Source organism: Sinorhizobium chiapasense (genome assembly GCF_045277575.1).
GTDB lineage: Bacteria > Pseudomonadota > Alphaproteobacteria > Rhizobiales > Rhizobiaceae > Ensifer > Ensifer chiapasense_A.
The window spans coordinates 3,114,185-3,170,743 of the sequence record NZ_CP144205.1 but is presented as its reverse complement, the minus strand read 5'-3'; the positions used below and the strand labels follow the sequence as shown (position 1 = coordinate 3,170,743).

Below are 56,559 nucleotides of genomic sequence, written 5' to 3'. Positions count from 1 at the left end.
GCACGACGAACGCATTGGGATCGAGGATGCGCTGCAGGAAGGACGAAAGGCTACGGAACAGGCCGCCCAGGATGACGCCGACGAGCATCAGAAGATGCAAGCTGCGGGCGGCGCCGGAAAACAGTGCACGAAACAGCAGGAGCGAGAGGCCGACCATCACGGCCGTTTCGACGAGGAACTGCAGCCGCGGGTCGATGCTGCTTGCGCCCGCAGCACCCAGGAAGAATACCATGATCGTCTGCAGCAGCGTATACATGGCATCGAAACCGATGATCGATGGCGTCAGGAGGCGGTTGCCTGAAATCGTCTGGAACAGCACGGTGGAGACGGCGATCGCATAGGCGACCACCACCATGCCGAGCAGTTTCGTGCCGCGGAAGGAGAGGAGGAAGGACCAGCTTCCCTTGGCGCCGATGGTCATGAAAGCGACCATCGACACGAGTGCAAGGGCGGCAGACGCAAGCAAGATGGTGGACGGAGCGATCCTTTTGGCATCAGCCTGCATGGGATCGCCTCGAAAGCAGGAGATGGAGGAAGACCAGGCTGCCGATGACGCCCATGACGGTTCCCACGGGAATTTCGTAGGGCGCGATCAGGAGCCGTCCGACGATATCGCAGGCGAGCACGAGGCCTGCGCCGGAGACGGCGACCACGGGCAGCGTGCGCCGGAGATTGTCGCCCATGATCAGGCTGACGATGTTCGGGACCACGAGGCCGAGGAACGGGATCATGCCGACGGTGGCGACCACCGTCGCCGTGACCATCGAGACGATGGCGAGCCCGAGCGCCACGACCTTATCGTAGTTGAGCCCGACATTGCGGGCGATCGCCTCACCCATGCCGATCACGGTGAAGCGGGCGGCGGTCGCATAGGCGAGGAGGGTCAGTGCGAAGCCGATCCACAACAGTTCGTAACGACCACGCAGTACCACCGAGAAGTCCCCCGACATCCAGGCGCCCATCGACTGCATCAGGTCGTAGCGATAGGCGATGAAGGTGGTGATGGCATTGACGACGCCGCCGAGCATGAGGCCGATCAGCGGCACCATCAGCGCGGAGCGCAGGGGAATGCGCCGCAGGATCTGCAGGAACAGGGCGGTGCCGGCAAGCGCCGTCAGTGCCGCGAGAACCATCTTGCCGGCCACCGGCAGATCGGGAGCGATGAGCATGGCGAGCAGCATTCCGAGTGCGGCGGATTCGGCGGTGCCCGCCGTCGACGGTTCGACGAAGCGGTTGCGCGCCAGCATCTGCATGATGGTGCCGGATACCGCGAGGCCGGCGCCTGCGAGCATCAGCGCAAGCGTGCGCGGCAGGCGGCTCTCGATGACCAGGAACCAGCCGCGGCCGTCGTCGGCTGTGGCGAGGCTGCCGACGCCCGTGAAAACGCTGGCGGCGGCAAACAGGAGGATGACGGGGATGGCAATCAGGGCCGGCTTCATCGTTCGGGCTCGCCCTGCCTGTTGTTCGTCTTGACCACCGTCTGCATATCCCTTGCCGTTGCGATCGACGCTCCTTTCGGAACGCTCAAGCCTTGTCGTCGGGTCGTGGCACTCCCCGGATGGTTCGCCTTAGTCTTATATATGATCCGCCTAGTCAAGTTTACTGCGACATCTTCGGCAATCGGAAGCTGTGCATTGCCGTCATCGAAAAATCGCGCTACGACGACCGTAAAAGATGAGGAAAATTGTCATGAATATATCGTCGTTTTCTAATGGTCTGCGCAGCCTCGCCGTCGCGGCGACAATGGCAGTCGTCGGCGCACCGACCGTCATGGCCGAGACGCTGAAGATCGAGCACAGCAGCGGCGTCACCGAGGTGGAGAAAAACCCGAATACGGTACTGGTTTATGACTTCGGCATGCTGGAGACGCTGGACATGCTCGGCATTCCCGTTGCCGGCGTTCCCGGTTCGGCAATTCCGCCTGCGCTCGAAAAATACAAGGCGGATAGCTATCCGAAGATCGGCACATTGTTCGAGCCCGATTACGAAGCCATCAATGCGGCGGAGGCGGACTTGGTGATCGTTGGCGGCCGGTCGCAGGCGAAATATGCCGAAGTCGCCAAGATCGCGCCGACGATTGATCTGACCTCCGACGACAAGGACCTCATCGGCAGCGTCAAGAAGAACGCCGGGATCCTCGGCCAGATCTTCGGCAGGCAAGCGGAAATCAAGGCAAATGTCGACAAGCTCGATGCCTCGATCGAAAAGCTCCGCGGCATCGCGGCGGAGAAGGGCACGGGCCTCGTCCTGCTCACCACAGGCGGCAAGATCAGCGCCTACGGCAAGGGGTCGCGTTTCGGTGTGTTGCACGACGTCTTCGGCATCAAGCCGGCCGATCCGGAACTGCAGGTGGCCACCCACGGCCAGGCCGTATCCTACGAGTATATTCTCGAGACCAATCCCGATTGGATCTTCGTCGTCGATCGCGATGCGGCCATCGGCCAGCAGGCGCAGCCGGCGGCGGCGTTGCTTGACAATGAACTGGTGCGCCAGACAAAGGCCTGGAAGAATGGCCATGTCGTCTATCTCGACTCCGCCAAGCTCTATCTGACCGCCTCCGGCCTGAGGTCGCAGCAGGATATCGTCGACCAGCTGACGCAGGCGCTCGAGACGAAGTAGGTTCACGGAGACCCATTGTCCGCCTTGTCTTTCGTGAAGGCGCTCGACCGGAGCGAGCACAAAGACCGAGGGGCTGGCTTGAGGGACAGGGATCGGGACCCCTGGGGCGAGCGCGCTGAAGCGGCGTTTGGATTAAAATGGAGCCAACACCAAATACCCTTAAATCTTACGGTATTTTTGCTGGGGTTGGCTCCGTTTTGAGGAAGAAACAATATTCTAATCCGATTTGTAGTGCTTTCTTAAAATACAATTCGATTTTTATGCTTTTTTTAAATGACAGAGCGGATCGCGATCCGCAATCGATCAATGTATACTTTGCACTTACTCGGGATTTACGCTTACGCCACACGCTGGGTTGAATGGAAATGAGCGGAATAGCGTTCCGCCGAAACCCAAGCTGCATACTCAAAAACGAAATGCCAATGTGACTCCAAATGCGGGCGCGCGGAAGATACCTATTCTAGTTAGTGGGTTGTAATTATTGGCTCTTTTTGGCGTAATCCGCAGCCTCCAAGCCGTTGTTATAGCGTTTGAATTTGCGCACGCCAGCGTGGCGGTCAGCGCCAACCATGCGGTTGTGCTCCTGCTTCTTCGCGCAATCGGGCGATCCGCCTCGCCCAGGCCGCCAGCTCACTAGCTCCAAGGAAGTATTTTTAGGTATATCGGCCCTGGGGGATGGGTAGGCGGCGCGGCGAATACCTGGGCAGCTAATCCATCTTTTCGTCTCGGAATGGCTGCCTTTCGCGGAAATGGTTGGGGCGCCGTGGCCGACGGAAGAGTGGTCGCTGCCATCGGGATGGCATTTTTCGCGCGCCAATGCGTGAGGCAGTCGCCGTGTAACCCAAAGATGGTTCGATTTATAACGATTTAAGGACATTTGCGGGGCGCCAATAATCCTTTTGGGTTGTTTCGTAATGAAGATCTTTACGTTACATTAGCTATCGCGAATTTTCCTCGGGGCGGGAAGTCGCCGTGACGCATAGTGGTTCCGAATAAATTTTCTGAAAGTGTGGTGCGCTGCTGGAAAAACGTGCACCCATAAAAATAAATGGAAAAATCCTAGGAGGGCGTAATGTATCCGGGAAGCTCCAGCGTTGATGATTTTGAAGAAAACAACAAGGCTTTGTCGCAGAAGAAAAAGATCGTCATGCTCGCCAAGATTGATCTGTTCGCCGAGTGCCTGATGCAGGCGGTCGGTTCGCGATTTCAGGGGCACGACATCGTCTGCTTTTCCGATCCGGACAATCTGTTGGACGGCAGTCTCGTCGACGTGACGCTGATCATGCTCTACCGCATGCCGGCCAAGTCCTTTCCGGCAATCTTGCGGACCATTCATGAGTTTCACCCCAAGACCTCGATCGGCCTGGTGGTGGAGAATGCCGACGAACTCGATCCGTCGATCGCCGGCTTCGTTGAAGAACGGTTGATCCACGGCGTTCTGCCGTTGAACCTCAACCTGGACGTCTGCCTTGCAGCCATCGATTTGCTGATGAAGGGGGGCGAGCACTTCCCCGCCGCCTTGCTGCGACGGCTTTCGCCCGAGCCCTTCGCCGCCAGTAGCCTCTATGGCCGGCGGTCAGAGCTGTCCGGAGCGAACCCGGGCGCAGGTCGGCGCAAGCGCGATGCCGGGCCCGACGGGTTGACGACCCGCGAAGTTCAGATCCTCGATCTGATCTGCAAGGGAACGCAAAACAAGATCATCGCCGACCGTCTTGGATTGTCGGAGAATACCGTCAAGGTTCATGTCCGCAACATCTACAAGAAGATGAACGTCCGCAACCGCACGGAAGCGGCGTCGCGTTACTTCACCAACGATGCGGCGGCCGAACGCGGTGGCGACACGCTTTCGTCGCGCTGGAAGAACTAAACTCGGAAGCATCGGCCAAGTATTTCATTGCTGTGCCTCGACACGGTCGAGAGCGCAGTAAATTGCGTTTTGGCTGCTGATCAGGGCCTGCATGCCAGCTTGCCGTGACCTCGCTCGTGGCGAAGGATGGTCCCACGTCGGAACACCCGATCGACATCGTCGACGGAATACTCCCCCGAAGAAAGCAGGATTTCTAGCGTGATCGGTAGCCCGTAGTAATTATGATATGGTTAACAGAGTATTATATGATTATTTTTTCTGGATTACATTGTAGCTCTCTGCGGATATTTCGTGGCTAACTCTATTATTATTTCAAATTATATTATATAAGTCCTTATTGTTTTAGTTGACGCGTCACTAGTTATTTGATAATTAACTAATATTGAAATTGAAGAAAAGAAGATATTGGGATGGATTGTAGAATTCTTGTTCTGTCGGGTTGTGCGTGAAATTGTAATAAAGAAACAAATTCCTTATTATATTTCCTATAGGCAGCCCGTCTCCAATCACCATGAGGAATGGTGTGTACAATAATTGGAGGTGTGCATGCGAAAGGTCGTTCCTGGACCGTTGTCTGTCGTCGAGCAACGGGAGTTTCTAAAGAAGATCGCAGGAATACCAAGGAGAATTCTAGTAACAGGCGGCGGTGGTTTTCTTGGTTCGCATATTTGCGAAAGACTTCTTTCTCTGGGTCATACGGTTATTTGTCTCGACAATTTTTCAACGGGACGGCGCGAAAATCTCTCTCATTTGGTGCAGAACCCGCATTTCCACATCATCGATCATGACGTTCGCAAACCCTATCTGATCGATGCTGACGTCATCTTCAATTTTGCTTCTCCGGCATCACCGCCCGACTATCAGGCCGATCCGGTCGGCACTCTGATGACCAACGTCCTTGGCGCGCTGCATGCACTCGAGAATGCGCGCGCCACCGGCGCCACGGTCATCCAGTCCTCGACCTCGGAAGTCTATGGCGATCCGCTCCTCAGCCCGCAGCCCGAGGTCTATTTCGGCAACGTCAATCCGATCGGCCCGCGTGCCTGCTACGATGAAGGAAAACGGTCGGCGGAAACCCTGTTCTTCGACTACCATCGATGCCATCGGGTCAAGATCAAGGTCGCGCGCATCTTCAATACCTACGGCCCGCGTATGCGTGCGGACGATGGTCGGGTGATCTCCAATTTCGTCGTCCAGGCCCTGCTCGGCAAGGACCTGACGATCTATGGCGACGGGCAGCAGACCCGGTCCTTCTGCTACGTCGACGACCTGATCGACGGTTTTCTCCGGCTTTCCGTCTCGGCCGGTGATTGCATCGGGCCGATCAACCTCGGCAATCCCGGCGAATTCACGGTTCTCGAACTTGCGGAAATGGTGCGATCGCTGACCGGCTCACGCTCGCGCATCGTTCACCAGGCGGCGGCCGTCGACGATCCTCGTCAGCGCCGTCCCGATATATCGCACGCGCTGACGGAGCTCGCCTGGCAGCCGAAGGTCATGTTGCGCGACGGGCTCGAGCGCACCATCGCTTACTTCAAGAAGCGCCTCAGCGCAGCCGATCGCGCAACGGCGGGAGAGGCGGTATGAGATGTCTCGCATCATACTCGTCACCGGTGGTGCCGGTTTCATAGGAAGCCACACCTGCAAGCGCCTTGCTGAGCAGGATTTCGTTCCCGTCGTCTATGATAATCTCTCGACGGGGCATAGGGCCAACGTAGGCTGGGGTCCCCTCGTTGAAGGCGAGCTCGAGGACACGGAACGGCTGGCGACGACGATCCGGACGTTTCTGCCCGAATGCGTGATCCACTTTGCGGCCTCCGCCTATGTCGGGGAATCCGTCGAAGACCCGGGAAAATACTACCGCAACAATGTCGCAGGCAGCATCGCGCTGCTCGAAGCCTGCCGTGCAACCGGGCTTGCACGCATCGTATTTTCCAGCTCCTGCGCCACCTACGGCGTACCGCCGCGGCTTCCGATCACCGAGGACACGGAGCAGTTTCCGATAAACCCCTATGGGCGCACGAAACTGATGATCGAGCTGATGCTCGGCGACTACGCACGCGCCTATGATTTTCGCTCCGTCGCGTTGCGCTACTTCAATGCCGCGGGCGCCGATCCGGAAGGACAGCTCACGGAACGGCACGATCCGGAAACGCACCTCGTACCGCGCGCCCTGATGGCGGCGGCAGGCGGGATCGAAAGGCTCGACGTCTTCGGCGACGATTATCCGACGCCGGATGGAACCTGCATTCGCGACTACATTCACGTGACCGACCTCGCCGACGCGCATGTCGCGGCCGTCAACTATCTGCGTGATGGCGGCGAAGTGCTGCGCGCCAATCTCGGCTCCGGACACGGAACCTCGATCCGGCAGGTTCTCGAAGCCATCAATCGCGTCACAGGGCGACGGGTTCCCGTGCAGATGTTGCCGCGTCGCCCCGGCGATCCGCCCGTGCTCTATGCCGATACGAGCCGGGCGCGGCAGCGGCTGGGCTTCCGCCCGGCGCTTTCTGACATCGACACCATCATCCGCACGGCGGCGCCAGGTTTCGGGCTGGAGGTGCGGTGATGAGCTGGGCCGCCACACTCGATGGATTTCGGCACTATGCCGATCTCGCGCGTGCGCGGCATGTCAGTCCGCGTCTGACGGCGCTGTTTTCCGGACGCCTGCAGATGCTGAACATGTTGGGCGTTACCGCGTGGTTCGCGGCCTTCGTGTATTTCTGGCGGTGGTGGCTCGATCCGGCCCACGTCATGGACTGGCCATGCTACATCCTCATCACCGTCGTCGTCGGGTGGATCACCCTGCTGCCGGTCTATTTCATCATGATCTTTTCCGGCGCGAAGGTGGCCACCGTGAGCACGGGTCCCGTGCCCTGGGGGCGGATCGCGATGGTCGTCACCAAGGCGCCGTCCGAGCCGTTTGCCGTCGTGCGCAAGACGCTGCAGGCGATGCTGGACCAGACCGGCTGCGACTTCGATGTCTGGCTGGCAGACGAGGACCCGTCGCCGGAAACCGCTTCCTGGTGTGCGGCCCACGGGGTTTTCATCTCAACGCGAAAGGGTGTCGCCGAATATCATCGCGCCGCCTGGCCGCGCCGCACGCGCTGCAAGGAAGGAAACCTTGCCTATTTCTACGATCACTACGGCTATGAGCGCTACGATTTCGTGGCGCAGTTCGACGCCGATCACGTGCCCGAAACGACCTATCTCGTCGAGGTGCTGCGTCCCTTCAACGACCCGTCGGTCGGCTATGTCTCGGCGCCGAGCATATGTGACGCGAATGCCGACGCAAGCTGGGCGGCACGCGGGCGGCTTTATGCGGAGGCAAGCCTGCATGGCTCCCTGCAGGTCGGCTACAACAATGGCTGGGCGCCTTTATGTATCGGTTCGCATTACGCCGTGCGGACAAAGGCGCTGAAGCAGATCGGCGGGCTGGGTCCGGAGCTCGCCGAAGATCATTCGACGACGCTGATGATGAATGCCCATGGCTGGCGCGGCGTGCATGCCCTGAACGCCATCGCCCATGGCGATGGGCCGGCGAACTTTGCCGATCTCGTGGTTCAGGAGTTCCAATGGTCGCGCAGCCTGGTGGCGATCCTGTTGAAGTATTCGCCCGTATACGTGCCGAAGCTGCCGCCGCGGCTGCAGTTCCAGTTTCTCTTTTCGCAGTTCTGGTACCCGCTGTTTTCGTGCTTCATGGCGCTGATGTTCGTGATGCCGATCGCGGCGCTGCTCATGGGCCGGGTCTTCGTCGCGGTCGAATATCCCGATTTTCTGCTGCATTTCGTGCCTTTGTCGCTGGTGCTGGTCGTGCTCGCCTATTTCTGGCGTTCGACCGGCACCTTCCGCCCGCATGACGCGCGGGTGCTGAGTTGGGAGGCGATCCTGTTCCTGTTCTCGCGGTGGCCCTGGTCGTTGCTCGGCTGCCTGGCGGCGGTGCGCGATCATCTGAGCGGCTCGTTCGTCGATTTTCGCATCACGCCAAAAGGCGGCGGCGCGACAGCTCCCCTGCCGCTTCGGGTGTTGATGCCCTATCTCGTGCTTTCCCTGATGTCGGCGCTCGCCATCTGGCTGATTGCCGATGCGGGAACGGCGCGCGGATTCTACGTCTTCGCTGGGATCAACGCTCTTATCTATGTCGGGCTCGCGGTGGTGATCCATGTTCGGCACGCGCGCGAGAACGGGCTGCCTCTCGTGCCGCGTTCGACGGTGACCGTGATTACGGCCGGCTCTCTTGTCCTGGTCTCGGTGCTATCTGCCCAATCGGCCGTGCGTCACGGTGCCGAGGCCACGGAGGCGCTGTCGCACGGCCTGGGCTTCGTGACCTTCACCGAGGCGAAATTCGCGGTTGCCGGCGCCGGACTCGGCACGAAGCTCAGGGTCGTTCGCTTCCATCTGCAATGGAAAGGCTTCCCGCCGCCGACTGAGAGCGAGGCACGGACCGAAGCCATCCTGTCACAGGCCACCGCTAGGAGCGTCGAAGGACGTGTCAGCGAAACGAAATACCGGGAAACGACGACGACAAAGAAGGTCGGCCGATACGACGTGCCGTCATGACGGCGGCGAACAATCGCGTGTGTAATCCAAGACGAGGAGAAAGGCGATGAAAGGGTCGATAAAAGTCATGGTTCTGCCGCTGTTGCTGCCATTTGCAGCCGCCGCGGTCTACTTGGGCGCCGAGCCGGTCAAGGCGAAGATGGAGATCAAGCCGACGCCGCTCAGCGCCTATGAAGTCTATTCCCTCTACCGCAACAAGACCTGGCAATGGTCGACCGGCGGCGCACGCTTCACGGCGCATGACCGAAAGCTGGTTGCCTTTGTCGACAAGGGCAACGGTGACCGATCCTTCGCCGAAGGCAACTGGTACGTCAGCGACCTCGGCATGATGTGCATGCAGGCCGTATGGACAACCGCGGTCGATGCGGGCGACGCTCGGACCTGTTTCGGCCACGCCAAGATCGGCGACACGATCTATCAGCGGAAAGTGCCAAACGGCGAGTGGTATGTCTTCAAGCACGCAACGCCCAAGCCCAATGACGCTTACTACAGCCTCGTCGCCCAGGACGACATCACAGCAAAGGCATTGCGTCTCAAGGAACAGTTCCTGGCCAAGAAATAGACGCAGCAGGAGGATGAAATGAAACGCAAATTGGCATTCGCCCTATGCACTGCCCTGGCCCTGCAGCTGGACTTCGGCAGCCTGGTGTCCGCGTTGGCGCAGGAGCAAGCCAATCCTGCGGGTAATGCCGGACAGACCGAGACGATGATCGACAAACGTCCCGTCATGCATCCTGGCGGAACGAAATTCGGCGCCTATGATCCGCACGGCGATTTCGGCGCCCAGAGCGACGTGACGACCGAGGCTCTGTTCCTGCCGTGGGAAGACGTCGATCTCGCATCCTTGCGCACTGCTGACGAGTATGCGCTTCAGCGCAAGCGCAATCTGCTGATCACCATCGAGCCCTGGTCCTGGTCGCTCGACTGGAAACTGACGCCGACGCAGCTCCGCGACCGGATGCTCAGGGGCGAATACGATCCCAACATGGAAGCGATCGCCAACGCGATTGCCGAACTGAAAAGCCCGGTCATCGTGCGCTGGGGGCAGGAAATGGAAGATACCTCCGGCCGCTTCTCCTGGGCCGGGTGGCAACCACAGGATTGGATCAAGGCCTACAGGCATGCGATGGACATCGTGCGCAAGAAGGCGCCGAAGGCGCAGATCATGTGGTCGCCGAAAGGACTGCCGAACCTCGAAGCCTACTATCCGGGTGACGATTATGTCGATCTCGTCGGGCTGTCCGTCTTCGGGCTCGAGCCCTTCGACAAGATCGAGTACGGCGGACCGAAGACCTTCGCCGAGGCGCTGAAGCCCGGCTACGACCTGGTGGCCAAGTACAACAAGCCGATCTGGGTGGCCGAACTCGGATGGGAAGGCAGCCAGGCCTATATGCAGCCGTGGATGAACGCCGCGACACAGCCGGATCCGCAGTTCCCGAAGCTGGCCGAAGTCGTCTACTTCAACGACCGTGACGTGATCGAATGGCCGCATGACCTCGGCCGTCCGAACTGGCGCGTCGTCAACGATGCCACGAACTGAGCATGCGGACGCGATCGCGTTGTGAGCGACCTGATGTCGGCTTCATAGAAGAGCCTCTCGCTTGGGCGAGAGGCTCTTGAGCTTCGAGAGGCCGGCCCTGCGTCCGGCCAAGATTTTCCGGCCCAGGCCCGTTTACTCGGCCGCCTGCGGCCCCAGTTCGCCGCGACGGATCTGGTCGGCTTCGATCGATTCGAACAGGGCGCGGAAGTTGCCCTCGCCAAAGCCTTCGTCGCCCTTTCGCTGAATGAACTCGAAGAAGATCGGGCCGATCACCGTCTTCGAGAAGATCTGCAGCAGGATCTTCGTCATGCCGCCATTCACCACACCCTCGCCGTCGATGAGGATGCCGTGCTTCTTCATGCGCTCGATCGGCTCGTCATGGCCGTGCACACGCTCGTGTGACATCTCGTAATAGGTTTCCGGCGGGCCGGGCATGAATTTCAGGCCATTGTCGGCGAGCTTGTCGGTGGCATCGTAGATCGCTTCGGTGCCGACGGCGATGTGCTGGATGCCTTCACCCTTGTACTTGCGCAGATACTCCTCGATCTGGCTCGTATCGTCCTTGGATTCGTTCAAGGGAATGCGAATCTTGCCGCAGGGCGAGGTGATCGCGCGGCTGACGAGGCCGGTGATGCGGCCGTCAATGTCGAAGAAGTGGATCTGCGTGAAGTTGAAGAGCTCACGGTAGAAGGCCCACCACTTGTCCATGTTGCCGCGATAGACGTTGTGGGTGAGGTGGTCGAGATAATAGAAGCCGACGCCTTCGGGCTTCGGGTTGCGCTCGCCGGTCCATTCGAATTCCGCGTCGTAGGCCGAGCCCTTGGCGCCGTAGGTTTCGACGAAATAGAGCAGCGAACCGCCGATGCCGACGATGGCCGGAACGTCGAGACACTTGTCGTTGCCTTCGTAGGGGATCGCGCCCTTCGAGACCGCATGGTCGAAGGCGTGCTTGGCGTCGACGACGCGCCAGGCCATGGACGGCGCGCACGGGCCATGCTGATCGACGAAGCGCATGGCATGGGAACCCGGTTCGGCGTTCACGATGTAGTTGATGTCACCCTGCCGCCAGACGGTGGTGTTCTTGGATTTGTGCTTGGCGACCGGGCTGTAGCCCATGCGGGTAAAGAGCTCGGCAAGCTTCTCCGGTTCCGGATGGGCGAATTCGACAAATTCGAAACCGTCGGTGCCGGCCGGGTTGTCAGCGGTAATGGTTGCCGGCGGGGCGTCATGCGGGAAGGGGCCCATCGGAAGTCTCCTCTTATTCTTCCAAACTTTGCTGGAGTATGACGCAATTCCCATGCATGATGCTTGTATTCTTGCGCTGTTTGGAGAGGGTGGCGCACGAAACATGCAAAATATTGTATTAGGGTGCACGAATGGAGCAGCTTGACGGCTTCGATCTCAAGATCCTCAGCGAATTGCAGCGCGATGGGCATCTGACCAACAACGAACTGTCCGAACGCATCGCGCTTTCGCCGTCGCAATGCTCTCGGCGGCGCACCCGGCTCGAAGCGGAAGGCTATATCACCGGCTATCAGGCCCAGATCGACCGGCAGAAGCTCGGTCTCGATCTGATGGTGGTGATCTCGGTGACGCTCGCCACCCACAATCGCGACAATGCCAAGCGGTTCGGCAAGCTCGTCTCCAGCCTGCCCGAAGTTCTGGAGGCCTATGCGCTGACGGGCGAGATGGACTATCACCTGAGGGTGGTGACGCCGGATCTCGCCGGGCTTTCGCGCTTCGTCAACGACGTGCTGCTGCCCCATGACAGCGTGCAGCATGTGAAGACCTCGATCGTGCTCGAAACGCTGAAAAGCTTCGAAGGCGTGCCGATCCCGGAACGGATGAAGGGCTGAGCTCAGCCGCGGGCGTTGTCGGGTTTTTCGATCCTGACGATGGCGCGTTCCACTGCTTCCAGGCCGGCAGCCAGTGCCTGCATCTCGGCCGGTCCGATCAGCGCGTTCAATTCCGCCTGATAGCGGGCAGCAAGCTCGGTCAGTTCGCCATAGGCCCGAATGCCTGTCTTCGTCAGTGCCAGATGCTCGACGCGGCGGTCGTCCTCACGTTCGCGCCGCGTCAGCCAGCGGCGTTTTTCGAGGGCCGCGACGGCGCGGCTGACTTTGGTCTTGTGCATGGCCGAGTGGGCGCCGACCTCGGTCGCCGTCATCGGGCGGCCGGTGCTGCCGAGGGCTGCGAGCGTGCGCCATTCCGGGCGGGTGAGCTGGTAGCGTGCCTTGTATTGGGCGGCGAAGCGCAGGGCGACGAATTCGGCTGCACGGTTCAAGCGGTAGGGCAGAAAGGCGTTGAGCTCGAAGCCATCGGTGGCCATCGCGGTGTCCTTGATAGTTACAAAATCGATAGTTACGATTGCAACTAATATGCCGAAAGCGCCGCTCGCGTCCACGAGGATGCGCCGTCGCCGTGGCACCGGAAGTGTGCCGGCCCCTCAAGGGGCGCTCCTCTGCTGGAGCCAGGCGCTTACAGGAGGAGGATCGAACCATGCTCGAGAAGGCAGGACAACAGGCCGAGGCACAGGCCAAGGCAGCCGAGGCGCTCGGCTACATGCCGGGCTTCGGCAACGATTTCGAGACAGAAAGTTTGCCCGGCGCTCTGCCGCAGGGGCAGAACAGCCCGCAGAAATGCGCCTACGGGCTTTATGCCGAGCAGCTTTCCGGCTCGCCCTTCACCGCTCCGCGCGGCACCAACGAGCGTTCCTGGCTCTACCGTATCCGCCCGAGTGTCCGCCACACCGGGCGCTTCAGCAAGATCGACTATCCGCACTGGAAGACGGCGCCGCATATGGCCGAGCATTCGCTGGCACTCGGCCAGTTACGCTGGAATCCGTTGCCGAAGCCATCGGAGAAGCTCAATTTCCTTGAGGGCATCCGCACGATGACGACGGCGGGCGACGCACCGACACAGACCGGGATGGCGGCGCATGCCTATGCCTTCAACGCCGACATGGTGGACGACTATTTCTTCAACGCCGACGGCGAGCTCCTGATCGTTCCGGAGACCGGCGCGATCCAGGTCTTCACCGAACTCGGCAAGATGGATGTGGAACCCTCCGAGATCTGCCTCGTGCCGCGCGGCACGATGTTCAAGGTCACGCGGCTTGGCGACGAGAAGGTCTGGCGCGGTTACATCTGCGAAAACTATGGCGCCAAGTTCACGCTGCCGGATCGCGGCCCGATCGGCGCCAACTGCCTCGCCAATCCGCGCGACTTCAAGACGCCGGTCGCCGCCTTCGAGGAGAAGGAGACGCCCTGCCGCGTACATGTGAAGTGGTGTGGCGGCTTCCATGTGACCGAAATCGGCCATTCGCCGCTCGACGTCGTTGCCTGGCACGGCAACTACGCGCCCTATAAATACGACCTCAAGACCTTCTCGCCCGTCGGCGCGATCCTCTTCGACCACCCGGATCCGTCGATCTTCACGGTCCTGACTGCACCCTCCGGCGAAGAGGGGACGGCGAATGTCGATTTCGTCATCTTCCCGCCGCGCTGGCTGGTGGCCGAACACACCTTCCGGCCGCCCTGGTATCACCGCAACATCATGAGTGAGTTCATGGGGCTGATCTACGGCCGTTATGACGCGAAGGAAGAGGGTTTCGTGCCCGGCGGCATGAGCCTGCACAACATGATGCTGGCGCATGGGCCTGACGCGTCTGGCTACGACAAGGCGACAAACAGCGAGTTGAAACCGGTGAAGCTCGACAATACGATGGCCTTCATGTTCGAGACCCGCTTCCCGCAGCAACTGACCCGCTTCGCCGCCGAACTGGAGACGTTGCAGGACAACTATATCGATTGCTGGAGCGATCTCAAGAAGCGGTTCAACGGGACGCCGGAAGGCGATTGGTCTTGAGTTCACGCCTCGTTTTGCTCGGCAGCAAGGGCGGTCCGGCGATCCGGCCGGGCGGCCCCTGGCCGACCTCGTCGCTGCTTCAAATCGGCGGCCGGACCATCGTCGTCGATTGCGGCCTCGGCGTCACCCGCGGGCTAACCAATGCCGGCGTGCCGCTGAAGGCGCTCGACCTCATCGTCATCACCCACCTGCATTCGGACCACGTGCTGGAACTCGGGCCGCTGATCCACACCGCGTGGACTGCCGGGCTCGCTGATCCCGTGCGCGTTTTTGGCCCTGCGGGGACCTGCGCCTATTGGCACGGCTTCCTTCAGGCGATGGCTTTCGACATCGACATTCGCATCGTCGACGAAGGGCGACCGGATCTGCGCGCGCTGGTCGAGGTCATCGAATATCCCGAGGGCAAAATCTTCTCGGAGAACGGCCTGACGTTGTCGGCGCTGCGCGTCGACCATCCGCCGGTCACCGACTGTTTTGCGCTCCGTTTCGACCATGCGGAAGGCTCGGTCGTATTCTCGTCCGACACGGCCTATTTCCCGCCGCTCGCCGATTTCGCCAGAGGGGCTGACATTCTCATACACGAGGCGATGCTTGCCGAAGGCGTCGACCGGCTGGTGGCGCGCACCGGCAATGGCGCGCGGCTGAAGGAGCATCTGCTGGCGAGCCACACATTCGCCGAACAGGCGGCGGCGATCGCAACGGCCGCCGGCGTCGGCCGGCTGGTGCTGCACCATCTCATCCCCGCCGATGATCCGGAGATAACCGAAAACCACTGGATTGCCGCGACCCGCAAAAACTGGGCGGGCGCCTTGACGATCGCTGCCGACGGCCTTGTTGTGAAGCTTACGGACGATTCGTCCGACTAGGTCGGTTTTCTGCCTGGTAATACGAGAAACAAAGAAAGATTGAGAGGGAGGACTGCATGAAACTGGCGACACTCAAGGACGGTTCGCGCGATGGAAAGCTCGTGGTCGTCTCTCGCGATCTTACCCGCTGCTCAGAAGTCGGGCACATCGCCCGCACGCTGCAGGCAGCGCTCGATGATTGGGCGCATGCCGGTCCTCGGCTGGCACGCGTGGCCGAAGGGATCGAGACCGGCTCGCAGCCGACGATCCGGTTCCATGAACACGATGCGCTCTCGCCGTTGCCGCGCGCTTACCAATGGGCCGATGGTTCGGCCTATGTCAATCACGTCGAACTGGTCCGCAAGGCCCGCAATGCCGAGATGCCGTCGAGCTTCTGGACCGATCCGCTGATGTATCAAGGCGGCTCCGACAGTTTCATCGCGCCGCGTGATCCGATCCCGCTTGTCGACGAAAGCTGGGGCGTCGACATGGAAGGCGAAGTTGCCGTCATCGTCGACGACGTGCCGATGGCGGCGACGATCGAAGAGGCGCGGGCGGCCATCCGCCTCATCATGCTGGTCAACGACGTGTCGCTGCGCGGCCTCATCCCGGCGGAGCTCGCGAAGGGCTTCGGCTTCTTCCAGTCGAAGCCGTCTTCCGCCTTCTCGCCAGTCGCGGTTTCTCCGGATGAATTGGGCGACGCCTGGGACGGCGGCAAGCTGCATCTGCCGCTCTGCGTCGACCTCAACGGCAAGCCCTTCGGCCGCGCCAACGCCGGCATCGACATGACCTTCGACTTTGCCCAACTGGTTGCTCATGCCGCCAAGACCCGGCCGCTTGCTGCAGGCACGATCATCGGTTCGGGCACGGTCTCCAACAAGCTCGACGGCGGCCCGGGCAAGCCGGTCGCCGAGGGCGGTGCCGGTTATTCCTGCATCGCAGAACTGCGGATGATAGAGACGATCGTCGGCGGCGCGGCGAAAACGCAGTTCCTGAGGGCCGGCGACGTCGTGCGCATCGAGATGAAGGACAAGGCGGGCCATTCGATCTTCGGCGCGATCGAGCAGACCGTCGAAGCTTACAACAAGGCCTGATACGGCCGAGCGACAGAACGGGCAAAGGCATGAGCGAGACCGTCCTTTACGACTACTGGCGTTCGTCGGCGAGCTACCGGGTGCGTATCGCGCTCAACAGCCTCGGCGAAAGCTATCGTTCGGTGCCGGTCGATCTGCTCGCCAAGGCCCACAAGCAGCCTGAGCATCTGGCACGCAACCCGCAAGGGCTCGTCCCTGTGCTCGACATCGATGGCGAGCGCTTCACGCAATCGCTCGCCATCATCGAGTATCTCGCCGAGACACGCGCCAATAGCGGCTTCCTGCCGCATGATGCCGTCGGGCGCCAACGGGTACGCAGGCTGTCCTATGCGATCGCCATGGACATCCACCCGGTGTGCAATCTCGGCGTGATCTCCCATGTCATGGCCAATGCCGAGGATGGCGAAGCGGCGCGGCGCGACTGGATGCGCAAGTTCATCGGCGAGGGGCTTGCCGCCTTTGAACGGCTGCTCGACCATCCCGCAACCGGCCGGTTCTGCCATGGCGACCGCCCGACAATGGCGGATTTCTGCCTTGTGCCGCAGGTCTACAATGCCCGCCGCTGGGAGGTGGATCTCAGCGCTTGCCCGCGGCTTGTCGCGATCGATCAGAATTGTGCGGAGATCGAGGCTTTCGCCCGCGCGCATCCGGATCGCACGCTGCGCTGAGGCGGTGCGACTTTCTGCCCGATCCTCTCTCCAGGCACCATCAGGCTGAACCTCTGTTGTGCTGACCGGCTCGTCTGGCCGGTTCCGTCAAGCGAATGTCGCGAATGGATCGACGGCGGCGGAAAGGCCGCGCTAGTTTTTGCGTGACTGGCCGTATATGGGGGGGCCGGAAAAACCTCTGGAGCGAGAGACCTACCGATGAAAAGCTATGTGCTGAACGTCAGCTGCAAGACCACCCGCGGCATCGTCGCCGCCATCACCGGCTATCTCGCCGAAAAGGGCTGTTACATTTCAGACAGTTCGCAGTTCGACGACCTCGAAACCGGCCTGTTCTTCATGCGGCTGACCTTCATCAGCCAGGAAGGCGTCAAGCTCGATGAGCTCAAGGAGGGCTTCGAGCCGGTCGTCAAGCGCTTCAACATGACGGCGGAAATCCGCGACAGCGAAGAGCGCATGAAGGTACTTCTGATGGTGTCGCGTTTCGGCCATTGCCTCAACGACCTTCTCTATCGCTGGAAGATCGGCGCGCTGCCGATCGACATCGTCGGCGTCGTCTCCAACCACTTCGATTATCAGAAGGTGATCGTCAACCACGACATCCCCTTCCACCACATCAAGGTGACGAAGGAGAACAAGCCGAAGGCGGAAGCGCAGCTCCTGGAGATCGTCGAGCAGACCGGCGCCGAGCTGATCGTGCTTGCCCGCTACATGCAGGTCCTGTCGGATGCGCTCTGCAAGAAGATGTCGGGCCGGATCATCAATATCCACCACTCCTTCCTGCCGTCGTTCAAGGGGGCCAACCCCTACAAGCAGGCCTATGAGCGCGGCGTGAAGCTGATCGGCGCGACGGCGCATTATGTCACCGCCGACCTCGACGAAGGCCCGATCATCGAGCAGGACATCGCCCGCATCACCCACGCCCAGAGCGCGGAAGACTATGTCTCGATCGGCCGCGACGTCGAAAGCCAGGTGCTGGCCCGTGCGGTGCACGCGCACATCCATCACCGCTGCTTCATCAACGGCAACCGCGTCGTCGTCTTCCCGCCGAGCCCGGGTTCCTACGCTTCCGAGCGCATGGGCTAAAGAGCGGCCGGTCGGACCCTCTCGCCGTCAAGGGGAGAGGGTCGAGGGGGCAATTCGCCGCTGAAAACGACAAGCGCCGCCCGTTCGATCGGCGGCGCTTCTCATAAGTTGGGGCGGGATGCGGGCGGAAAACCGCGCGCACTTTTCCTCATCCCGCTCGTATCCTACTGCAACAGCTCCAGCCCCACCGCTGTCGCCTCGCCGCCACCGATGCAGAGCGAAGCAATTCCGCGTTTGACGCCCTTGGCGCGCATGGCGTGAAGCAACGTCACGATGATGCGGGCACCGGACGCGCCGATCGGGTGGCCGAGCGCGCAGGCGCCGCCGTTGATGTTGACGATATCGTCTGAGAGCCCGAGATCGCGGATCGCCGCCATCGCCACCACGGCGAAGGCCTCGTTGATTTCGTAGAGGCCGACGCTGCCCTTTTCCCAGGCGAGCTTGGCCATCAGCTTGTCGATCGCACCGATCGGAGCGGTCGTGAACCAGGCCGGTTCCTGTGCGTGGCCGGCGTGGCCAGCGACGATCGCAAGCGGCGTCAGCCCCCGCTTTTCCGCCTCGCTTGCCCGCATCAAAATCAGCGCCGCTGCACCGTCTGAGATCGACGACGAATTGGCCGCGGTCACGCTGCCGCCGTCGCGGAAGGCGGGTTTGAGCTTCGGGATCTTTGCCGGATCCGATTTGGTTGGTTGCTCGTCGCGGTCGAGATTGGCGGTCTGCCGCTTTCCAGCGCCGCTGACCACTACCGTTTCCTCGGCAAAGGAACCATCTTCAGCCGCGCGGGTTGCGCGCTCCAGCGAGCGAAGCGCGAAGGCGTCCTGATCCGTGCGCGAGAACTGGTAGTGTTCGGCCGTATCCTCGGCATAGGTGCCCATCAGCCGGCCGGAGTAGGCGTCTTCGAGGCCGTCGAGGAACATATGGTCCTTGACCTCACCATGCCCGAGGCGGAAGCCGCCGCGCGCCTTTGGCAGCAAATAGGGGGCGTTGGTCATCGACTCCATGCCGCCGACGGCAAGCACGGTGGCGCTGCCGGATAGCAACGCGTCGTGGCCAAGCATCAGCGCCTTCATGCCGGAGCCGCAGACCTTGGAGACGGTCGTCGACGGCGTCTCCTTGCCGAGGCCTGCGCCAAGAGCTGCCTGGCGTGCCGGGTTCTGGCCGATACCGGCCGGCAGCACATTGCCCATCAGCACCTCGTCGACAGCGTCAAGGCCGGCGCGATCGAGTGCTGCCTTCAGCGCGATGGCGCCGATTTCCGGTGCGGTCAGATCCTTGAGGCCGCCCTGAAAGGCGCCCATCGGGGTGCGTGTCGCCGAAACGATGACGATCGGATCAATTCTGCTCATGTCTTTCTCCCGTGCGACAAAAGGCAATAGTTGGCGCGGGTGGGCGCCGCGTGTGTCCTTCTCCCCGCATGGCGGGGAGAAGGTGGCCGGCAGGCCGGATGAGGGGCCATTTTACAACGTGTCGATCAGATATGCAGCGCGTGCCCCAGCGCCTTCAGCGCCGACTCCTGGAAAGCCTCGGACTGCGTCGGGTGGGCATGGATCGTGCCGGCGATGTCTTCGAGACGTGCACCCATTTCGATCGCAAGGCTGAAGCTTGCCGAGAGTTCCGAGACCCCGTGACCGACCGCCTGGATGCCGAGCACCAGGTGGTTGTCGGCGCGGGCGACGATGCGGATGAAGCCATCTTCCGAGAGCGTCGTCATGGCGCGGCCATTCGCCTGGAAGGGGAACTGTCCGATCTTGATCTCGATGCCGCTGGCGCGCGCCTCGTCGGGCGAGAGCCCGGCGGTGACGATTTCCGGGTCTGTGAAGCAGACGGCCGGGATGCAGCGCTTGTCCCAGCTTCGCTTGTGGCCGGCGACGATCTCCGCCACCATTTCCCCTTGCGCCATGGCGCGGTGCGCCAGCATCGGCTCGCCGGTGACGTCGCCGATGGCGTAGATGCCGCGCATCGAGGTGCGGCACTGGTCGTCGACGCGGATGAAGCGGCCGGTGCGGTCGAGGTCGATCTCCTCCAGCCCGAAGCCTTCGGTCACCGGCCGGCGCCCGACGGTGACCAGCACTTTTTCGGCGGCGACGTTGACAGCGCGGCCGTTGTGTTCGGCATGCAGGCTATTGGTCTCGACGGAGTAGCTCTTGGCCACCGTCTGGGTGAAGACCTCGATGCCGAGTTCGCCGAGGCGCTTGCCGATCGGCTTCGTCAGGTCGGCATCATATTGCGGCAGGATACGCGTCAGTGCTTCGACGACGGTGACGTGGCTGCCGAGCTTGGCGAAGGCCGTGCCGAGTTCGAGGCCGATATAGCCGCCGCCGATGACGGCGAGGCTCTTCGGCACGCTCTTCAGCGACAGGGCTTCGGTCGAGGATATGATCGGCCCGCCGAAAGGCAGGTCCGGAAGCTCGACCGGTGCCGAGCCGGTGGCAATGACGACCGCCTCGGCGCGGATGCGCTGCAGCCCGATTTCGGTTTCGACATCGACGGTCTTGCCATCGACGAAGCGCGCCGCGCCGATCACCGCCTTGACGCCGGCCTTCTTCAAGAGCCCGATCACCCCGCCGTTCAGCCGGCCGACGATGCCGTCCTTCCAGGCGACGGTGTGGGCAAGATCGATTGAGGGGTTGGCAAGTGAAAGGCCGAGCGGACTGCGGCCGGACGCCGCCGCGCGCAGCTTGTGGAACTCTTCGGCCGCATGGATCAAAGCCTTGGAGGGAATGCAGCCGACATTGAGACAGGTGCCGCCGGCCTTGGCCTTTTCGACGATCACGGTGTCGATGCCGAGCTGGCCGGCGCGGATGGCTGCGATGTAGCCGCCGGGGCCGGCGCCGATGACGAGCAGCTTGCAGGAAATTTCCTTCATGATCGCCTCAGGCCTCCACGAAAATAAGCGCCGGCGTTTCGAGCAGGGTCTTCAGTCGCTGCACGAACACGGCCGCATCCCAGCCGTCGATGACGCGGTGATCGAAGCTCGAGGACAGGTTCATGATCTTGCGCGGCACGAACTGCGTGCCGTCCCAGACCGGGCGGATCGCCAGCTTGTTGACGCCGACGATCGCCACTTCCGGGTGGTTGATGACCGGGGTGGAGACGATGCCGCCAAGTGCGCCGAGCGACGAGATGGTGATCGTCGATCCCGTGAGCTCATCACGGGTGGCGGTGCCGGTGCGGGCCGCCTCGGCAAGACGATTGAGCTCGTTGGCGCAATCCCAGATGCCACGCGCTTCGGCATGGCGCACGACCGGAACGGTGAGGCCCGCCGGCGTCTGGGTGGCGATGCCGATATGCACGGCATGATGGCGGTGGATGATGCCGGGGCCGTCGTCGAAGATCGCGTTGACAGCGGGCTGCTCGGCAACGGTGCGAACGAGCGCCCGCATCAGATAGGGCAGGATCGTCAGCTTCGGCTGGTCCGCCTTGCGGTCGCGGTTCATCGTCGCGCGCAGGTCCTCGAGCGCCGTCATGTCGACCTCTTCGACATAGGTGATGTGGGGAATGCGCGAGGTCGAAAGCGACATCTTCTCGGCGATGCGGCGGCGCAGCCCCGTCACCTTGATTTCGTCGACCGCGGTCTTGCGCTGGAGGCCGGCGGGCGCCAGCGCCGGCTGGGCGCCGCGGGCGATGAACTGGTCGAGGTCGTCATGAGTGATCCGCCCGGCCGGACCGGTGCCGGTCACCTGACGGAGATCGACGCCGCTCTCCTTGGCGCGCAGGCGCACAGCCGGTGACGCCAGCGCCTTTTCCAGCCGTTCGGCCGCCGGCGGGATGCCGTTGGCCGGCGCCTTCACCTCGACTTTTGTCGCTTGAGTGGGTTTCGCCAGCGGCGCGGGTGCCTCGACCTTTAACTCGGGCTTTTCTTCCGCCTTCGCGGCCGGCTTTTCGTCGAGAGGTGCGGTGGCTGCGCCTTCGCCGGCAATCTCGATGCGCACGAGCGGCGACTTCACCGCGACCGTGTCGCCCACTTCGGCGCCGAGCCAGAGCACGGTGCCGGTCACGGGCGAGGGGATTTCGACGGTTGCCTTATCGGTCATGACGGCGGCGAGCACCATGTCCTCGCGCACGGGATCGCCGGGCTTCACATGCCATTCGACGAGTTCCGCCTCGGCCACGCCTTCGCCGACATCGGGCATCTTGATTACGAATTCGCCCATGTCAGGCCTCCATCACTTCGACGAGCGCGCGTCCGACGCGCGCGGGGCCGGGGAAATAGTCCCATTCCTGGGCGTGCGGGTAGGGCGTGTCCCAGCCGGCGACGCGCACGACGGGCGCTTCGAGATGGTAGAAGCAATGCTCCTGCACGAGGGCCGCGACTTCGCCGCCGAAGCCCGATGTGAGTGTTGCCTCGTGCACGACGACACAGCGGCCGGTTTTTTCGACGGATTTCACGATCGTGTCGAGGTCGAGCGGCAGCAGGCTGCGCAGGTCGATCACTTCGGCGTCGATGCCGGTCTCCTCGGCCGCAGCGAGCGCCACATGCACCATGGTGCCGTAGGCGACGACGGTGACCGCGGAGCCCCGGCGGCGGACTTCCGCCTTGCCGATCGGGATCGTGTAGTGGCCTTCCGGTACCTCGCCGAGCTCGTGCTTCGACCAGGGAATGACCGGGCGTTCGTGATGGCCGTCGAAGGGACCGTTGTAGAGCCGCTTCGGTTCCAGGAACATCACCGGATCGGGATCTTCGATCGAGGCGATCAGCAGGCCCTTAGCGTCATAGGGATTCGACGGCACGACGACCTTGAGGCCGCACACATGAGTGAACAGCGCTTCCGGGCTCTGGCTGTGGGTCTGGCCACCGAAGATGCCGCCGCCGGTCGGCATGCGCAGCACGATGGGGCAGGTGAAATCGCCGTTGGAGCGGTAGCGGATGCGGGCCGCCTCCTGGGTGATCTGGTCGTAGGCCGGGTACATGTAGTCGGCGAACTGGATTTCGACGCAGGGCTTCAATCCGTAGGCCGCCATCCCGATCGCGGTGCCGACGATGCCGCTTTCGCTGATTGGCGCATCGAAGCAGCGAGTCTTGCCGTATTTCGCCTGAAGGCCTTGCGTGCAGCGGAAGACGCCACCGAAGTAGCCGACGTCCTCGCCGAAGACGACGACATTGTCGTCGCGCTCCATGGACACGTCCATGGCGCTGCGCACGGCTTCGATCATTGTCATTCTGGCCATATCAGTATCCTGCCTTCTGCCGCTGGCGGCGAATGTGCGGCGGCATCTCGGCGTAGACGCCCTCGAAGATATCGCGCACTGAGGGCTTGCCGCCCGCATGCAGCGTGCCGTGGCCTTCGGCCTGTTTCTGCGCCTGGATCACTTCGTCCAGAATCTCGGCCTCGGCCTGGGCGTGGCGTTCCTCCGACCAGGCGCCGCGCAGGATCAGATGCTTCTTCAGCCTCAGGACCGGGTCGCCGAGCGGCCAGGCCTCCGATTCCGTCTTGGGGCGATAGGCGCTCGGATCGTCGGAAGTCGAGTGCGCGCCGACGCGGTAGGTGACGTATTCGATCAGCGTCGGGCCGAGATTGCGCCTTGCGCGTTCGGCCGCCCACTTGGCGACGGCGTAGACGGCGAGATAGTCATTGCCGTCGACGCGGAGCGCCGGGATGCCGAAGCCAAGGCCGCGGGCGGCGAAGGTGCCGGAACCGCCGCGGGCAATGCCCTGGAAGGTCGAGATCGCCCACTGATTGTTGACGATATTGAGGATGACGGGCGCCTTGTAGGTGGAGGCGAAGACGAGCGCCGAGTGGAAGTCCGATTCCGCCGTCGAACCGTCGCCGATCCAGGCGGCGGCGATCTTGGTGTCGCGCTTGATGGCCGAGGCCATCGCCCAGCCGACCGCCTGCACATATTGGGTGGCGAGGTTGCCGGAGATCGTGAAGAAGCCATGCTCCTTGGAGGAATACATGATCGGCAGTTGCCGGCCGCGCAGCGGATCGCTCTCATTCGAGAAGATCTGGTTCATCATCTCGACCATCGGATAACCGTCGGCTATCAACAGACCCGCCTGGCGATAGGTCGGGAAGTTCATGTCGCCCTTGTTCAGCGCCCTACGGAAGGCGCAACTGACGGCTTCTTCACCCAGATGCTGCATGTAGAAGGAGGTCTTGCCCTGGCGCTGGGCCATCAGCATGCGCGCATCGAAGGCGCGCAGCGTCATCATGTGGCGGAGACCGGCGAGAAGTTCGTTATCCGAGAGCAGCCCGGCCCAGGGGCCGACCGCCTCGCCATCGCGGTTAAGCACACGGATGATCGAATAGGCGAGATCACGGATCTCCTCCGGCGCGACGTCCACTTCGGGGCGGGGAACGGCGCCGGCTTTGGCAATCTTGACGTTGGAGAAATCCGGTTGACCACCGGGCCGAACCGCCGGTTCGGGGACATGCAGGCTAAGTCGATCGAAATCGCTCATGCGGTTTCCGGCCTCCTCCGGAGTGCGCAGCGCACCAAATCGAGAGCGGGAAAACGGTATGTCGGATGTCGTCGAAGACGTGCTTGGTGACCCGCAAGGCTCCTCCGCCCGAGATCTGCACAGCTTCTTCCTCAGCCCCGCTCTCCCGACGGGAATGCATACAGACTGCCACGAGTTCGGGGGCTTATGAAGATTTTTCAGCGTCTCGGGGTCGGTGTGGGCGAAGAAAGATAGAATCCTGCCGGGAGCGCGCCCACGCGTTGTGTCGCGCATATTCCTGCCGGTCGCTGCTTGTAATTTTCTTTCGCGGCTGGACTCTGCCGACGACGGTCAAACCGGCGGAGCAAGCGTGATCGGCGTTCCATCGAAGAAGCGCGAGAGCCGGAATGGCGTCGGATCGACGATCGGTTTCTTTCCGGTCACGAGATCGGCGACGAGATGGCCGGCACCGGGGCCGATGCCGAAACCGTGGCCCGAAAATCCCGTCGCGATTATGAGACCCGGAACGGCGGGCGAGATGACGGGCACGGCGTCGGGCGTCACGTCGATCAGGCCCGCCCAGATCTGCTGCACCTTGGTTTCGCGCAGGAACGGGAAGGCCTTGCCGGCGGCGTTCAGTGCCTTGAGCGCCCGGCGCGAATCCGGGTTGGGATCGAGCACGCGGTGCCGCTCGAACGCGCCGGGTCGGTCGAGCGGCACGGAACCGATTTCGAACAGTTCGTTCCAGCTCTGGGCGCTGATGCCCACCTGGACAGCCTCGCCCTCGGCCTTTCGCGCCGGCTGGAAATCGCGGAAGAAGGCGAAGCTATCGGGCACGATCGCATGCAGGTTGGCGGCACCGTCGGCAATCGTGTAGCCGCCGTCGAGCCGCTTGCGATAGGCATAGGTCGCCGTTGCGCCGGCCCCCTCGGGACCGCCGGAAACGGGCCGGGTTCTCAGCACCGTATTGCGGACTTTCAGTTGCGGCAGGCGGATGCCAAGGCCTTTGAGGAACAGCCGAGACCAGGCGCCACCGGCGACAACCATCGTCGACGTTTCGATGCGACCCTTCTCGGTCACAACCGCGGAGATCCGCCCGGCGGCCTTCTCGACGCCGCGCACAGCGCAGCCGGTCAAGATGCGGGCACCGGCGCGGCGGGCGCCGGTAACGAGCGCCGGCACTGCCTTCTGCGGTTCGGCCCGACCATCGCTCGGCGTGAAGAGCGCGCCTTCATAACGGATTGCGGCACCGGGCATCGCGGCCCCGGTGGCGTCAGGGCCGAGTTGTTCACTATCGACGCCGTAGGGCTTTGCCATGGCGAGCCAGGCGTCGCGATTGGCGACGTCGCGCTTGTTCTCGGAGATGTAGAGAATGCCGCTGCGGCGAAAGCCGGTCTCGCCGCCAATGCGGGCGTCGAGCGTGTCCCAGATCTTCAGCGCCTCGATTGCCAGCGGGATCTCGCGTTCGTCGCGGCCCATGACCCGCACCCAGCCCCAGTTGCGGCTCGACTGCTCCGCTCCGGGCATGCCCTTCTCGCAGAGAACGACGTCAACGCCGCGTTCGGCGAGGAACAGAGCGGTGCTGACGCCGATGATGCCGCCGCCGACGATGACGACGTCGGCCTTGGCGGGCAAGGTGGTATCGGTTGCGATGGGATCGAGCGTCGGACCGGGCATGGAGAAGGTACTTTCGGACAGGACTTGTCGGGATCATCGGTGCATGTCGAAGGCGCGAGATCAAGACCCGCTATCTGGCCATTGCTCGAAAGCTTGGGTTTGCCGGCTCACTTTGCTTCCGAAAGCTGGTCCGGCTCGTCACCGGGCGGACTTCCGGTTTGCTCGGCGAGCTTCTATGCTCGCCCGCATGAGTGAGAGCCGCCCCGATCTTCGCACCGTCCTGCGCATCGATTTTCCGCCCGCCGACCGGCTCGGTCGCGGCAAGATCATGCTGCTCGAGCTGATCCGCGAGACCGGATCCATCTCGGCTGCCGGGCGGGCGATGGATATGTCCTATCGCCGCGCCTGGCTGCTGGTCGATGCCTTGAACCGGATGTTCAGCGAACCATCGGTCGATACGCAGCGCGGCGGCAAGCAGGGTGGGGGAGCACTGGTGACGCCGTTCGGCGAAGAGCTGATCCGACGCTACCGGCAGATGGAAGAAAGGGCGCAAGCCGCGATCGCCGAGGATCTCGCCTGGCTCGAGTCCGTCCGCGGCGGCGATGGATCGTCCGATACTGCCTACGTTGTTTCCAAGAAGGCCTAGTGATCGATCGCTACGGACTTGATGATGGCATAGACCGTCTTGCCCGGAACGAGCTGCAGCGTGTCGCGTGAAAAGCGGGTAATGCGGGCGGCAATCGTCGCGTCGCCGCAATTCACCCGGACATCGATGCTGCCGTCTTCCTCGGTCGAGATCGCAAGGATTCGCCCTTCGAGCACGTTCAGCGCACTGATCTCCACCGGTCTTGATGTCGCCAGCATGACGTCGCGCGCGGCAATATGCAGGCGAAGCCTGCTGCCAGGTGTGGCGCTGACGCCAGCAATGCGCAGCCGTTCCCGCCCGACCCGGACGGTCGTCAACTCGTGGGACGGATCGGTTCCCTCTACCTCGCCCTCAAGCAGCACGCCGGCCTCGCGCCGGCCGGTGGCGAGCGTGGCGGCGGGGGCGCTCAACACCTCAGCGGCCGCGCCCGATGCCGTGACCCGACCATTTTCGAGCACCACGACGCGCCGCGCCAGCCGGGCGACTTCGCTGACGGAGTGGCTGACATAGACGATCGGAATGCCGGTATCGTCACGCAGCCGTTCGAGATAAGGCAGGATCTCCGCCTTGCGCGCCTCGTCGAGGGCGGCAAGCGGTTCGTCCATCAGCAGCAGGCGCGGTGCCGCCAGCAGGGCGCGACCGATCGCGACGCGCTGTCGTTCGCCGCCGGACAGGGCTGAAGGGTTGCGATCGAGCAGGTGGCCGATGCCGAGCATGTCGACGATGCGTGTGAAATCGCTACCGCCACTCTTGCCGGCGAACCAGCGGCCATAGGCGAGGTTGTGGCGAACACTCAGGTGCGGAAAGAGCCGCGCCTCCTGGAAGACGTAGCCGAAGCGGCGGCGATGCACGGGAGTAAAGATCCGGCGCTCGCTGTCGGCGATGACGTCGCCGTCGAGTACGACGCGGCCGCTTTGCGGCTTCAGCAGCCCGGCGATGATGTTGATGAGCGAGGTCTTGCCGGAGCCGGAGCGGCCGAACAGTGCGGTCACGCCGCCGTCGGACGTAAAGGCGGCATCGAGCGCGAAATGGCCGAGTTGGTGGCGGGCTTCGACGGTGAGGCTCATGGGGCCGCCACCCGTCTGGCGGCAAGTGCCGCCAGCAGTTCGGAAAAGATCAGGGCGGCCATGGAGATGATGATCGAAATGATCGTCAGCCGCATGGCGCCGGCATCGCCGCCCGGCACCTGGGTGAAGATGTAGATCGCCGAGGATATGGTCTGCGTCTCGCCGGGAATGTTGGAGACGAAGGTGATCGTCGCGCCGAACTCGCCCATTGCCTTGGCGAAGGCGATGATCATGCCGGCGATGATGCCGGGGATGATCAGCGGCAGTGTAATCGTGACGAAGACCCAGGGCGGGCTGGCGCCAAGCGTGGTCGCCGCGTCTTCCAGCTTACGGTCGACCGCCTCGATCGACAGGCGGATGCTGCGCACCATCAGCGGAAAGGCCATGACGGCGCAGGCAAGCGCCGCCCCCGTCCAGCGGAAGGAAAAGACCAGGCCGAAATAATCGGCGAAGAAGGCGCCGAGCGGTCCGCGGCGACCGAAAAGCAAGAGAAGGAGGAAGCCGGTGACGACGGGCGGCAGGATCAGCGGCAGGTGAACGAGGCCGTTCAGCAGCGTCTTGCCCCAGAAGCGGCCGCGGGCGAGCAGCATGGCGACAGCGAGCGCGAAGGGCAGGCTGCAGATCATTGCGACGGTTGCGACGCGCAGGCTCAGCATGATCGCCGTCCATTCCGCGTCGCTCACTGCAAGCCAGTCCAATGGATATCGCTCCCCGATACGCGGCCGGCAGGATGTGGCTATCCGCCTAAGTCCGCCCCTGCCTCTGACCCATGATTGCGTCGCCCGCGTTTGGGCGCGGGCGACGCGTGACGATAGATGCTTCGCCTGCTTCTGGACAGGCGAGATCCAGCGTCGTTCCAGGCTGATTACTTGAGGACCGTGAAGCCCTGCTTTTCGAAGAGGGCGGCTGCCTTGGCCGACTTGACGAAGTCGACATAGGCGGCGGCATCCGGGTTCTTGCTTTCGGCGGTGATCGCGATCGGATAGACGATCGGCGGATGGCTGTCTTCGGGGAAGGTTCCGACGACCTTCACGCCCGGGTCAGCCGCGGCGTCGGTCTGGTAGACGATGCCGTAAGGCGCTTCGCCGCGAGAGACGAGGAGGAGGGCAGCGCGAACGCTTTCGGCGCCGGCGACCTTGGGTTCGACGGCCTTCCAGGCGTCGAGCTTTTCGAGCGCGGCCTTGCCGTATTTGCCGGCGGGAACGGAATCGACTGCGCCCATGGCGAGGCGACCGTCGCCGAGGATGCCTGCGAGATCGAAGCCCTGCTTGATCTCCACCGGTGCCGCATCCTGCTTGCCGGAGACGAGCACGATGCGGTTGCCGAGCAGGTTCGACCGGGTGTCGTCCTTGATCAGCTTCTTGTCGGCGAGATAGTCCATCCAGGCAAGATCGGCGGAAATGAAGACATCGGCCGGGGCGCCCTGTTCCACCTGCTTGGCGAGCGCGGAGCTGGCAGCGTAGGAGGCGGTCGTTTGCTTGCCGCTTTCCTTCTGCCACTCGGCATTGATCGCATCGAGTGCGTTCTTCAAGCTCGCGGCGGCAAAAACCGTCACCTTCTCGTCAGCCCGCGCGGCTGCCGGCATCACGGTGCTGCCGGCCCAGGCGAGGCCGAGTGTCAGCACCAGGCCCCTCAGCCAGTCTCTTCTCTTGATCATCGATTTCCCTCCAACGAAGCGTGATATCTCTCAGGATACAACGGTGTCGCCTCCTGATTACCGTTGTATTCTTTGAAATACAATGCTCTTGAGCGAGGTTAGTGATCCGCATGGAAGGCGCGCCGATAGATCGGGCAAAACCCGTGCAACACCCGACGGACGCGGGCGATAGTCCTTGCGATGACGGTCGGGCGGCCTAAATTGCTGGCTTCGAAGCAAAAAGATGGACCGGAGGTGTGATGGAAACGGCGGTGAAGCTCGAAGAGAGCTGGAAGGCAGCGCTGGCGCTGGAGTTTTCCAGCGCCTATATGGCCGACCTCAAGCAGTTCCTCGTTGCCCAGAAGAGCGAAGGCCGGCAGATTTTTCCGCGCGGTGCCGAATATTTTCGTGCCCTCGACCTGACGCCGCTCGACAAGGTGCGCGTCGTCATCCTCGGCCAGGACCCCTACCATGGCGACGGCCAGGCGCACGGGCTGTGCTTCAGTGTCCGCCCCGGCGTCAGAACGCCGCCCTCGCTCGTCAATATCTACAAGGAACTGAACACCGATCTCGGCATTCCGCCGGCGCGGCACGGCTTTCTCGAAAGCTGGGCGAAACAGGGCGTACTGTTGCTGAATAGCGTGCTGACGGTGGAGCGCGGGCTTGCGGCCTCGCATCAGGGACGGGGCTGGGAGCGGTTCACCGACGCGATCATCCGCGCCGTCAATGAGGCCGACCATCCCGTCGTCTTCATGCTCTGGGGTTCCTATGCGCAGAAGAAGGCGGCTTTCGTCGACCGCTCGCGCCATCTGGTGTTGCGAGCCCCGCATCCCTCGCCTCTGTCCGCCCATTCCGGTTTTCTCGGTTGCCGACATTTCTCCCAGGCCAATGCCTTCCTGGAATCCAAGGGCTTCGACCCGATCGACTGGCGCTTGCCCGACAATCCGGTCGCGGCCGAGATCAATTGAGGTCGGTCTTGGCCTGACGCGGATGGCGGTCTCGCTGTCGCGCTGAGGTCTTGCGCCGACGGCGACGATGCGCCTAAGACGCCCAGGACAGGAATGGTGGAGGCGGGCATGCGCAAAATTCTGATCATCGGCATCGGTTCCGGCAATCCGGAGCACATGACGGTGCAGGCGATCAATGCGCTGAACCAGGCCGATGCGCTCTTCATCCCGACCAAAGGGGCGAAGAAGACCGAGCTTGCCGAAGTGCGCCGCGACATCTGCGCCCGATACGTGACGCGCAACGACAGCCGCACCGTCGAATTCGCCGTGCCGGTACGCCGCACCGAGGGCGTGAGCTACGACGGCAGCGTCGACGACTGGCATCAACAGATCGCAGCGATCTACGAAAGGCTGCTTGCCGACGAGTTGGGCGAGGAGGGAACCGGTGCCTTCCTCGTCTGGGGCGATCCGATGCTCTACGACAGCACCATCCGAATCGTCGAGCGGGTCAAGGCGCGCGGGCAGGTTGCCTTCGATTATGACGTCATCCCGGGGATCACCAGCCTGCAGGCGCTCTGCGCCAGCCACAGGATTCCGCTGAACCTCGTCGGCAAGCCGGTGGAAATCACCACCGGGCGCCGGCTGCACGAGAGCTTTCCCGAGAGGAGCCAGACCTCCGCCGTCATGCTCGACGGCGAGCAGGCGTTCCAGCGGATCGACGATCCGGATGCGGAGATCTATTGGGGTGCCTATCTCGGCACGCCGGACGAGATCGTCATTTCCGGCCGCCTTGCCGAGGTGAAGGACCGGATCCTCGAAACCCGGGCGGCGGCGCGTGAGAAGATGGGATGGATCATGGATATCTACCTGCTTCGCAAGGGCGCCGATTTCGAGGAGTGACGAGGCGGGCAGATCCGCGTCGCGTTTGATCTCACTCAAGGTTTGCCGCCGTGTTATAGCGTCTGTAGAGGCGTCTTCAGGGATGACGGATTTGATGATCAGTTGTGCCGTGCCATCGACCGGAGTAAACGGTGCCGCCGCCTCGATGCGGCGCGGCGCCTGTCCGTCGCTCGCCGCGCCGATGCAGACCGGCGATGGCCTGCTCGTGCGGCTCAGGCCCGATGACGACAGTCTGACCATTCCCAAGGTCCTGGCGCTTGCAGCAGCGGCTGAAACCTTCGGCAACGGCATCATCGAGATCACCGCGCGCGGAAACCTGCAGCTGCGCGGCCTGAGCGATGAGACGGTGCCGGCCCTGGCAAAGGCGATCGGCGATGCCGAGATCGCGATCGCCGAAGGACTGGCGATCGAGGTTCCGCCGCTTGCCGGTATCGACCCGGCAGAGATTGCCGATCCCCGTCCGATCGCGGCGGCTCTTCGCGGGGTCTTGCAGGTGCACCGGCCGTCCTTGAAGCTCGCACCCAAATTGTCCGTCGTCATCGACGGTGGCGGCCGCTTCGGGCTCGATGCCGTCGTGGCCGATATTCGCCTTCAGGCGCTTTCGACGCCGGAAGGTGTCGTTTGGCTGCTGTCGCTTGGCGGGACCGCAGCGAGGGGAGCCATTGTCGGCGTGCTGGACGGCGACGCGATGGTCCCGGCGCTGATCGCCATTCTGGAGACGCTTGCGGACCTTGGCACGACCGCGCGCGGACGCGATCTCGATCCCGCCGAAGTTCGCGCCCTTTGTCGTTGCGAGGGGCATTCCGAGCCTCCAGCCGCCCAAATCTCGGCCGCGATACCCGGCATTCACGAGCTGGGGCACTCCGAAGCGGTTCTTGGACTCGGCCTCGCATTTGCGCAGGTGGAGGCAGCAGTGCTCATCTCCTTCCTCCATCAGGTCAAGGCGCTCGGCGCCACTGCGATCCGGTTGGCGCCGGGGCATGCCTTCTTCGTGCTCGGTCTGATGCGCGAGGCGGCAGCCGCGGCCCAGGGCCTGGCAGCGGCACTCGGCTTTCGCATCGCTGCCGAGGACCCGCGCAACGCGATCGCGACCTGCGCCGGCAGCAAGGGCTGCGCCTCCGCGCGGATGGAAACCAAGGCGATGGCGCAGTGTCTCGTCGAGGTGGCGCCCGAGTTGCTCGACGGCTCGCTCACCGTCCATCTTTCCGGCTGCGCCAAGGGGTGTGCCCGGCCGAAACCGTCGGAATTGACGCTGGTCGGTGCGCCATCAGGATACGGGCTTGTCGTAAATGGGGCTGCCAACGGCTTGCCAAGCGCCTACACCGATGAGAATGGAGTGAAATCCGCGCTCGCCCGGCTCGGCCGGCTGGTGCGGCAAAACAAAGACGCTGGCGAATCGGCGCAGTCCTGTCTTACACGGCTCGGAGCTGCGCGCGTCTCGGCAGCGTTCGAACAGGGATAGACATGCCTGAGTATGATTACATTCGCGATGGCAACGCCATCTACGAGCGTTCCTTCGCCATCATCCGCGCGGAGGCCGATCTCTCGGGCTTCTCCGACGAGGAAGCGGATCTTGCGGTACGCATGGTGCATGCCTGCGGCTCCGTCGAAGCGACCAAGCAGTTCGTCTTCTCTCCTGATTTCGTGACCTCGGCTCGCGCAGCACTGAAGGCCGGTGCGCCGATCCTCTGCGATGCCGAGATGGTCGCTCACGGTGTCACCCGCGCGCGGCTGCCGGCCGGCAACGAGGTGATCTGCACGCTGCGCGATCCGCGTACGCCTGGGATTGCTGCGGAGATCGGCAATACGCGGTCCGCGGCGGCGCTGAAGCTCTGGAGAGAGCGTCTGGCCGGATCGGTCGTGGCGATCGGCAACGCTCCGACGGCCCTGTTCTTCCTGCTCGAAATGCTGCGCGACGGCGCGCCGAAGCCGGCGGCGATCCTCGGCATGCCCGTCGGTTTCGTCGGTGCTGCGGAATCGAAGGATGCGCTGGCCGAAAATTCCTATGGCGTTCCCTTCGCCATCGTCCGCGGCCGCCTCGGCGGCAGCGCGATGACGGCGGCGGCGCTGAATTCGCTCGCGAGGCCTGGCCTGTGAGCGGCGCCGGCGTGGGGCGCCTGATCGGCGTTGGAACCGGCCCGGGCGATCCGGAGCTTTTGACGGTCAAGGCGGTGAAGGCGCTCGGCGAGGCCGATGTGCTTGCCTATTTTGCCAAGGCCGGGCGCAGCGGCAACGGCCGCGCGGTCGTTGAGGGCCTGCTGAAGTCGGATCTCGTCGAGCTGCCGCTCTACTATCCGGTGACGACCGAAATCGACAAGGACGACGGCGCCTACAAGAGCCAGATCACCGATTTCTACAACGCGTCCGCGGAAGCCGTGGCGGCGCATCTTGCCGCCGGACGCACGGTCGCGGTGCTCAGCGAAGGCGATCCGCTGTTCTACGGATCCTACATGCATCTGCATGTGCGGCTGGCCAACCGCTTCCCGGTCGAGGTGATCCCCGGCATTACCGCCATGTCCGGCTGCTGGTCGCTTGCCGGCCTGCCGCTGGTGCAGGGCGACGACGTGCTTTCCGTGCTTCCGGGCACGATGGCCGAAGCCGAGCTCGGCCGGCGGCTCAAGGATACCGAAGCCGCCGTGATCATGAAGGTCGGGCGCAACCTGCCGAAGATCCGCCGGGCGCTTTCCGCCTCCGGCCGTCTCGACCAGGCCGTCTATGTCGAGCGCGGCACCATGAAGAACGCAGCGATGACGGCGCTTGCGGAAAAAGCCGACGACGAGGCGCCCTATTTCTCGCTCGTGCTCGTTCCCGGCTGGAAGGACAGGCCATGACCGGTACGCTCTATGTGGTCGGCACCGGTCCGGGCAGCCCGAGGCAGATGACGCCGGAAACGGCCGAGGCGGTTGCGGCGGCTGAAGAATTCTACGGATACTTCCCGTATCTCGATCGGCTGAACCTGCGCCCCGACCAGGTGCGCGTCGCCTCCGACAATCGCGAGGAGCTCGATCGGGCGCAGGTGGCGCTGACGCGGGCCGCTGCCGGGGTGAAGGTCTGCATGGTCTCCGGCGGCGATCCGGGCGTCTTTGCCATGGCCGCCGCCGTCTGCGAGGCGATCGACAAGGGGCCTGCGGAATGGAAGTCGGTCGAACTGGTGATCACGCCCGGCGTGACCGCCATGCTCGCGGTTGCCGCCCGCATCGGCGCGCCGCTCGGCCACGATTTCTGCGCGATCTCGCTTTCCGACAACCTGAAGCCCTGGGAGGTCATCACCCGGCGGCTCAAGCTGGCGGCGGAAGCAGGGCTCGTGATCGCGCTCTACAATCCGATCAGCAAGGCGCGCCCGTGGCAGCTCGGCGAAGCCTTCGAGATCCTGCGTGGCGTTCTGCCCGCAACCGTTCCGGTGATCTTCGGACGCGCCGCCGGGCGGCCGGACGAGCGGATGACGGTGATGCCGCTCGGCGAAGCCGATGCCAACCGCGCCGACATGGCGACCTGCGTCATCATCGGTTCGCCGGAAACGCGCATCGTCGAGCGTGAAGGGCAGCCGGATCTCGTCTACACGCCGCGCTTTTATGCGGGAGCGAGCCAGTGAGCGATGCGGTCGAGCGCCTCGTCGCAACTGCCTGTTGTCGGCACGTCCGCGGGCTTGCGCCGCTCGACCATGATCACCTCGATGCCAAGCCGGCGCGCCGCGGCGATCTTGCCATAGGTGGCGCTGCCACCGCTGTTCTTGGCGACGATCACGTCGATGTGCCGGCTTTTGAGCAGCGTGGCTTCGTCGCCTTCCGCGAAGGGGCCGGTCGCCAGGATTGCCTCCTGGTCCGGCAGGTTCAACGGCGGGGTCACCGGATCGACACTGCGGATGACATAGCTGTGCTGCGGCGCGGCTTCAAAGTGGAAGGCCTCCTGCCGGCCGATGGCGAGGAAGACACGGCGCGGGCGAGCGCCCAGCGCGCTCACCGCCTCGACGACGCTGCCGACCGAATTCCAGCGGTCGCCGGGCAAGGACTGCCATTCCGGTCGCCGGAGCGCCAGAAGCGGAACTCCGGTTCGTTGCGCTGCTTCGGCGGCATTGTGCGAAATGCGCGCGGCAAAGGGGTGGGTCGCATCGACCAGCAACGCGATGTTTTCGTCGCGCAGGAAATGCGCCAGCCCGTCGGCGCCACCGAAGCCGCCGATGCGGGTCTTCACCGGCTGCGGCTTCGGGTCGGCGGTGCGACCGGCCAGCGAGATTGCGGTGTCGTAGCGGACGTCTTCGGCCAGTCGGCGCGCGAGCTCGCGCGCCTCGGTGGTGCCGCCCAAAATCAGGATGCGAGGTTTTTCCATGGCTGACGTGTCGAACGGCGATCCCGGCATCGTCTCCCCCTGGCTGACCGTCATCGGTATCGGTGAAGATGGTGTAGCGGGTCTCGGCGACGAGGCCAAGCGGCTGATTGCCGAGGCGCCCGTCGTCTATGGCGGCCATCGCCATCTGGAGCTCGCCAAGCCGCTGATCAAGGGCGAGGCGCACAATTGGCAGAGCCCGCTCGAACGCTCGGTCGTGGAGATCGTCGCGCGCCGCGGCATGCCCGTCGTGGTGCTCGCCTCGGGCGACCCGTTCTTCTTCGGCGTCGGCGTGACGCTGGCGCGCCGGATTGCCTCGGCCGAAATCCGTACGCTGCCGGCGCCCTCATCGATCAGCCTTGCGGCCTCGCGCCTCGGCTGGGCGCTGCAGGAGGCGACACTCGTCTCGGTGCACGGGCGCCCGCTCGATCTGGTGCGGCCGCACCTGCATCCGGGCGCACGCGTCCTGACGCTGACGTCGGACGGAGCAGGCCCCAGGGATCTTGCCGAGCTTCTGGTCGCCAGCGGCTTCGGTCAGTCGCGGCTGACCGTGCTCGAGGCGCTCGGCGGCGCCGGCGAACGGGTGACGACGCAGATCGCGTCGCGTTTCATGCTCGGCCTCGTCCATCCTCTCAATGTCTGTGCCATCGAGGTGAGCGCCGAGGAGGGTGCGCGCATCCTGCCGCTCGCAGCCGGTCGCGACGACGCACTGTTCGAACATGATGGGCAGATCACCAAGCGGGAGGTGCGGGCGCTGACGCTCTCGGCTCTCGCGCCGCGCAAGGGCGAATTGCTCTGGGATATCGGCGGTGGCTCAGGCTCGATCGGCATCGAATGGATGCTGGCCGACCCCACCATGCAGGCGATCTCCATCGAGGTGTCGCCGGAGCGGGCCGCTCGCATCGGCCGCAACGCGATGATGTTCGGCGTGCCCGGGCTGACGGTGGTCGAAGGCGAGGCGCCGGCAGCGCTTGCCGGCCTGCCGCAGCCGGATGCGATCTTCATCGGCGGTGGTGGCAGCGAAGGCGGCGTGATGGCGGCGGCGATTGCAGCACTTGGCCCCGGCGGACGGCTGGTTGCCAATGCGGTGACGACGGATATGGAGGCGGTGCTGCTCGATCATCACGCGCGGCTCGGCGGAACGCTGATCCGCATCGATATCGCCAGGTCTGGTCCCGTCGGCGCGATGACCGGGTGGCGGCCGGCCATGCCGGTGACGCAGTGGTCGTGGATTAAGAGCTAGAGCAATACCAGCAAAAGTGCGAAGCGGTTTTGCGTCCGGAACTGCGGGAAATAAAGAAAGAGCGACACATGACGGTACATTTCATCGGCGCCGGCCCGGGGGCCGCGGATCTGATCACGGTGCGCGGGCGCGACCTGATCGGGCGTTGCCCGGTCTGCCTCTATGCCGGCTCGATCGTTTCGCCGGAACTCCTGCAATATTGCCCGCCCGGTGCCCGCATCGTCGATACGGCGCCGATGTCGCTCGACGAGATCGAGGCCGAGTATGTGAAGGCGGCAGCCGACGGCGTGGATGTGGCACGGCTGCATTCCGGCGACCTTTCGGTATGGAGCGCGGTCGCCGAACAGATCCGCCGGCTGGAGAAACATGGCATCGCCTATACGATGACGCCCGGCGTTCCGTCCTTTGCTGCTGCGGCAGCGGCGCTCGGCCGCGAATTGACCATTCCGGCGGTCGCCCAGAGCCTGGTGCTGACCCGCGTTTCCGGCCGCGCCTCGCCGATGCCGAACAGCGAAACGCTTTCCGCCTTCGGTGCCACCGGCGCAACTCTGGCCATCCATCTCGCCATCCATGCCCTTCAACAGGTGGTCGAGGAACTCACGCCGCTTTATGGCGCCGATTGCCCCGTTGCGATCGTGGTCAAGGCGTCCTGGCCGGACGAGCGGGTGGTGCGCGGCACGCTCCGCGACATTGCCGCCAAGGTCGCGGAAGAGCCGATCGAGCGCACGGCGCTGATCTTCGTTGGTCCCGGGCTCGAAGCTTCCGATTTCCGCGAGAGTTCGCTCTACGACCCAGCCTATCAGCGGCGCTTCCGGGGGCGTGGCGAGTAGGCCAGAAATTCAAGCGCTGTCAGCGGCTTTCCGCGCCGCTCAGCGGCTTGAAACTACTCTGCCGGTTCTTCTCTCGGCGGCCGCTGCTTGAGCGGGACGCCGCGTTTTTCCTTGACCCGATCGCGGTAGAGCGCAGCCTGGCCGAGCAGCATCAGCGTCATCGGTGTGGTGACGAGGACGAAGACGATGATCAGGATCTCGTGGAACACCCAGCGGCTCTGCAGCACTGCGAAGCAAATGATCGAGGCGGTGCAGATCATGAGTACGCCACCGCTCGTCGCCAACGTCGGCGCATGCAGGCGTTCGTAGAAGCTGGTAAACCGCAGAAGGCCGACCGAGCCGATCAGGGCGATTGCAGCGCCCAGAACCGTCAGTCCGCAAACGAGGATGGCTGCCCACAGAGGAAGATCGGTAAGATGGTTCATTCGATGATCTCCCCACGCATCAGGAATTTGCCGAAGGCAATCGAGGAAACGAAGCCGATCAGCGCGACGATCAACGCCGATTCAAAATAGATCGAGTTTGCGCTGCGGATGCCGAAGGTAAGCAGCATCAGCATCGCGTTGATGTAGAGCGTGTCGAGGCCAAGGATGCGGTCCTGGGCGCGCGGGCCCCTCACCATGCGGAAGAAGGCGAAAGCCATCGCCAGGCCGAGCATGATCTGGGCAATCAGGATCGACCAGATGATTGAAAGTTCCATCATCCGAATATCTCCTTCAAGGCAGCCTCGTAGCGTTTGACCGTATCGATCCAAACGCGCTCGTTCTCCATGTCGAGCACATGGAAGAGCAGGGACTTGCGGCGGCGGTCGTATTCGAGCCAGGCCGTTCCGGGCGTCGCGGTGATGACGCAGGCAAGCAGGGCCAGCGCGTTCTCGTCATCGAGATCGAGGTCGACAGTGAGGAACCCTGAACTCGGCGGTCGGCGTCGGCCGCGCAAAATGACGGCGATGACGGCAAGGTTGGAGCGGACAATGTCGAGTGCAACGGCAAAGCCGAAGCGTAGCGTCAGGAGGATCCGGCGCGGATGGGAATGGGCGGGGCTGAGTTTCAGCGTCACCCAGCCGAGACCGGTCGCCAGGATCGTGCCCATGACGAATGTGCCGGGGGCGACCGATTGATTGAGCAGCAACCAGATGAGGAGCAGGGCAATCGACAGCAGCGGATAGGGGAGCCAGGTGCGCATCGTTGACTAGCCTCCCGCCCGGGGTGCCGTGAGCACCTGCTCGGTGTAGCCGGCCGGATCGAACAGCGAATCCGCCGTCGCCTGCATGTAGCGCATCGCCGGACCGGCCTGTACGCTGAGGAATATGCAGGTGGCGAGCAACACGACGACGGGTGTGATCTCGATGACGACGACGCGCGGCACGGTGTTTTCGATCGACGCCCAGAAGGTGCGGATGCCGACGCGGTTCATGGCGATCATCGCTGCCAGCCCGGAGACGATCAGCAGCGTGACATAGGTCCAGTCGGCCGTGGAAATCGCCGGGGCGGCTTCGGTTCCCGAGAGGCCGAAGAGACCGCCGAGGATCGCGAATTTGGCAACGAAACCCGAGAGCGGTGGCAGGCCGGCAAGCAACAGGGCGCAGAGGCAGAAGCAGAGGCCGAGGATCGCCATGGTCCCAGGGATTGCCGCGCCGACCACTTCTTCCTCCTCGTCCTCGTCGGCGTCGCCATAGGCTTCCATCGTCACCGCGAGAACGTCGGCGCCGGCATCGCGGCCGCGCTCGACCAGCTCGATCAAGAGGAAGAAGGCGGCGATGGTGAGCGTCGAACTGACGAGATAGAAGAGTGCGCCTGCGATCATGCCGGGATGGCCGAGGCCGATCGCAGCGAGCAGGGTGCCGGAGGAAACGAGCACCGAATAGGCGGCGAGCCGGCCCATGGCCTGCGAAGCGAGCACGCCGATGGCGCCGAAGGCGATGGTCAGCAGGCCGCCCGCAAGCAGGATCGGCTGACCGAAGCCTGCAGAAGCCCCGGCGCTCGCGCCGAAGACCAGCAGCGAAAGCCTGAGGATAACGTAGATGCCGACCTTGGTCAGGACCGCGAAGACGGCGGCGACCGGCGGCGTTGCGGCGGAATAGGCCGTCGGCAGCCAGAAACTCAAGGGCCACATGCCGGCCTTCACCAGGAAGGCGACGCCAAGCACGCCGGCGCCGACCTCGACCATCTGGCGATCATCCGGCGAGAGTGTCGCCAGTTTCATCGAGAGATCGGCCATGTTGAGGGTGCCGGTTGCGCCATAGATCAGGCTGACGCCGATCAGGAAGAGCGACGAGGCGGCGAGGTTGATCGCGACGTAATGCAGGCCCGCCTTGACACGGAGCGGCCCGGAGCCGTGCAGCAGCAGGCCGTAGGACGCGGCCAGCATCATCTCGAAAAAGACGAAGAGATTGAAGAGGTCACCGGTGAGGAACGAACCGTTGAGACCGGCGATCAAAAGCTGGAACAGCGAATGGAAATGATGGCCGGCCGTGTGCCAGCGCGCGATCGAATAGGCCTGGGCGGCAAGCGCCAGTCCGCTGGTCAGGCACAGCATCAGCGCTGAAAGGCGGTCGAGCACCAGGACGATGCCGAAAGGGGCCGGCCAGTTGCCGAGCTGATAGACGCCGCTGCCGGCGGGCGCTCCGTCCACCGAGGCAATACGCATCAGCACCATCGAGAGCACGAAGAGTGCGAGCGTCGAGACGAAGCCCATCACGCCCTTCATCAAGCGGTTGCGCTCGTCGATCGGAATCATCGCGGCACCGACCATCAGCGGCACCAAGATTGGCAGAATCAGCAGGTGGTGCATCCAGTTAGTCATGGCGCTGCTCCCGACCGTCGACATGGTCCGTACCGGTGAAGCCGCGCGAGGCGAGCAGCACGACGAGGAAGAGCGCCGTCATGGCGAAGCCGATGACGATCGCGGTAAGCACGAGCGCCTGCGGCACCGGATCGGTGAAGCGGCTGAGATCGCCGATGCCACCGGGTTCCAGCACCGGCGGCGCGTTTACCCGAAGACGCCCCATGCCGAAGATGAAGAGGTTGACCGCATAGGAGAGCAGCGAAAGCCCGATGATCACCTGATAGGTACGTGGGCGCAGCAGTAGATAGACGCCGGATGCCGTAAGCACGCCGATGGCGGCCGAGAGAATGATCTCCATCAGCGGGCCTCCTTTCCGCTCCGCATGGCGCGGGCATGGGCCCGCGGCGCGCGGATCGACTGGTGGGCGAGCGCGATGAGGATCAGCACCGTCGCGCCGAGCACCAGCGAGAAGACGCCGAGATCGAAGAACAGGGCGCTCGCCAGCGGGAACTTCCCGACGATCGGCAGTGTGGCGTACTGGGCATGCGAGGTCAGGAACGGATAGCCGAAGAGCCAGGAACCGATGCCGGTGGCTGCGGCGACCAACAGCCCGATGCTCATCCAGCGCAAGGGATGGATGCGCAGCCGTTCCTCGACCCAGCGCGTGCCACCGGACATGTATTGCAGGATGAAGCCGATCGACATGGCGATGCCGGCGGCAAAACCGCCACCCGGCAGATCATGGCCGCGCAGGAACAGATAGGCGGCCAGCATGCCGATGACCGGGAACATCCAGCGCATGATGACCGAGGGCACGAACAGGTATTCGGCGACGCTGTCGCCCTTGTTGCGATCCGGGTGATCGTCGTCGAAGGCATTCTGGACACGTTGCTGTTCGGGCGCCTCCAGGCTGTCGGCCTGCGGGCGGAAGCGCAAGAGCAGGGCGAAGACCGTCAGCGCGACGATCGCCAGAACGCCGATTTCGCCAAGCGTGTCGAAGCCGCGGAAGTCGACGAGGATGACGTTGACGACATTCGTGCCACCGCCCTCCTTGTAGGCGCGCTCGAGGAAGTAGCTGGCGATTGTCTCGGGCAGCGGACGGGTCATCATCGTATAGGCGATGAGCGCCACGCCGCCGCCGGCGGTGATCGCCAGCAGGAAGTCGCGCAGGCGCCGGAAGCGGACCTGCAGCGAAAGCAGCTCCGATTCCTGCGTATCCTCGATGCGCTTCGGCAGCCAGCGAAGACCGAGCAGGATGAGGACCGTCGTGACGATCTCGACGAGGAGCTGGGTCACGGCAAGGTCGGGCGCCGAAAGCCAGACGAAGGTCAGGCAGGTGGTAAGACCGGCGCCGCCGAGCAGCACGAGCGCAGCCAGCCGGTGGAATTTCGCGAGAAGCGCCGCGCCGATCGCACAGGCAATGCCGACGGCCCAGAGCAGGGCGAAGGCTGGATCGATGCTGCGCACGAGAAGCGGCGGCATTTCGTAGTGGCTGAGAAGCAGCGGCAGGGCGGCGGCGGCGATGGCGATGAAGACGAGGAAACGCATCTGCGGCTGCAGCCGTCGCGTGCCGAGACGTTGTTCGAGTGAACGCGCCCATTTCCACGAGAGCGTCACCAGCACGCGCTCGAAGATGCGCTGGCCGTGCAGCAGGCGGAAGATCGGCGGGCCTTCGATGCTGGTCGCAAGGTAGTTGCGCATCAGGAAATAGAGACCGACGCCGCCCGCCAGCGCGACGAAGCTCATGATCAGGGGCAGGTTCCAGCCGTGCCAGACGGCGAGGCTGTACTGCGGCGTGCTGGCGCCGAGGATGGCGACGACCGCCGTGTGCAGGAACGGTCCGATGGTGATCGCCGGGATGATGCCGACGACGAGGCAGGCGAGCACCAGGAACTCGATCGGCGCGCGCATCCAGCGCGGAGGCTCGTGCGGCACCTTCGGCAGATCCTCCGGGGGCTTGCCGTAGAAGACGCTGTGGATGAAACGCAGCGAATAGGTAACCGCGAACATGCCGGCGAGCGTCGCGACATAGGGGGTCATCGTGTCGAGGATGTTGGCCTGGTGCGTTTCGATCGCTTCGGCGAAAAACATTTCCTTGGAGATGAAGCCGTTCAAGAGCGGTACGCCGGCCATGGCCGCACTCGCGACCATGGCGAGCACGGCTGTTCCAGGCATGTAACGGATCAGCCCGCCGAGCTTGCGCATGTCGCGCGTTCCAGTCTCGTGGTCGATGATGCCGGCTGCCATGAACAGCGACGCCTTGAAGGTGGCATGGTTGACGATGTGGAAGACCGCGGCGACGGCTGCAAGCGGGCTGCCAAGGCTCAGGAGGACCGTGATCAGGCCGAGATGGCTGATGGTGGAATAGGCGAGCAGGCCCTTCAGGTCCTGCTGGAAAATGGCGAAATAGGCGCCGAGCAACAGCGTCGAAAGCCCGGCCAGGCCAACGATCCAGAACCAGGCCTCGGTGCCGGCCATGACCGGCCAGAGGCGCGCCAGTAGGAAAACGCCGGCCTTCACCATCGTCGCCGAGTGCAGATAGGCCGAGACCGGCGTCGGCGCGGACATCGCATGCGGCAGCCAGAAATGGAACGGGAACTGCGCACTTTTCGTCAGCGCCCCGAGCAGAACCAGGATCAGTACCGGCATGTAGAGCGGCGAGTTGCGGATCAGATCGCCCGAGGCGAGCACGACGTCGAGATCGTAGCTCCCGACGATGCGGCCCATCAGCAGGAGGCCAACGAGCATGCAGAGACCACCGGTGCCGGTAATGGTCAGTGCCATGCGCGCACCGTCACGGGCATGGGCATTGTGATGCCAGTAGCCGATCAGCAGAAAGGAAACGATGCTCGTCAGTTCCCAGAAGACGGCAAGCAGAATGAGATTGCCTGAAAGCACTACGCCGAGCATCGAACCCATGAAGGCCAGAAACAGCGCCAGGAAGCGCGGCACCGGGTCCTCTGCGGCCATGTAATAGCGCGCATAGAGCACGACGAGAACACCGAATGCGGTGACGAGCACCGTGAACAGCCAGGCGAAGCCGTCCATCCGGAGCGTGAAATTGAGGCCGAGCTCAGGAAGCCAGGCGATGTCGTAGCGCAGCACGCCGCCGGAGGTGACGAAGGGATAGAGGCCGGCGGCAACGAGGAAACACAGGAGCGCGATCGCTCCCGCAAACCAGGCTGTCGCACCACGTTGATCGGGCGGAAAGAAGATTGCAAGGAGGCTTCCCGCAAATGGGGCGAGAATGAAGACAGAAAGCAATTTTCCCGCGTATTCGATCGTACCGTTCCCTTCGTTCGGGTTTCATGGAGAGCGGGCACCAGAGCGCCGTGCTTTCAAACGAATGCACAGGGGACGCACCAGGATGTTGAATCTAGAGCATCTTTTCCGCTTCAGTGGGTTGCACTTGCAGCGGGACGCCCTAGAGGCCCGAAAGGGCGGTCGCATCAGCGACTGCCGCAGATGATGCCGCCGGTCCCGAGAAATGGAGGCAGGCAATTGTTTTTATGGCGATTCGCGGCAGGGCTGCCAAGCCTTGCCCCTGCGAAAAATGTACGCACCGTGTTTTTTGCAGCGGGCGGACGTGTTTCTCAGGCGGCGAGCCAGCGACGCTCGAAGGCGAAGGTGGCAAGGTCGTTGGCGTTCATCGGTCGCGCGAAGGCGTAGCCCTGCAGCCCGTGGCAGCCGAGTTCCTTCAGGATATGGGCGTGTTCCAGCGTCTCGACACCCTCGGCGATCACTTCGATGCCGAGCGACGTGCCGATGTCGATGATCGACTCGACAAGCCGCTTTTCGGTGGGCGACTCGCGGATCGGCAGGACGAGCTGGCGGTCGATCTTCAACCGCCGCGGGGTCAATTTCAAAAGGCTCAGGATCGAGGCATAGCCCGTGCCGAAATCGTCGATCTCGATGTCGATACCGAGTTCCTTGATCCGCCGGATGTTGGAGAGCACGGTCATGTCGCTCTCGTCGAAGGAGATCGATTCCAGCAGTTCGAAAGACAGGCGGCCGGCCGGAATCTGCAATTGTTCGAGACGATCGATCAGGTTTTCATCGTGAAGGCGCGCATAGGACAGATTGACCGAGACCTTGGGAATATGGATGCCATTGGCCTCCCAGCGATAGATCTGGAACAGCGCTTGTTCCAGGATCGCCTGGTCGATCGACGCGACGACGTTGATGTCTTCCGCTGTCTTCAGGAACGCGTGGGGGCCGAGCAATCCCTTGAACGGATGATCCCAGCGAGCCAGTGCCTCGACGCCGATGATATCGAGCGATCGTGGGCAGAACTGCGGCTGGAAATGCGCGATGAACTCATTGTGCTCCAGCCCGCGAAGGATCTCGTCGGCCGTCTGCTTCGTCTTGAAAACGGCCGTCTTCAGCTCGCCCGTGAATGTCTCGTGCCGGTTGCGGCCGCGACGCTTGGCTTCGTAGAGTGCAATATCGGCATTGACCAGCACATGCGACAGGTCATCCGTTGCCTTGGTCTGGGCCGCAATGCCGATGCTGACGCCGATGCGGCACTCCTGGTCCTTGTAGCGAACGGGCACGCTCATCGCCTCGATGATGCGGGAAGCGAGTGTGGCGTCCGGTTCTGCCCCGCCATCCTGGCGAACGATGACGAATTCGTCGCCGCCGATGCGAGCGACGAAGTCCTTGGCATCCGCATTGCCGCGCAGCAGTTCGGCGGCGTGGCGCAGGATCTCGTCACCGGCGGCGTGGCCGAGCGTATCGTTGATCTGCTTGAACCGGTCGAGGTCCATATGGAAGATACTGAGCCTTGCCTCGGGCATGAAATGCCTGTCGCGCTCGGCCAGGACCTGGTCGAGGAAGCGGCGGTTCGGCAGGCCGGTCAGCGGATCGTGCAGGGCATTGAATTCCATGCGATGACGCGCCGCCTCGAGTTCGACGCTGTGCGCCTCGGCCATCCGCTTGGCTTCGAACAGGGTTTCGCGGGTCTCGAAGTCGGCGGTGACGTCCCAGTTGACTCCGACGACCTTCCTCAAGCCATCGGCGCCGGTATAGGCGGAGCCGATCGCGCGAATGTGTCGCACACTGCCGTCGGCGAGGCAGATGCGGAAGTCCGAATTGTAGGCGTCGCCGGTCTCGAGCGCTTCCATGAATTCGGCCTCGGCACGCCGGAGATCGTCGGAATGTAGCGCGCTCCTCCAATCCTCATAGGTCTCGCTTGTGGAACCGATGCGGCCGTAGAGTTCCCGCATCCGGTCGTCCCAAATCAGCTTGCCGCTGGCGATGTCGAGTTCCCAAATGCCGATCTGCGAGGAGTCCAGCGCGATTTTCAGGCGATGGGATAGTTCCTGCAGTTGCGCCTTGCTGTGCCTGAGCGCGCGAATGTTGCTCTGCCGCTCGCTCATCAGACGGCCGGTCAACACCATCGGCAGGATGATCATCAGGCCGCCGAGAATGATCAAGCCGCGGATGAACCAGGCATTGCCAGCCGTCGCCGGCCATCCACCCTTGGGAACGGCTGCAATGCGCCAGCAGCCGCCAGGCAAGAGCACGGTCATCTCGACCGGCGAATGCTTGAAGATTGCCGGGTCGCCGAAGAAGACTGGTCCCTTTGCGCCTGTCCCGTCGCGTCCGGCTATGGCGATATCTATGCCGGGCTGCTTCGAATAGAGCCCGCTGTCACGATAGAGGCGATCGATGTCGATGATGGCGGAGACGATGCCCCAGAAGCGGTTACTGCTGCCGCCGGCGTCGATCGATACCGGGAACCGGCCGATCAGTCCCCGCCCGCCCTGGACGAGGTCAACGGGGCCGGCAAGGACCATCTGGCCGGTGTCCTTCACCCGCATGACGGCCGCGCGCTGCGCCTCATTCCTGCGGTAATCGAGCCCCAGCGCCTTCTCATTTCCTTCGAGCGGGTAGACGAGCGAGACGATGAGGTTCGGCGCCGCGGCGATGCTGCGCAGTTGCGAGCGTTCGGTGAAGATGCTGCGCGAGAGCGTAGCGAAACGTTTCTGATCCATGCCGGGCTCGGTGACGAGCGTGCCGATCAAGCCGCGCACCAACTGGATGTTGCCGTTGACGTTGGCCTCGAGTTTGGCGCGGATGGGATTGAGCTCTTCAGCGACCCGCGCGCGCAGGCGTGCCTCAGCCACCACCTGGTTCTGATTGTCTGCGAGGATGCCGGCCACCAGGACCACGAAAGCCGCTATGACCGCCGGAAGGTAACTTGGCGCTAAACTTCTGGAGAGCCTCTTCATTCCGAGGTTGAAAGCATGTCTGGCAGGCACAAATCACCCCGGTGGCACGCGAATGGCTGTGTGTATCGACCGGGATGATCCCAAAAGGGTCTTAACAATTCTTGTTTTAGGCGGCTCTTTTATACGAGGTTCCGCACTCAGTCGCCCTTGCGCTCGGGCAGCTTCTTGCGCTTGGTCTCGGCAAGTTCCTTGAGTTCGCTTTCGCTCATGGATTTTTCCATCCCGCGGGACGCGCCCTTGAGGCTGGATTTCTTGATCTCTCCGCGCTTTGCGGCAAGGGCCGCACCGGCTGCCTGCTGCTGAGCCTTCGACTTGGCTGGCATGGAACACCACCTTTCCGTTGATAGCCTTCTCCCAACGCGCGGCCATCGCCGGTGTTCCCAGATTTCCGGACGGATCACGATCCTACGGGCTCTCCCGCGCTTCGATCATCGCCTGCAGCGTCTCCAGGCGATCGGCGTCGCGCGGCAGCTTGTCCTGCCGAAGGCGGGCTATGCGCGGAAAACGCATCGCCACGCCGGATTTGTGCCGCGTCGAGCGATTGATGCCCTCGAAGGCGACTTCGACGACGAAACCGAAATCGGGCTCGGCGCGCACGGCCCGGACCGGCCCGAAGCGCTCGATCGTGTTGTCCCTGACGAAGCGGTCGAGAACCTCCAGCTCGGCGTCGGTGAAGCCGAAATAGGCCTTGCCGACCGGCACGAGCGTCTCCTTCCCGTCGACCGTGGTCCAGACGCCGAAGGTGTAGTCGGAGTAGTAGCTCGAGCGTTTGCCGTGGCCGCGCTGCGCATACATCAGCACCGCGTCGATGTTGAAGGGCGCACGCTTCCACTTGAACCAGGGACCTTTGACGCGGCCCGGCGTATAGGGCGAATCGAGCCGTTTCAACATGATGCCTTCGATGACCGGATCGGGCGGGTCGGCGCGCAGCCGATCAAGCTCGTCCCAGGACGAGAACGGCACCAGCGGCGACAGGTCGAAATGCTGCGGCGAGGCATGTTCGACCAGATCGGCAAGCATTGCCCTTCTTGCGACGAAGCCTTGCGGGCGAACGTCCTCTTCGCCTGAAAACAGAATGTCATAGGCGCGGATGAAGGCAGGGTAGGCTTCGAGAAGCTTGTGGCTGACGGTCTTGCGGTTCAGGCGCTGTTGCAGATCGGCAAAGCTCCGGGTTGCGCGATTGGTGCGCGCCGTGCCGCCGACGAGCAGTTCGCCGTCGATGACGCCGGTGAAGTCCGCTGCTTCCAGCACATCGGGAAAGGCGCCGGAGATCTCGTCGCCGCTGCGGGAGTAGAGCCGGCGCGCGCCGCCGATATTGGCAAGCTGCACCCGGATCCCATCCCACTTCCATTCGGCGGCGAAGTCCCTGGGGTCGAGCGCGTCGAGATCGCCTTCGCCGACGGGATTGGCAAGCATGACCGAATGGAAGACGGCCGGCGTCGAAAGCGCAGGTTTCTCGGCCTCGCCCGAAAGCCAGCGGAAGAGCGGCAGATAGGGCGGCGACAAGCCGTGCCAGAGCGTCTCGATCTCGGCGACATCCTTGCCGCCCATCTCGGCGAGCGCCTGCTTGGCGAGCTTCGCCGATACGCCGATCCGCAGGCCGCCGGTCACCAGCTTGAGAAAAGCGAAGCGCGCGGAAGTGTCCAGATGGTCGAGCATGTCACGCACGACGCTGCGCGCGTCGGCGCGGCCGGTCATCTGCAGGCGCTCGATGGCTTCACCGAGTGGAATATCCGATGCAATGGTGCCGGCCGGCGGCTCCCAGACGAGCGAGATCGTTTCGGCCAGGTCGCCGACATAGTCGTAGGAATACTGGAACAGCACGGCGTCCATGCGTTCGAGCGGTAGGTCGCGGATCATCGCGGGCTTGACGGTGTTCAGCGACAAGGTGCCGGCGATGGCCGCAAGTGCGTAGCCGCGGCTCGGATCCGGGGCGGTCCGGAAGTAATCGGCCAGCAGGCGGATCTTGGCGTTGCGCTGCGGGCTTAGAACGAGACGGTCGAGCAGTTCGGCAAAGGCACGCATCCGTCACTCTCCCTCGTCGTCGTAGCCGACGAGGTGCAGCGGACGGGCCGCTATGCCCTGAAGCTCGCACCAGCGCACCAGCGCTTCCTCACGCCCATGCGTGACCCAGACTTCGCCCGGTGCGATCTCGGTGATCGTCGCCGTGAGCTCGGCCCAGTCGCAATGGTCGGAGATGACGAGCGGCAGTTCGACGCCGCGCTGCTTTGCTCTTTGACGGATCAGCATCCAGCCCGACGCGAAGATGGCGATCGGATCGGCGAAGCGCCGCGACCAGCGATCGGCGAAGGCGGCAGGCGGGCCGATTACGATCGTGCCCCTGAAATCCTGCTTTTCGTCTGCGGCGAGCGTTGCCGGACGCAGTTCGCCGAGGTCGATGCCCTGGCTCTGGTAGTAGTCGCAGAGCCGCTGCAGCGCGCCGTGGATGAAAATCGGCTCGTGGTAGCCCGCTTCGCGCAGGAGCGCGATGACGCGCTGCGCCTTGCCGAGCGCATAGGCGCCGACGGCGTGGGTCCGTTCGGGGAATTGTGCAAGCGACGTCAGCAGCTTGCGCGTCTCGGCCCGGTCCTCCGGATGATGGAAGACCGGCAGGCCGAAGGTCGCTTCGGTGATGAAGACGTCGCAGGCGACCGGTTCGAAACCGGCACAGGTCGGGTCCCGCCGCCGCTTGTAGTCGCCGGAGACGACGATGCGGGTGCCGTTGGCGCGGACGGAGATCTGTGCCGAGCCGAGCACATGGCCCGCCGGATGGAAGCCCACCTCGACACCGTTCAGCGTCAGCCTCTGCCCGAGTTCGATCGCCTGGCTCGTGCCGCAGAAGCCATCGCCGTAGCGAATGCGCATGATGTCGAGGGTTTCGCGGGTGGCGAGCACCTGGCCGTGGCCGGCGCGGGCATGGTCGGAATGGCCATGGGTGATCAGCGCCCGTTCGACCGGCTGCACCGGGTCGATGTAGAAGTCGCCGATCTGGCAATAGAGACCCTTGGGGGCGGGATAGAGCAGGGCGTCCGGTTTCATGGACATAAAGATAGCCGGCGAACGCGTGTCCGCCAGCCATCTTGTTCAAGTTTTTCAAGGCACAACGTCGGTCGCGCCTCGGCAGGTTCAGCCGTTCAGGACCAGCGTGTCGCTGATCAGCTTCAGCGTACGGGCGGCATCGATGTCGATGCAGGCCTTCTGGCTCGGCAGATCGTCCCAGGGGCTCGGCGGGAAGAGCCGGTTGTCGGGCGCTTGGATCGTCTGGCCGTCGGCAATGCCGCCGCAGACGACGCGGATCGAGCCGCTTCTGACGGTGAAGAGCTCGGGCGCCACGACATAGGCGCAGGCGCAGCTGTCATGCACGACCATGCCGTCGGGCACGTGCTGCTCGTAGAAGGTGACGTAGAACTTCGAGATGTCGGCGAGCAGTTTGCCGGCTTCGCCGCCGTGCTCGGCGATGTCGGCGATCATCGCCTTGGTCATCACCGTCTTGGTGGTGACGTCGAGACCGACGACGGTGACCGGCCACGGGGCGGTCATCACCACGTCAGCGGCTTCCGGGTCGCCGTGGATGTTGGCTTCGGCCGCCGGGGTGATGTTGCCGTTGACGTCGAAGGCGCCGCCCATGATGACGACTTCGCGCACGAGTGCGGCAAAATCCGGATCCTCGCGCAGGGCCAGCGCCAGGTTGGTCATGCGGCCAACCGCGATCAGCGTCACTTCGCCCGGATGGGCGCGGACCGTATCGATGATGAAGCGGTGCGCCGGGCGCGGGTCGATCGGCAGGTCGACCGTCTCGGGGACGTCGATGTTGCCGAGGCCATCGTCGCCGTGGATGAAGGTCGGCCAGCCGACATGCGGGCGGTCGGGGTTGAAGGTCTTGTCGAGGCCCTTGGCAACCGGTGCATCGATGCCCCAGCGCTGCTTCAGGAACAGGGCGTTGCGCGTGGTGGTTTCGACCGAGGCGTTGCCGAAGACAGTGGTGATACCGATCAGGTCGATGGCCGGATGCCGATGCAGGAAAAGCAGCGCCATCGCATCGTCGATGCCCGGGTCCGTATCAAATATGACTTTGTGCATTTTCGTTCTTCTTTTCTTGTTCTTGTGTTTGACGGCCCGCAATGGAGGCAAGATGGCCGTGAAAGTCAATCTCCCTCCCGGCCGCTTGGGCGAAGACAGAGCGCCTTCCCGGCGCGTTTCCGTGGGAACATCGCTGCCCGGGCGGACATGGCAAGCTCCTTCACATGGATGGGAACCGCTCATCCAGTGTCAACCGGGAGGTCATGTCATGCATAAGCTGGTACTCGTTTCGATGATCGTCATCACCGCGGCCACGTCGTTTGCCGCTCCATCCTTTGCCCAAAGCGCCGGCGGCAAGGGCCGCGGCGGCGGTGGCGGGCACAGCTCTTCCGATAGCAGCGATTGGTATCCCGGCATCGGCTCCTTCACGCATGGCAACGACAACTACAACCGTCGCCGTCCCAGGGTGATCCTGACGAAATCCGGGGCCTATTGCGTTGAAAACCGGCGGTGGGTGGATGCGTCAGGGACCGTGCACGTCTCGTCCTACCGCGAGTGCCGCAACCGCGTGGACATCGCGATCGATTGAGCAACGCCAACAGGCGACAGCGATGCGCAGGCGGATCATCGCCTGCGCATCGCTGTGTTGATTCCATGACCGGGCTGGTCGCGGCTCCGTGACCCTTGTCCGCAGCAGCTTAAACTTTCCGAAAGGTGGCGGGCCTTATGTTGAGGCGCGCCCTTCGGGCTTTTCTGCAATTCCTGGATATGACGGCGGAGTCACCCTCGTGAAGGCTATCCTCGGCAAGTTTCGGCCATCGAAGAGACTGCTGGTCATCCTCGCGGCCGCCTTCGGCGTCTCGGCCGCATCCGGCGGGGCCGCCGTCTATGTCAGCCGGGATGCTCTGATGGCGGGGCTTTCCAAGCCGAATACTTCGGGTCTCGAATGCACGCTGCTGCGGACCCTCAAGCTCAGCCACAATGGCCAGCGCTGGATCCGCATGCACGTCAAGACCGATCGCGCCGACGGCGAGGCGCGCATGCGCACGGCCCTGCGTGTGGTCGGTGCGCTGGCGAAGGCCGAGCGGGCCGATCTCTATCAGGTCGTCGTGCTCGACGCGGCCGGCCCGGAGGATCGGGCCCAGGTCCGCGGAGCCGCAATCGGCGCGGAGGTGCTTTTCGCTCCCGGTCCGCAGAGCGTGCCTGGCATGAGCGAAACGTTCCGCGCTTCCTATAACGCCGGCACGGCCAACTCTGCCGGCGTCTTCCACGGCAAGACGGTCGACCTCTCCATGGACGATGTCCGCACGATGATGGCGGCGATGGACGACCACTCGCCATGCATCGATCCGTTGGCGGACCCTGCCGAAGCCAAAACCGCCGACGCAGGCGGTGCCGAACATCAGGCCGAACCGGCTGAAACGGCCGAGGCGCCCGCCGGGCATTGAGCCCGCGTGATCGAATAGTTTCTTCTGAAAATCAAAAAGGCCCGACGCGTGCGCGGCGGGCCTTCGTGTTCGTGGCAATGCGACCTTGATCAGTCGGCCTTGTGGCGGCGCGCCGGGAAGAGGATGACGTCCCGGATCGACGGCGCATTGGTGAGCAGCATGATCAGGCGGTCGACGCCGATGCCGAGGCCACCGGCCGGCGGCATGCCCTGGTCGATGGCATCAAGGAACTCGTCGTCGAGCTGCTTGGCCTTTTCGCCGCGGGCGTGCGCCTGCTCTAGCTGCTCGACCATGCGTGCGCGCTGTTCTTCCGGATCGTTGAGTTCCGAGAAGGCGTTGCCGAGTTCCCAGGTGTTGCAATAGGTCTCGAAACGCTCGACGAGGCGCGGCTCGCCCGGCACTTCCTTGGCAAAGGGCGAGATGTCCTTCGGGAAATGCGTGACGTGGGCCGGCTGGATCAGCGTCGGCTCGACCTTCTCCTCGAAGACGAAGGCGAGGCACTCGCCCCAGGTCCAATCCTTCTCGACCTCGAAGCCGGCAGCCTTGGCGGCAGCGCGGGCTTCCTCGTCGGTCTTCATCGCCAGGAAGTCGATGCCGGTCGCTTCCTTGACAGCGTCAGGCATCGGCACGCGGCGGAACGGACCCTTGAAGGAGAGCTGCTTGTCGCCATAGGCGAATTCGGTCGAGCCGTGGATCGCCATGGCGAGCTCGGCGAACATGCGTTCGACGAGGTCCATGACGTCCTCGTAGTCGGCATAGGCCCAGTAGCACTCCATCATGGTGAATTCCGGATTGTGCCGGGTGGAGACGCCTTCGTTGCGGAAGTTACGGTTGATCTCGAAGACCTTGTCGGTGAGGCCCGAGACCAGCGTCCGCTTCAGATACAGTTCCGGCGCGATGCGCAGGTACATGTCGAGTTTCAGCGTGTTGTGATGCGTCTTGAACGGCTCGGCGGTGGCGCCGCCATAGACCGAATGCAGCATCGGCGTCTCGACTTCCATGAAGCCGTCGTTTTCCATGAAGCGGCGGATGCCGGAAACGATGCGGCTACGCTGCTGGAAGCGCAGTTTCGATTCCTCGTTGGTCATGATGTCGAGGTGGCGCTTGCGATAACGCAGCTCGATGTCGGAGAGGCCGTGCCACTTCTCGGGCATCGGCAGCAGCGACTTCGTCAGCATGGTGATCGTCTGCGCGTTGATCGTCAGCTCGCCGCGCTTGGTGCGGCGCACGACGCCGGTGACGCCGATGATGTCGCCGATGTCGATCATTGGCAGCAGGCCGCGGGCTTCCTCGCTCGTCACGTCCTTGTGGCTGAAGATCTGGATCTTGCCGGAGGCGTCATGGATATCCATGAACATGCCGGAGTTGCGCGAGGAATAGACGCGGCCGGCAACCGTCACGACATCCTGCGTCTCGGTGTCCGGCTCCAGGCCCTCATACTTCGCCGTGAGTTCGGCATTGGTCATCGTCCGGTGGAAATGCGCCGGATAGACGTCGCCGATCTGCTCGCGCAGGAGGTTCAGCTTCTGTGCGCGAACTTCCGTTGCGTCGGAGGAGAGGCCAGTGGTCTCGGTCTTGTCGTTCATCGTGCTCTCCTTACTTTCCGCTGCCGACCATGGAGGCAACCACCTGGGCCGCCACCTTCAGGCGCTGACGTACCACGGCGCGGCCCAGGATTTCCATGCTGTCGAACAGTGGCAACGAACGCTGCGAGCCCGAAACCGCCACGAAGAGCGGCGCCACGATGACCTTCAGCTTCTTGCCCATGCGCTCGGCGACCGCACGCAGTTCCGCTTCGATCGACTCCTTGTTCCACTCCAGGATCTTTTCGAGATCCGGCTGAACGGTGTTGAGGACCTCGAGCAGTTCTTCGGGCGTCGACTTGACGCCGGCAAAGGCTGCCGGCTGCAGTCCGAGGTCGGACTTGAACAGGAAGCTTGCGAGGTCGGGCAGTTCGCCGAACTTCGAAATACGCGACTGGCTGAGCTTGAGGCCCTGCTTCAGACGGTCGTTTTCCATCGCCCAGGCAAGGACGCGGGCGGCGAACTCGTCTTCCGAGAGTTTTTCGCGGATCCAGCGGGCGTTGAGCCAGTCGAGCTTCTGGATGTCGAAAATCGCACCGGCCTTGGAGAGGTTTTCCGGATCGAACTTGGCCGCCAGCTCGTCGATCGTCAGCAGCTCCTCGCCCTCGGCGATCTGGATGAAGAACAGGCCGAGGAAGTTCATCAGCGCTTCCGGCAGGTAGCCGAGCGCGGTGTAATAGGAGATCGACGTCGGGCTCTTGCGCTTCGACAGCTTCGACTTGTCGGCATTGCGCATCAGCGACAGGTGCATGAACTGCGGCGGCTCGAGGCCGAGATACCGGTAGATCAGGATGTGCTTCGGAACCGAAGCCAGCCACTCTTCGCCGCGGGCGACGTGGGTGATCTTCATCAGGTGGTCGTCGACGACGTTCGCCATGTGGTAGGTCGGCATGCCGTCGGCCTTCAACAGGACCTGCATGTCGACGGCATCCCATGGAATCTCGACGTCGCCATAGACGCCGTCATGGAACTTGCACGAGCCCTCGGTCGGGATCTTCATGCGCACGACATGCGGTTCGCCGGCCGCAACCCGCGACGTCACTTCTTCAGCGGAGAGATTGAGGCACAGGCCGTCATACTTCGAGGGCTTGCCGGCGGCGCGCTGGCTCTCGCGCATCTGCTCGAGCCGCTCCGGCGTGCAGAAGCAGCGGAAGCCGTGACCGTTCTCCACGATCTTCTCGACATAGGGACGATACAAGTCCTTGCGGTCGCTCTGGCGGTAGGGGCCATAGGGACCACCAATGTCGGGACCTTCCGACCATTCGAGCCCGCACCATTTCAGCGCGTCCAGCACCTTCTGTTCGAACTCCGGCGTCGAGCGGGTCGCATCGGTGTCTTCGATGCGCAGGATGAATTCGCCGCCATGCTTCTTCGCGAAGAGATAGTTGAACAAGGCGATATAGGCCGTGCCGACATGCGGCTCGCCGGTGGGGGAGGGTGCGATGCGTACCCGGACTGCTGAATTTGCCATGGTCTTTGCCCGTCTGACGTGCTTTTCGCCCCTTGCCGGAGAAGATATCCGGCCGTCGGGCGCGCATTTTATGGGAAGGAAAGGCCCGCAAGGGTGCCGCAACAACGGTATCGGCAGGCTATTCCAGTCGGCTCGCGTGAGACCATAGAACGCCGATCATGTCAACGGAAACCGGATCACGCCGGCTTTTGTTGACACTGCCTGCCCCGAGCGATAATGAACCAAAAGGTTATTTAACTGAAAGGTTTTTTAGAGTATGCAGGAAGATCGCTTGTCGACGACGCTCTCAGCCCTGGCCGACCCGACGCGAAGGGCGATCCTCGCCCGCCTCGCCCTCGGAGAGGCCTCGGTCGGCGAATTGGCGGAACCCTTCGAAATGAGCCTGCCGGCTGTCTCCAAGCATCTCAAGGTCCTCGAGCGTGCCGGGCTGATCAGCCGCGGCCGCGAAGCGCAGTGGCGCCCGTGCCGGCTCGAGGCGGCACCGCTTAAAGACGTCAACAATTGGCTCGACGGCTATCGCCGCTTCTGGGAGCAGAAATTCGACCGTCTCGCCGTCTATCTGCAGGAACTGCAGCGTATCGACCCGGACGCCGGCAAGAACTGATCGCCGTCGCCTCTTCCGTCCCCGGCCGTTCTGCGGTAAGCAGAACGCGTCGAAAAAGGCAGGACCGGATATGGTAAGCCCGGTCCCTTCGGTTTTTTAAACGAAGCTCTGCTCGAACGTCCCGTTCGAACCCACGACGTGGTTCCGATGCAATTGCATCGGTCCGCGGCGGGGTGTGCATATCGACGCAGTCCGCCGCGTTTCTCGAACACGGAGACTGTGAACATGCGACTGAATCATATCGACCTCTATAGCCCCGTCGTCGCCGAAACGGCTTCAATCCTCATCGACCATTTCGGCCTGACGCTGGTCGAAAAGCGCGGCAAGGACGCCTTCTACCGTCTGACTGACGGGGCCGGCCTGGTGCTCGTCGTCAGCCCGCCGATCGAGGCGCTCGGCGGCGGCGACCAGTTAAGGCTCGGCGTCCAGACCTACCACATCGGCTTCCTGCTGCCGGCGCGAACCGAGGTCGACGACGTCTATCGGCGGGTGCACGGAGCCGGCATCCAGGTGACCGCGCCGCAGGACCGGCACGGCGCCTATGTCTTCTACGCGGTCATTCCCGGCAACATTCTGGTCGAGGTCGGCCACCGCGCGGACGTCTGAACGGGCTGGAGGGCCGGCGGAACGTTTCCTGTGGCGAGGCGTTCTCCAACCAGAAGGCGTGGGACCGGGCCAC

53 protein-coding genes (1 of these 53 running past the window's edge) are annotated in these 56,559 nt (G+C 63.4%); 26 read left to right on the top strand and 27 right to left on the bottom strand.

From position 1 onward, the window contains the following. Together QM996_RS15325 and QM996_RS15320 are read right to left on the bottom strand one after the other, a co-directional pair. Positions 1–505, bottom strand: the 5' portion of a protein-coding gene (locus QM996_RS15325; RefSeq protein WP_500268207.1) for an iron chelate uptake ABC transporter family permease subunit. Its footprint begins 464 nt before the window's first position; only the first 505 of its 969 coding nucleotides appear in the window; the start codon lies at positions 503–505; its stop codon lies off the left edge, out of view. After that, a complete protein-coding gene (locus QM996_RS15320) occupies positions 495–1,439 on the bottom strand; it encodes an ABC transporter permease (RefSeq protein WP_500268206.1) in 945 nt (314 codons plus the stop codon). Before QM996_RS15320 ends, QM996_RS15325 begins: the two co-directional genes overlap by 11 nt. A 250-nt stretch (positions 1,440–1,689) precedes the next feature. Here QM996_RS15320 and QM996_RS15315 point away from each other — a divergent pair, with 250 nt between their 5' ends. The 7 genes from QM996_RS15315 (at position 1,690) to QM996_RS15285 (ending at position 10,586) form a co-directional block, all read left to right on the top strand. Continuing rightward, complete coding sequence (locus QM996_RS15315; protein ID WP_500268205.1) at positions 1,690–2,619, top strand: siderophore ABC transporter substrate-binding protein; 930 nt, start codon at positions 1,690–1,692, stop codon at positions 2,617–2,619. Positions 2,620–3,691: 1,072 nt separating this feature from the next. Next, positions 3,692–4,486 (top strand): helix-turn-helix transcriptional regulator, encoded by a 795-nt coding sequence (locus QM996_RS15310; protein ID WP_500268204.1) that lies wholly within the window; start codon positions 3,692–3,694, stop codon positions 4,484–4,486. A 546-nt stretch (positions 4,487–5,032) separates the two neighbouring features. After that, on the top strand, positions 5,033–6,073 hold the full coding sequence (locus tag QM996_RS15305) for a UDP-glucuronic acid decarboxylase family protein (protein WP_500268203.1): 1,041 nt from the start codon (positions 5,033–5,035) through the stop codon (positions 6,071–6,073). 1 nt (position 6,074) lies between these two features. Then, positions 6,075–7,055, top strand: a complete 981-nt coding sequence (galE, locus tag QM996_RS15300; protein ID WP_500268202.1) for an NAD-dependent epimerase/dehydratase family protein — start codon at positions 6,075–6,077, stop codon at positions 7,053–7,055. Next, a complete protein-coding gene (locus QM996_RS15295; RefSeq protein WP_500268201.1) occupies positions 7,055–9,046 on the top strand; it encodes a glycosyltransferase family protein in 1,992 nt (663 codons plus the stop codon). Before galE ends, QM996_RS15295 begins: the two co-directional genes overlap by 1 nt. Positions 9,047–9,092: 46 nt before the next feature. Next, positions 9,093–9,608, top strand: coding sequence for a DUF995 domain-containing protein (locus QM996_RS15290; RefSeq protein WP_500268200.1), 516 nt, complete (start codon positions 9,093–9,095; stop codon positions 9,606–9,608). Between the two features lie 18 nt (positions 9,609–9,626). Beyond that, the gene (locus QM996_RS15285) at positions 9,627–10,586 is read left to right on the top strand and encodes a glycoside hydrolase family 26 protein (protein ID WP_500268199.1); all 960 of its coding nucleotides are present in this window, start codon (positions 9,627–9,629) and stop codon (positions 10,584–10,586) included. Positions 10,587–10,718: 132 nt separating this feature from the next. On the opposite strand, the gene hppD is transcribed toward QM996_RS15285, so the two are convergent. Next, a complete protein-coding gene (gene hppD / locus QM996_RS15280) occupies positions 10,719–11,831 on the bottom strand; it encodes a 4-hydroxyphenylpyruvate dioxygenase family protein (protein ID WP_500268198.1) in 1,113 nt (370 codons plus the stop codon). A 131-nt stretch (positions 11,832–11,962) separates the two neighbouring features. Between hppD and QM996_RS15275 the strand changes: the two genes are divergently transcribed. After that, entirely contained in the window at positions 11,963–12,442 is a 480-nt protein-coding gene (locus QM996_RS15275; RefSeq protein ID WP_065375464.1) for an Lrp/AsnC family transcriptional regulator, read from the top strand. A gap of 2 nt (positions 12,443–12,444) precedes the next feature. Here the strand turns inward: QM996_RS15275 and QM996_RS15270 are convergent, their stop codons facing one another. Next, complete coding sequence (locus QM996_RS15270) at positions 12,445–12,915, bottom strand: MarR family winged helix-turn-helix transcriptional regulator (RefSeq protein WP_500268197.1); 471 nt, start codon at positions 12,913–12,915, stop codon at positions 12,445–12,447. A 170-nt stretch (positions 12,916–13,085) separates the two neighbouring features. Between QM996_RS15270 and hmgA the strand changes: the two genes are divergently transcribed. The 5 genes from hmgA (at position 13,086) to purU (ending at position 18,143) form a co-directional block, all read left to right on the top strand. Further along, positions 13,086–14,453, top strand: coding sequence for a cupin domain-containing protein (gene hmgA, locus QM996_RS15265; protein ID WP_500268196.1), 1,368 nt, complete (start codon positions 13,086–13,088; stop codon positions 14,451–14,453). Then, positions 14,450–15,319, top strand: coding sequence for an MBL fold metallo-hydrolase (locus QM996_RS15260; protein ID WP_500268195.1), 870 nt, complete (start codon positions 14,450–14,452; stop codon positions 15,317–15,319). Before hmgA ends, QM996_RS15260 begins: the two co-directional genes overlap by 4 nt. A gap of 56 nt (positions 15,320–15,375) precedes the next feature. Continuing rightward, complete coding sequence (locus tag QM996_RS15255; RefSeq protein ID WP_500268194.1) at positions 15,376–16,392, top strand: fumarylacetoacetate hydrolase family protein; 1,017 nt, start codon at positions 15,376–15,378, stop codon at positions 16,390–16,392. Between the two features lie 29 nt (positions 16,393–16,421). Further along, entirely contained in the window at positions 16,422–17,060 is a 639-nt protein-coding gene (maiA, locus tag QM996_RS15250) for a maleylacetoacetate isomerase family protein (protein WP_500268193.1), read from the top strand. Between the two features lie 198 nt (positions 17,061–17,258). After that, entirely contained in the window at positions 17,259–18,143 is an 885-nt protein-coding gene (gene purU / locus QM996_RS15245; protein ID WP_173520255.1) for a formyltetrahydrofolate deformylase, read from the top strand. A gap of 164 nt (positions 18,144–18,307) precedes the next feature. Here the strand turns inward: purU and QM996_RS15240 are convergent, their stop codons facing one another. The 6 genes from QM996_RS15240 to QM996_RS15215 all read right to left on the bottom strand — a co-directional run bounded on the left by QM996_RS15240 (position 18,308) and on the right by QM996_RS15215 (position 26,202). After that, entirely contained in the window at positions 18,308–19,489 is a 1,182-nt protein-coding gene (locus QM996_RS15240) for a thiolase family protein (RefSeq protein ID WP_500268192.1), read from the bottom strand. 125 nt (positions 19,490–19,614) lie between these two features. After that, complete coding sequence (gene lpdA, locus QM996_RS15235) at positions 19,615–21,009, bottom strand: dihydrolipoyl dehydrogenase family protein (RefSeq protein ID WP_500268191.1); 1,395 nt, start codon at positions 21,007–21,009, stop codon at positions 19,615–19,617. A gap of 7 nt (positions 21,010–21,016) precedes the next feature. Next, positions 21,017–22,297, bottom strand: a complete 1,281-nt coding sequence (locus QM996_RS15230; RefSeq protein ID WP_500268190.1) for a dihydrolipoamide acetyltransferase family protein — start codon at positions 22,295–22,297, stop codon at positions 21,017–21,019. 1 nt (position 22,298) lies between these two features. Continuing rightward, entirely contained in the window at positions 22,299–23,312 is a 1,014-nt protein-coding gene (locus QM996_RS15225; RefSeq protein ID WP_500268189.1) for an alpha-ketoacid dehydrogenase subunit beta, read from the bottom strand. Between the two features lies 1 nt (position 23,313). Beyond that, positions 23,314–24,546 (bottom strand): 3-methyl-2-oxobutanoate dehydrogenase (2-methylpropanoyl-transferring) subunit alpha, encoded by a 1,233-nt coding sequence (locus QM996_RS15220; protein ID WP_500268188.1) that lies wholly within the window; start codon positions 24,544–24,546, stop codon positions 23,314–23,316. Positions 24,547–24,876: 330 nt separating this feature from the next. Further along, the gene (locus QM996_RS15215; protein ID WP_500268187.1) at positions 24,877–26,202 is read right to left on the bottom strand and encodes an NAD(P)/FAD-dependent oxidoreductase; all 1,326 of its coding nucleotides are present in this window, start codon (positions 26,200–26,202) and stop codon (positions 24,877–24,879) included. 187 nt (positions 26,203–26,389) lie between these two features. On the opposite strand from QM996_RS15215, the gene QM996_RS15210 reads away from it, so the two are divergent. Next, positions 26,390–26,788, top strand: coding sequence for a winged helix-turn-helix domain-containing protein (locus tag QM996_RS15210; protein WP_500268186.1), 399 nt, complete (start codon positions 26,390–26,392; stop codon positions 26,786–26,788). On the opposite strand, the gene modC is transcribed toward QM996_RS15210, so the two are convergent. From modC to modA, 3 genes are all read right to left on the bottom strand, one after another. Further along, positions 26,785–27,855 carry a molybdenum ABC transporter ATP-binding protein gene (gene modC, locus QM996_RS15205; protein WP_500268185.1) on the bottom strand — a complete coding sequence of 357 codons (1,071 nt, stop codon included), beginning with the start codon at positions 27,853–27,855 and terminating at the stop codon, positions 26,785–26,787. The genes QM996_RS15210 and modC overlap by 4 nt on opposite strands. Further along, entirely contained in the window at positions 27,852–28,553 is a 702-nt protein-coding gene (gene modB, locus QM996_RS15200; RefSeq protein WP_500268184.1) for a molybdate ABC transporter permease, read from the bottom strand. The genes modC and modB overlap by 4 nt, the downstream gene beginning before the upstream one ends. A gap of 167 nt (positions 28,554–28,720) precedes the next feature. Beyond that, positions 28,721–29,512, bottom strand: a complete 792-nt coding sequence (gene modA, locus QM996_RS15195; RefSeq protein ID WP_500268183.1) for a type 2 periplasmic-binding domain-containing protein — start codon at positions 29,510–29,512, stop codon at positions 28,721–28,723. Positions 29,513–29,751: 239 nt separating this feature from the next. Between modA and ung the strand changes: the two genes are divergently transcribed. From ung to QM996_RS15165, 6 genes are all read left to right on the top strand, one after another. After that, entirely contained in the window at positions 29,752–30,459 is a 708-nt protein-coding gene (gene ung, locus QM996_RS15190) for a uracil-DNA glycosylase (protein WP_500268182.1), read from the top strand. 108 nt (positions 30,460–30,567) lie between these two features. Continuing rightward, a complete protein-coding gene (gene cobF / locus QM996_RS15185; protein ID WP_500268181.1) occupies positions 30,568–31,338 on the top strand; it encodes a precorrin 6A synthase in 771 nt (256 codons plus the stop codon). A gap of 94 nt (positions 31,339–31,432) precedes the next feature. After that, on the top strand, positions 31,433–32,800 hold the full coding sequence (gene cobG, locus QM996_RS15180) for a precorrin-3B synthase (RefSeq protein ID WP_500270326.1): 1,368 nt from the start codon (positions 31,433–31,435) through the stop codon (positions 32,798–32,800). 2 nt (positions 32,801–32,802) lie between these two features. Continuing rightward, on the top strand, positions 32,803–33,435 hold the full coding sequence (locus tag QM996_RS15175; RefSeq protein ID WP_500268180.1) for a precorrin-8X methylmutase: 633 nt from the start codon (positions 32,803–32,805) through the stop codon (positions 33,433–33,435). Beyond that, complete coding sequence (locus QM996_RS15170) at positions 33,432–34,169, top strand: SAM-dependent methyltransferase (protein ID WP_500268179.1); 738 nt, start codon at positions 33,432–33,434, stop codon at positions 34,167–34,169. Before QM996_RS15175 ends, QM996_RS15170 begins: the two co-directional genes overlap by 4 nt. After that, positions 34,166–34,930, top strand: coding sequence for a precorrin-3B C(17)-methyltransferase (locus tag QM996_RS15165; protein WP_500268178.1), 765 nt, complete (start codon positions 34,166–34,168; stop codon positions 34,928–34,930). The genes QM996_RS15170 and QM996_RS15165 overlap by 4 nt, the downstream gene beginning before the upstream one ends. Here QM996_RS15165 and QM996_RS15160 read toward each other — a convergent pair. Continuing rightward, the gene (locus QM996_RS15160; RefSeq protein WP_500268177.1) at positions 34,909–35,664 is read right to left on the bottom strand and encodes a precorrin-6A/cobalt-precorrin-6A reductase; all 756 of its coding nucleotides are present in this window, start codon (positions 35,662–35,664) and stop codon (positions 34,909–34,911) included. The genes QM996_RS15165 and QM996_RS15160 overlap by 22 nt on opposite strands. Between QM996_RS15160 and cbiE the strand changes: the two genes are divergently transcribed. Further along, a complete protein-coding gene (gene cbiE, locus QM996_RS15155; RefSeq protein ID WP_500268176.1) occupies positions 35,663–36,904 on the top strand; it encodes a bifunctional cobalt-precorrin-7 (C(5))-methyltransferase/cobalt-precorrin-6B (C(15))-methyltransferase in 1,242 nt (413 codons plus the stop codon). The genes QM996_RS15160 and cbiE overlap by 2 nt on opposite strands. Before the next feature lie 68 nt (positions 36,905–36,972). Beyond that, positions 36,973–37,734 (top strand): cobalt-precorrin-4/precorrin-4 C(11)-methyltransferase, encoded by a 762-nt coding sequence (cobM, locus tag QM996_RS15150; RefSeq protein ID WP_500268175.1) that lies wholly within the window; start codon positions 36,973–36,975, stop codon positions 37,732–37,734. A gap of 53 nt (positions 37,735–37,787) precedes the next feature. Here the strand turns inward: cobM and mnhG are convergent, their stop codons facing one another. The 11 genes from mnhG to QM996_RS15095 all read right to left on the bottom strand — a co-directional run bounded on the left by mnhG (position 37,788) and on the right by QM996_RS15095 (position 50,834). After that, the gene (mnhG, locus tag QM996_RS15145) at positions 37,788–38,159 is read right to left on the bottom strand and encodes a cation:proton antiporter (RefSeq protein ID WP_500268174.1); all 372 of its coding nucleotides are present in this window, start codon (positions 38,157–38,159) and stop codon (positions 37,788–37,790) included. Further along, entirely contained in the window at positions 38,156–38,437 is a 282-nt protein-coding gene (locus QM996_RS15140; protein WP_500268173.1) for a cation:proton antiporter subunit F, read from the bottom strand. The genes mnhG and QM996_RS15140 overlap by 4 nt, the downstream gene beginning before the upstream one ends. Next, on the bottom strand, positions 38,434–38,919 hold the full coding sequence (locus QM996_RS15135; protein ID WP_500268172.1) for a Na+/H+ antiporter subunit E: 486 nt from the start codon (positions 38,917–38,919) through the stop codon (positions 38,434–38,436). The genes QM996_RS15140 and QM996_RS15135 overlap by 4 nt, the downstream gene beginning before the upstream one ends. 6 nt (positions 38,920–38,925) lie before the next feature. Further along, positions 38,926–40,539 carry a monovalent cation/H+ antiporter subunit D gene (locus QM996_RS15130; protein WP_500268171.1) on the bottom strand — a complete coding sequence of 538 codons (1,614 nt, stop codon included), beginning with the start codon at positions 40,537–40,539 and terminating at the stop codon, positions 38,926–38,928. Beyond that, positions 40,532–40,879, bottom strand: coding sequence for a cation:proton antiporter subunit C (locus QM996_RS15125; protein WP_500268170.1), 348 nt, complete (start codon positions 40,877–40,879; stop codon positions 40,532–40,534). The genes QM996_RS15130 and QM996_RS15125 overlap by 8 nt, the downstream gene beginning before the upstream one ends. After that, positions 40,879–43,785 (bottom strand): monovalent cation/H+ antiporter subunit A, encoded by a 2,907-nt coding sequence (locus QM996_RS15120; RefSeq protein WP_500268169.1) that lies wholly within the window; start codon positions 43,783–43,785, stop codon positions 40,879–40,881. Before QM996_RS15120 ends, QM996_RS15125 begins: the two co-directional genes overlap by 1 nt. 329 nt (positions 43,786–44,114) lie before the next feature. Continuing rightward, on the bottom strand, positions 44,115–46,754 hold the full coding sequence (locus tag QM996_RS15115) for a bifunctional diguanylate cyclase/phosphodiesterase (RefSeq protein WP_500268168.1): 2,640 nt from the start codon (positions 46,752–46,754) through the stop codon (positions 44,115–44,117). Positions 46,755–46,891: 137 nt separating this feature from the next. After that, a complete protein-coding gene (locus QM996_RS15110; RefSeq protein WP_247959850.1) occupies positions 46,892–47,077 on the bottom strand; it encodes a DUF3008 family protein in 186 nt (61 codons plus the stop codon). Positions 47,078–47,159: 82 nt separating this feature from the next. Next, entirely contained in the window at positions 47,160–48,779 is a 1,620-nt protein-coding gene (locus QM996_RS15105) for an ATP-dependent DNA ligase (protein WP_500268167.1), read from the bottom strand. Positions 48,780–48,782: 3 nt separating this feature from the next. Next, the gene (locus QM996_RS15100; RefSeq protein WP_500270325.1) at positions 48,783–49,793 is read right to left on the bottom strand and encodes a ligase-associated DNA damage response exonuclease; all 1,011 of its coding nucleotides are present in this window, start codon (positions 49,791–49,793) and stop codon (positions 48,783–48,785) included. An 87-nt stretch (positions 49,794–49,880) separates the two neighbouring features. Further along, positions 49,881–50,834: a nucleoside hydrolase gene (locus QM996_RS15095; protein ID WP_500268166.1), complete on the bottom strand. Its 954-nt coding sequence runs from the start codon at positions 50,832–50,834 to the stop codon at positions 49,881–49,883. Positions 50,835–51,042: 208 nt separating this feature from the next. On the opposite strand from QM996_RS15095, the gene QM996_RS15090 reads away from it, so the two are divergent. Then, on the top strand, positions 51,043–51,363 hold the full coding sequence (locus QM996_RS15090; RefSeq protein ID WP_500268165.1) for a hypothetical protein: 321 nt from the start codon (positions 51,043–51,045) through the stop codon (positions 51,361–51,363). 199 nt (positions 51,364–51,562) lie between these two features. After that, a complete protein-coding gene (locus tag QM996_RS15085) occupies positions 51,563–52,222 on the top strand; it encodes a hypothetical protein (RefSeq protein ID WP_500268164.1) in 660 nt (219 codons plus the stop codon). Positions 52,223–52,311: 89 nt separating this feature from the next. On the opposite strand, the gene lysS is transcribed toward QM996_RS15085, so the two are convergent. Further along, complete coding sequence (lysS, locus tag QM996_RS15080; RefSeq protein ID WP_500268163.1) at positions 52,312–53,808, bottom strand: lysine--tRNA ligase; 1,497 nt, start codon at positions 53,806–53,808, stop codon at positions 52,312–52,314. 10 nt (positions 53,809–53,818) lie between these two features. Then, positions 53,819–55,276 (bottom strand): glutamate--tRNA ligase, encoded by a 1,458-nt coding sequence (gltX, locus tag QM996_RS15075; protein WP_500268162.1) that lies wholly within the window; start codon positions 55,274–55,276, stop codon positions 53,819–53,821. Between the two features lie 256 nt (positions 55,277–55,532). Between gltX and QM996_RS15070 the strand changes: the two genes are divergently transcribed. Continuing rightward, a complete protein-coding gene (locus QM996_RS15070; RefSeq protein WP_500268161.1) occupies positions 55,533–55,880 on the top strand; it encodes an ArsR/SmtB family transcription factor in 348 nt (115 codons plus the stop codon). A 225-nt stretch (positions 55,881–56,105) separates the two neighbouring features. Continuing rightward, on the top strand, positions 56,106–56,486 hold the full coding sequence (locus QM996_RS15065) for a VOC family protein (RefSeq protein ID WP_500268160.1): 381 nt from the start codon (positions 56,106–56,108) through the stop codon (positions 56,484–56,486). Positions 56,487–56,559: the final 73 nt, after the last annotated feature.

Bases quoted from the DNA above. Each gene is read 5' to 3' on its own strand.
- lysS (WP_500268163.1), bottom strand. From the start codon at position 53,808: ATGAACGACAAGACCGAGACCACTGGCCTCTCCTCCGACGCAACGGAA.
- QM996_RS15290 (WP_500268200.1), top strand. From the start codon at position 9,093: ATGAAAGGGTCGATAAAAGTCATGGTTCTGCCGCTGTTGCTGCCATTT.
- QM996_RS15215 (WP_500268187.1), bottom strand. From the start codon at position 26,202: ATGCCCGGTCCGACGCTCGATCCCATCGCAACCGATACCACCTTGCCC.
- lpdA (WP_500268191.1), bottom strand. From the start codon at position 21,009: ATGAAGGAAATTTCCTGCAAGCTGCTCGTCATCGGCGCCGGCCCCGGC.
- QM996_RS15320 (WP_500268206.1), bottom strand. From the start codon at position 1,439: ATGAAGCCGGCCCTGATTGCCATCCCCGTCATCCTCCTGTTTGCCGCC.
- QM996_RS15270 (WP_500268197.1), bottom strand. From the start codon at position 12,915: ATGGCCACCGATGGCTTCGAGCTCAACGCCTTTCTGCCCTACCGCTTG.
- hmgA (WP_500268196.1), top strand. From the start codon at position 13,086: ATGCTCGAGAAGGCAGGACAACAGGCCGAGGCACAGGCCAAGGCAGCC.
- cobG (WP_500270326.1), top strand. From the start codon at position 31,433: ATGATCAGTTGTGCCGTGCCATCGACCGGAGTAAACGGTGCCGCCGCC.
- galE (WP_500268202.1), top strand. From the start codon at position 6,075: ATGTCTCGCATCATACTCGTCACCGGTGGTGCCGGTTTCATAGGAAGC.
- modA (WP_500268183.1), bottom strand. From the start codon at position 29,512: ATGATCAAGAGAAGAGACTGGCTGAGGGGCCTGGTGCTGACACTCGGC.
- mnhG (WP_500268174.1), bottom strand. From the start codon at position 38,159: ATGAACCATCTTACCGATCTTCCTCTGTGGGCAGCCATCCTCGTTTGC.
- QM996_RS15105 (WP_500268167.1), bottom strand. From the start codon at position 48,779: ATGCGTGCCTTTGCCGAACTGCTCGACCGTCTCGTTCTAAGCCCGCAG.
- purU (WP_173520255.1), top strand. From the start codon at position 17,259: ATGAAAAGCTATGTGCTGAACGTCAGCTGCAAGACCACCCGCGGCATC.
- QM996_RS15160 (WP_500268177.1), bottom strand. From the start codon at position 35,664: ATGGAAAAACCTCGCATCCTGATTTTGGGCGGCACCACCGAGGCGCGC.
- QM996_RS15285 (WP_500268199.1), top strand. From the start codon at position 9,627: ATGAAACGCAAATTGGCATTCGCCCTATGCACTGCCCTGGCCCTGCAG.
- QM996_RS15090 (WP_500268165.1), top strand. From the start codon at position 51,043: ATGCATAAGCTGGTACTCGTTTCGATGATCGTCATCACCGCGGCCACG.
- modC (WP_500268185.1), bottom strand. From the start codon at position 27,855: ATGAGCCTCACCGTCGAAGCCCGCCACCAACTCGGCCATTTCGCGCTC.
- hppD (WP_500268198.1), bottom strand. From the start codon at position 11,831: ATGGGCCCCTTCCCGCATGACGCCCCGCCGGCAACCATTACCGCTGAC.
- cobF (WP_500268181.1), top strand. From the start codon at position 30,568: ATGCGCAAAATTCTGATCATCGGCATCGGTTCCGGCAATCCGGAGCAC.
- QM996_RS15115 (WP_500268168.1), bottom strand. From the start codon at position 46,754: ATGAAGAGGCTCTCCAGAAGTTTAGCGCCAAGTTACCTTCCGGCGGTC.
- QM996_RS15135 (WP_500268172.1), bottom strand. From the start codon at position 38,919: ATGCGCACCTGGCTCCCCTATCCGCTGCTGTCGATTGCCCTGCTCCTC.
- QM996_RS15125 (WP_500268170.1), bottom strand. From the start codon at position 40,879: ATGGAGATCATTCTCTCGGCCGCCATCGGCGTGCTTACGGCATCCGGC.
- QM996_RS15255 (WP_500268194.1), top strand. From the start codon at position 15,376: ATGAAACTGGCGACACTCAAGGACGGTTCGCGCGATGGAAAGCTCGTG.
- QM996_RS15070 (WP_500268161.1), top strand. From the start codon at position 55,533: ATGCAGGAAGATCGCTTGTCGACGACGCTCTCAGCCCTGGCCGACCCG.
- maiA (WP_500268193.1), top strand. From the start codon at position 16,422: ATGAGCGAGACCGTCCTTTACGACTACTGGCGTTCGTCGGCGAGCTAC.
- QM996_RS15175 (WP_500268180.1), top strand. From the start codon at position 32,803: ATGCCTGAGTATGATTACATTCGCGATGGCAACGCCATCTACGAGCGT.
- QM996_RS15110 (WP_247959850.1), bottom strand. From the start codon at position 47,077: ATGCCAGCCAAGTCGAAGGCTCAGCAGCAGGCAGCCGGTGCGGCCCTT.
- QM996_RS15210 (WP_500268186.1), top strand. From the start codon at position 26,390: ATGAGTGAGAGCCGCCCCGATCTTCGCACCGTCCTGCGCATCGATTTT.
- QM996_RS15100 (WP_500270325.1), bottom strand. From the start codon at position 49,793: ATGAAACCGGACGCCCTGCTCTATCCCGCCCCCAAGGGTCTCTATTGC.
- QM996_RS15225 (WP_500268189.1), bottom strand. From the start codon at position 23,312: ATGGCCAGAATGACAATGATCGAAGCCGTGCGCAGCGCCATGGACGTG.
- QM996_RS15310 (WP_500268204.1), top strand. From the start codon at position 3,692: ATGTATCCGGGAAGCTCCAGCGTTGATGATTTTGAAGAAAACAACAAG.
- ung (WP_500268182.1), top strand. From the start codon at position 29,752: ATGGAAACGGCGGTGAAGCTCGAAGAGAGCTGGAAGGCAGCGCTGGCG.
- QM996_RS15140 (WP_500268173.1), bottom strand. From the start codon at position 38,437: ATGATGGAACTTTCAATCATCTGGTCGATCCTGATTGCCCAGATCATG.
- QM996_RS15275 (WP_065375464.1), top strand. From the start codon at position 11,963: ATGGAGCAGCTTGACGGCTTCGATCTCAAGATCCTCAGCGAATTGCAG.
- QM996_RS15220 (WP_500268188.1), bottom strand. From the start codon at position 24,546: ATGAGCGATTTCGATCGACTTAGCCTGCATGTCCCCGAACCGGCGGTT.
- QM996_RS15065 (WP_500268160.1), top strand. From the start codon at position 56,106: ATGCGACTGAATCATATCGACCTCTATAGCCCCGTCGTCGCCGAAACG.
- QM996_RS15230 (WP_500268190.1), bottom strand. From the start codon at position 22,297: ATGGGCGAATTCGTAATCAAGATGCCCGATGTCGGCGAAGGCGTGGCC.
- QM996_RS15130 (WP_500268171.1), bottom strand. From the start codon at position 40,539: ATGACTAACTGGATGCACCACCTGCTGATTCTGCCAATCTTGGTGCCG.
- cobM (WP_500268175.1), top strand. From the start codon at position 36,973: ATGACGGTACATTTCATCGGCGCCGGCCCGGGGGCCGCGGATCTGATC.
- cbiE (WP_500268176.1), top strand. From the start codon at position 35,663: ATGGCTGACGTGTCGAACGGCGATCCCGGCATCGTCTCCCCCTGGCTG.
- QM996_RS15095 (WP_500268166.1), bottom strand. From the start codon at position 50,834: ATGCACAAAGTCATATTTGATACGGACCCGGGCATCGACGATGCGATG.
- QM996_RS15315 (WP_500268205.1), top strand. From the start codon at position 1,690: ATGAATATATCGTCGTTTTCTAATGGTCTGCGCAGCCTCGCCGTCGCG.
- QM996_RS15165 (WP_500268178.1), top strand. From the start codon at position 34,166: ATGACCGGTACGCTCTATGTGGTCGGCACCGGTCCGGGCAGCCCGAGG.
- QM996_RS15305 (WP_500268203.1), top strand. From the start codon at position 5,033: ATGCGAAAGGTCGTTCCTGGACCGTTGTCTGTCGTCGAGCAACGGGAG.
- QM996_RS15240 (WP_500268192.1), bottom strand. From the start codon at position 19,489: ATGAGCAGAATTGATCCGATCGTCATCGTTTCGGCGACACGCACCCCG.
- gltX (WP_500268162.1), bottom strand. From the start codon at position 55,276: ATGGCAAATTCAGCAGTCCGGGTACGCATCGCACCCTCCCCCACCGGC.
- QM996_RS15295 (WP_500268201.1), top strand. From the start codon at position 7,055: ATGAGCTGGGCCGCCACACTCGATGGATTTCGGCACTATGCCGATCTC.